Below are 49,849 nucleotides of genomic sequence, written 5' to 3'. Positions count from 1 at the left end.
TGCCCGCGGCCGACGCCCGGCACTTCGCCGACCGGCTACGCCAGACCTCGGCCGCCCCCGTCGTCTACGCCGAACTACGCGGCGGCAACCACGCCTTCGACCTGTACCACTCGGTCCGCTTCGAGGCGGTCGTCGACGCGATCGAGGGCTTCACCGCCTGGGTGAGAACACGGGAAAGAAGAGCCGTGGCCGGCCAGCCGGGACCCCGGCCGACGGGACTTCCGTTGATCCCCGACGCCGCGGTCAACGCGGCGCAGCGGCGTCGAACACGTCGAGGATGACCTTGGTGGCGTCCAGCTCCCGGCTGGTCGAGCCGAGCCGCCGCACCTCGATCGGCCCCGGCCAGGTGTGACCGGCGCCGCGCAAGGTGTACAGCCGCACCGACGCGCCGCCGCGACAGCCCGTCCAGCGGCGCAGCCGCACCCCCGGCGCCGGCGCCGAGACGCCCTCGCCGGTGCAGCCCAGCGCCCGCGCCCATCCCTTCGCGCTGTCCTGCACCGGGGGCAGCACCACCAGCCGCGCCAGGCCGCGCCGCTCGGAGGAGTTCTGGAACGGATGGCCGCCCTCGTAGGGGACGACCTGGTCGGCGGTGCCGTGGAAGGCCAGCAGGGTCAGGGGCGCGGGACGCTCGCACGGCGGCACGATGCTCAGCCCGGCCACCGCCGCGACCCCGGCCAGCCGGCCGTTCATGGCGCAGGCCAGCGCGGCGGACATGCCGGCGCCGAACGACATCCCGGCCGCGAACACCCGGCGCCGGTCCACGCACGCCCCCCGCTCCACCCGCTCCAGCAACGCCGTCAGGAAGCCGGTGTCGTCGGGTCCGTAGGCGTGCGGCAGCGTCCAGCCGATCCGCCCCTCGGCGGTCTGCGGGGTGATGACGAGGTAGCCGCGCCGGGCCCCCTCGCGGGGCAGGCGGCTGTAGGCGGCCTGCTGGGCGGCGTCGGAGCCCAGGCCGTGCAGGTCGAGCAGGACGGGATGGGGGCCGCGCCCGCGCGGCAGCGCCAGCAGGTACACGCGCCGCAGCCCGCCGTAGTCGATGGTGTTGCGGCCCTGGCGCAGCGCGGGCCCGCCGCCCGCGCACCCGCCGGCCGTCGCGCTCACCCCGGGGGAGGCGGCGGCGGACAACGACGGCGAGGACGACGCAGTGGGGGACGTGCGCGAGGGGGAGGGCGACGCGGACGGGTCACCGCCGCCGCCCGAACACCCCGCCGCCACCAGCAGCGCCCCGCACAGCAGCGCGCTGCCGAACCGCCGCAGACGGCCGGCCCGCGAGCGCCGCCTGCCAGGATCTGCGTCCATGACACCCCCCTCCTCGTGATCCTGCCACCCCCGCCCCCACGCCACGCGTGAGGGCCGGGGTGGCGACGCTCAGCCGTTCGCCTCGATCCACAGCCGGACCGCCAGGACGAGAGCGACCAGGGCCGCCAACCGGCGCACGACCGCGGCCGGCAGCCGCCGGGCCAGGCGCGGGCCGAGGGTGGCGCCGGCGAACATGCCCGCCCCCAGCGGCACGACGGCCGCCCACTCCACGGCGCCGAAGACGGTGAACGCCGCGGCCGAGACGAGCGCGGAGGCGCCGATCAGCATGTTCTTCAGGGCGTTGGCGGTGGGCAGCCGCGGCTCGGCGGTGATCAGCAGCAGGGCGAGGATCATGACGCCGGACCCGGCGCCGAAGTAGCCGTTGTACACCGACATCACCAGCAGCACGACAGGCAGCGCCACGGCGTCCGCGCCCGGCCGGCGGCCGCGGCGGCGCCGTTCGTGGTAGGCGGCCAGCCGCGGCTGGGCCAGCAGCGCCAGCGCCCCGCCGGCCACCAGGAACGGCACGATACGGGCGAAGACGCCCGGCGGGGTGGACAGCAGCAGCGCCGATCCCGCCGCCGCGCCCAGCACCGCCGGCGGCAGCCGCCGGCGCAGCCACGGCCCCTGACCGGCCAGCTCGGGCCGGGAGGCCAGCGCCGCGCCGGGCCAGCAGGCGGCGAAGGCGACGATGTTGGCCACGTTCGCCGTCACAGCGGGAAGGCCCAGCGCGAGCAGCGCCGGGTAGGAGATGAGAGAGGTGATGCCGCCCGCGGTGCCGACCACCCCGGCGACCACTCCGGCCAGGGCCAGCAGCGCCATCTGCCCGGCGCCGCTCACCGCCGCTCCCGCCGGCGGGCAGGCGGGGGACCGAGGCTGCGGGGGAGCTGCACGGCGAGGGCCTCCCTGGGGTCCGGCCCGGCACCCGACCCCGGGCACGACCGCGATCTTCGCGCGATCGTAGCAGCCGTGCGCCGACGGGCCCCGCCCGCTGCTCTACCCTGGCTCCGGAACGGTGGCCGAAGAGGGGTTCGCGTTGAGACCTGGTCCGGATGGTTCGCTCGCCGCATCGCTGGATGCGGTCCTGGAGCGCATCACCTACGCCAACGAGGAGAGCGGCTACACCATCGCCCGGGTGGCCACCGACCGCTCCGGCTCGGAGCTGCTGACCGTGGTCGGCCCCCTGCTGGGCGCCCAGGTGGGGGAGTCGCTGCGGCTGAGCGGACGCTGGACCTCCCACCCCCGCTACGGCCGCCAGTTCGAGGTGTGGTCCTACACCACCGTGCTGCCCGCCACCGTGCAGGGCATCCGCCGCTACCTCGGCTCCGGCCTCATCAAGGGCATCGGCCCCAAGATGGCCGAACGGATCGTCGACCACTTCGGCACCGACACCCTCGACGTCATCGAGACCAGCCCCGAACGCCTGGTCGAAGTCCCCGGCCTCGGCCCCAAACGGACGAAGATGATCGCCGCCGCCTGGGCCGAACAGAAGATCATCAAAGAGGTGATGATCTTCCTGCAGGGCGTCGGCGTGTCCACCTCCATCGCCGTACGCATCTTCAAGCAGTACGGCGAGCAGTCCATCACCGTCGTACGCACCCACCCCTACCAGCTCGCCGACGACGTGTGGGGCATCGGCTTCAAGACCGCCGACACCATCGCCCAGGCCGTCGGCATCCCGCACGACAGCCCCGAACGCGTCAAGGCCGGCCTGCGCTACACCCTGTCCCAGGCCGCCGACGACGGCCACTGCTACCTGCCCGCCCCCAACCTCGTCGGCGACGCCGTCAAGATCCTCGACGTGCCCGCCGGCCTGGTCACCACCTGCCTGGAGGAGCTCATCGCCGCCGAGGGCGTCGTGCGCGAGGACGTCCCCGCCGGCGACAACGTGGTGCCCGCCGTCTACCTGCCGCCCTTCCACCGCGCCGAGCTGTCCCTGGCCGGCGGCCTGCTGTCGCTGCTGCACGGCGGCCACGACCGGCTCAAGGCGTTCGCCGACGTCGACTGGGAACGCGCCGAGACCTGGCTGCACGCCCAGACCGGCGCCGAGCTCGCCCCCGAGCAGCGCCAGGCCGTCCGCCTGGCCCTGACCAGCAAGGTCGCCGTCCTGACCGGCGGGCCCGGCTGCGGCAAGAGCTTCACCGTCCGCTCCATCGTCACCCTGGCCCGCGCCAGACGCGCCCGCGTCATCCTGGCCGCCCCCACCGGCCGCGCCGCCAAACGCCTGGCCGAGCTGACCGGCCACGAGGCCACCACCGTCCACCGCCTGCTGCAGCTGCGGCCCGGCGGCGAGGCCACCTTCGACCGCGACAACCCCCTCGACGCCGACCTCGTCGTCGTCGACGAGGCCTCCATGCTGGACCTGCTGCTGGCCAACAAGCTCGTCAAGGCCGTCGCCCCCGGCGCCCACCTGCTGTTCGTCGGCGACGTCGACCAGCTGCCCTCCGTCGGCGCCGGCGAGGTCCTCAAAGACCTGCTGGCCGCCGACGACATCCCCCGCGTCCGGCTCACCCAGATCTTCCGCCAGGCCCAGGAGTCCGGCGTCGTCGTCAACGCCCACCGCGTCAACACCGGCCACCACCCCGTCCTGGCGGGCATGAAGGACTTCTTCCTGTTCCCGTGCGAGGAGCCCGAGGAGATCGCCCAGCTCACCGTGGACGTGGTCGCCCGCCGCATCCCGCGCAGGTTCGGCCTCGACCCGCGCCGCGACATCCAGGTGCTCGCCCCCATGCACCGCGGCGCCGCTGGCGCCGGCGCCCTCAACCTCGCCCTGCAGGAATCCCTCACCCCCGCCCGCGAGGGCATGCCCGAACGCCGCTACGGCGGCCGCGTCTTCCGCGTCGGCGACAAGGTCACCCAGCTGCGCAACAACTACGACAAGGGCGCCGCCGGCGTCTTCAACGGCACCGTCGGCGTCGTCACCGACATCCGCCCCGACGACAACGAGCTGACCGTCCTGACCGACGAGGACGAGCACGTCGCCTACGCCTTCGACGAACTCGACGAGCTGGCCCACGCCTACGCCGTCTCCATCCACCGCTCCCAGGGCAGCGAGTACCCCGCCGTGGTCATCCCGCTGGCCACCAGCGCCTGGATGATGCTGCAGCGCAACCTGCTCTACACCGCCATCACCCGCGCCAAGCGGCTGGTCGTCATCGTCGGCTCCCGCCGCGCCCTGGCGCAGGCCGTGCGCACCAAGGGCGCCGGGCGCCGCCACACCGGCCTCACCCACCGCCTCACCCGCGGCTGATCACGCGGCCGATCACAGGGCCGATCACAGGGCCGATCATGCTGCTGGCGCGGTGAGCCGTTACGGCCATTCCTTTACCCGTCCTTGACCCTGCTCTGACCTGCCGTTGACTGCAACAAGTGATCGAAACGTGACCGAACTCTCCCATATGCAACCGCGTCATACATGCATCAGCATTAAGGTCTTTAGGTGCAGTTTGCAGTTTTCTGCATGGGGGAGAGGACAGACTTGAACATCGCGTCTGGTTGGAAGAAGCCCACCGCGGGCATCGCGCTGCTCGCCGCGGCGGCCCTGACGGCTTCGTGCTCCAGCGGCAACGCCGCCACGGGCAACGCCGGCGCGTCCAAGGCCACCACGTCCGCCACACCTCAGGCGCCGACGATCACCATATCGCCCGCCGAAGGCAGCGCGAAGGTCAGCCCCGACAAGAAGATCGTCATCACCGCCTCCGGCGGCACCCTGGACGAGATCACCGTCCAGGCCGGCACGTCCGACGACGAGATCACCGGCACCTACAACGCCGACAAGACCCGCTGGGTCTCCAAGGGCACCCTCAAGCCCTCCACCGGCTACACCGTCAGCGCCAAGTCCGGCGTCACCACCGCCACCAGCGCCTTCACCACCATCAAACCCGAACGCGAACTCCAGGTGGCCGACGTCACCCCCAACGCCAAGGGCGAGACCCTCGGCGTCGGCGCCCCCATCATCGTGACCTTCAACCAGCCCGTCACCCAGAAGGCCGCCATCGAACGCGCCCTGAGCGTCAAGGCCGAAAAGCCCGTCAAGGGCGCCTGGCGCTGGATCAACGACACCGTCGTCATCTACCGCACCGCCACCTACTGGCCCGCCCACCAGAAGGTCACCTTCACCGCCGACATCGAAGGCGTCAAGGCCGGCAAGGGCACCTACGGCGTCAAGGACTACACCGCCAACCTCAAGATCGGCGCCAAGGTCATCAGCAAGGTCGACACCAAGAAGCACATGATGTACGTCTACAAGGACGGCAAACGCGTACAGACCATGCGCATCAGCGCCGGCATGGCCACCACCCGCGAGTACACCACCACCTCCGGCGTCCACCTGACCATGGAGCGCGGCAACCCCGTCCGCATGATCTCCCCGGGCCGCAAGAAGGGCGACCCCGGCTACTACGACGTCATGATCAACCACGCGGTCCGCATCTCCAACTCCGGCGAGTACGTCCACGCCAAGGACAACGTCTGGGCCCAGGGCGTGCGCAACGTCAGCCACGGCTGCGTCAACGCCCGCCCCGACCAGGCCAGGTGGTTCTACAGCACCATGCAGCGCGGCGACGTCGTCGACATCACCGGCACCGACCGCGAGCTGGAATGGAACAACGGCTGGGGCTTCTGGCAGATGCCGTTCTCGCAGTGGAAGAAGGGCAGCGCCCTGTAACACCGCGCCACAAAGGGGGGCCGGCACCGCACCCGGCCCCCTTCTCGCTCCCCAGACCTCTCAAGCAACTTCGGCCCGGCCGAACCCCACGTAACGCCGCAGATCACGCATCCCCTACAGGGACCGGCGCAGCACCATCCCCGGCCACTCACCGACCGTGAACGGCGCCTCCCGCTCGAACCCCCACTCCTCGTACCAGCGCACCAACCGGCCGTCCCCACCGGCGTAACAGTCCACCCGCAGCACCGCCACCCCCCGCTCACCGGCCTCGCCCAGCGCCCGGTCCAGCAACGCCGCGCCCACGCCCATCCCCGGAAAGCGCCGGTCCACCACCAGCGCCTGCACGTACAACTCCGGCACCTCCGCCGGCCGCACGTACGCCGGCGGCGCCCCCACGCTCACGCACCCCGCCGGCTCAGCGCCCACCTCGGCGATCCGCAACCCACCGCCCCGCGCCCACTGCCGCACCTGCTCCGTACGCCGCTCGTCGCCGGTGAAGGGCCGCTCACCCCACTGCCCGGTGATGCCCCGGCTCACCAGCCACGCCACCGCGCTGTCGAACATCGCCAGCACCGCCGCCACATCCCGCGGCCCGCCCGCCCGGACCTCCACCCGGCTCCGCGCGCTACCCGCCACCCCGCCCTGCGCACTACCCGCCGCCTCGCTCACGCCGGCGTCCCCCACGCCGCAAGCGCCAGCGGCGACCCGGCGGCGGGGGACAGGGGCTCCGTCAGGATCACCGGCGCCTGCGCCATGAACCGCGGCCGCCGGCCCCGATGCTCCTGCGCCGCGTGCACCGTGAACGGATGCACCACGTACATGTCACCGGGCACCCCCGTCGCGTACGCCTCCGCCCGGCCCCGGCTCGCCTCCTCCAGCAAAGGCCCCGCCACCATCGCGTCCATCGCCTCGCCATCGCCCAGCACCGCCACCGAGTCCCGCTGCGAGCCGACCCGGATCCGCGTCGGCGCGTCGTCCGCACCCACCTCCGACAGCAGCACCAGCAGCAGCAGCGTGTGCGGCCGCCCGCTCACCTTCCAGCCGCCGTCCGCACCCGGGGTGTTGGCGTCGACGTGCCAGCCACGATCGTCGGCCGGCGCCACATCCGGGAACCGCACCGGGATGTTGCCCAGGCTCCCACGCGGCACCCACCCGCCCGGCCCGGCCACCGCGTCCAGCGCCCGCCGCAGCCGCTCACTGCGCGCCAGCACCCCGAACGGCCCCTCACCCGTCAGATCCGAGGCCCACACCACCGGCCGCGTCCACCCCGACGGCTCATCCGGCGACAACCCGACCTGACGCCACAGCAACGCCCGCGCCTCGTCACCCACCTCACGCGCCGCCGCGCCCTCCACCTTGGCGAACCCGTCCGCCACGAACCGCTCGACGTCGATCACATCCATGCGCGGCACGCTAGCAGCGCCGCCCACCGACTTCCCCCCGATTTTTCCCGCTACGTCTCTTCCCGGTACGTCCCGCCGCCCGGCCGGCCCGCGGGCAGGCGACGGGACACCATCACGGCTCACCCCGCCGGCGTCAGCTCGCCGCCACGTACTCGTACGAGCCGGCCTCGATCCGCCCGTCCTTGCCGACCGCCACACCGTCCAGGTCGATGTCGTCGAACGCCGTCACACCCAGCCCGATCGCCGGACTGGTGGACAGCAGCCGCAACGGCCGGTTCGGATCGAACTTGGGATCCTTGCGCACGTTCGCCGTCCCGGCCGACATCTGGAACTGCCCGCCGTAGAAGACGTTGTGGTCGCTGGCGGTGAACGCCGGATCGGCGTAGGCGCTCTTCTTGCCCGCCAGCACGATGTTCTGCGACAACCTCAGATGCTGATTGGTGCAGCCCGCGTCACACACCACGCCCTCGGCGTCGGCGTTGGGCAGGTTCATCGAGTTGTTGCGGAACACCGTGCCGAACACCGGCCCGTTGGTCTCGATCCGGCCGTCGTCGTGCACCGGCCCCCGCGTCACCAGCCCCGAGCGGGCGCGCGACCCGTAGATGCCGTTGTACTCGAACACGTTTCCCGACGTGCCGTCCGGGTCGTTGGAGGTGCCGTCAGGCTTACGACTGGTGCCCAGCTCGGTGAAGGTGTCGTTGTCGATCGCCAGGTTGTGGTGGACCCGGTTGCGCGAGCCCATGAAGATCTCCACCGCCGCGCCGTCGAACACGTAGTCGTAGCTGAAGGCCACCGACCCGGTGATGGTGTTCCACCCGATGTTGGAGTCGTCGCCCTGCACCAGCATGGCGAACGCCCCCGAGTCGTCGTTGGAGTCCTCGTCGGTGGGGGTCAGCTTGCTCATGTGGTTGTTGTCGACGAAGTCGTTGGCGGTCACCGCCGTGTAGCGGGCGCCCGTCTCGATGTACACCCCCGCCGCCGCGCCGGTGATGAGGTTCCGCTCCACGACGTTGTCGCTGCCGCCCACCTTGATCCCGGCCCACGAGCAGCGGCCCTCGTCACGGTTCACGCCGACCTGCAGGTTGTAGACCTCGATGTGGCTGCCCCGCAGGTCCACGCACGCCTCGGTGTCACCCATGAGGATCGGCGCGGCGCCCGTGCCGTAGGCGTCGACGACGATGGGAGCCTCCGCCGTGCCCGAGGCGCTGACCGCCAGCTGCCCCGACCACGACCCGCCCCTCTTCAGCAGCAGCTTCGAGCCCGGCACCAGCGGCGCGGCCGACGCCGCGGCCAGCGTCTTCCACGGCGTGTCGGCCGAGGTGCCCTCGGCGCCGTCGTCGCCGGCGGCGCTGTCGAGGTAGTAGACGACAGGGTCGTCGTCGGCGACGGTCGCGGCGGACGCGCCCGCCGTCCCCGCTGCGGCTCCGGCGATCACGACCACGAACGCCGCGACGCTCGCGGCCAGCGTCTTCGGAGCCTTCGATGATAAGCCTGACACGTGGGGTTCAGCCTCCCGAACAAAGATCATCCCGGTTGAGGCTGCCACCATAACTGCAAAAAGTGACCCAAATCGAGGCCTACGGACATCCGAACGACACCCGACACCCAGGGGAGCGGCACACCACCACCCACACCCCCCACCAGGCCCGAAACCCCCCGATCAGACCAGCTCCAACTGCTCCCCACCCGGACGCCGCCGCCCCACCGGCTCCCACACCCCACACGCCATCCCGTACACCCGGCACAACTGCTCGATCTGCCCCGTGATCCGCCCCTCGTACTCCGCCGACGGCACCCCCGCCCCGTCGTACAACTCCTCATAACGCGCCACCAACCCCGGATGCGCCTCACCCAGCCACTCCAGGTACCACGACCGCGTCCCCACCGGCAGCCGCAACACCACCGGCTCCACCGCCACCGCACCCGCCGCCGCGATCCGCCGCACCGTCGCCGCCAGCTGATCAGCCGCGTCACTCAGCAACGGCAACACCGGCGCCATCAGCACCCGGCACTCCACACCGGCCTCCACGAGCGCCGACACCAGCTCCAGTCGCGCCTGCGCCCCCACCGCACCAGGCTCCACCGCCCGCCGGATCCGCTCGTCCACGAACGCGATCGACACCGCCCCCCGCGCACCCGCCGCCACCAGCAACTCCGCGTCCCGCAACACCAGCGGACTCTTCGTGTACACCGTGAACGGCACACCGGCCTCACCCAGCGCCCGCACCACCCCCGGCATCAACCGATACGTCCGCTCCGCCTCCTGGTAACAGTCACCCCCCACCCCCACCGCCAGCGGCTCATCACCCCAGCGCGCCAGCTCACCCCGCAACCGCTCCACCACGTTCGCCCGCACCACGACCCGCGTGTCGAAGTCACGCCCCGCATCCAACCCCAGCCGCCGATGCCCGCCCCGCGCCCCGCACCCCCGGCACGCATGCGCACAACCCCGATAAGGCGACACCGCCCACCGCTGCGCCACCCCCGCACCCGCGGGCACCCGCTCGATCGCCGTACGCGCCTGCATCTCGTAGAACCCGCCGCGCAGCACCGCACGCCGCTCGATCAGCGGACGATCGTCAACCGCGTCCACCAGCGAAAGCGCGTCCCAGCCCACACCGTCCAGTGGAACACGCATTCGACTCCCTTTTCAACCCACACCGCACGAAGCACACAGCAGGACCGCGAACACCCCGCCCGGATCCCACCGCCGCCCGACCACCCCCAGACGCTCCCACATGCACCTGCCTGCGGACCCCGCGAACGGGCGATCCCGTGATCGCCCGCCTGGAGCTTTCCCGCCCGTGGACAATGCGCTGGAAGGTGGAGGGCAACGCGCGCGTTCTTGCGGGCCTTCGAGGTGGAGGTGAGAAAAATCAGGCGGTCGGCGCAAGGACGACGACCTTGCCGGACACGGCACCGGCGGCGACTTCCGCATGCAACGCCGGCAGATCCTCGAGCCGGACCCGGCGGCTGATGTCGATGCGAAGCTCGCCTCGGTCGATCGCCGCCACCAGGCCGGCGAGCTGCTTGGCGTCGCTCCGGACGAAGACGTTGAGCCCGCGCACCTGGCGCGCTTCGTCGCTCGGCGCCTGCATCCACACCGTGGTGTTGACCACGGCCCCGCCGGAGCGCACGAGAGCGGCCTGGCCGGCGAGCTGGGAAGGCTCGATCGGCGCGAGGTTGAGCAAGAGGTCGACCGGCTCGCCCACCGCATCCACCACGTCGGTCACGGCGTGGTCGACGACCTCGTCGGCACCGGCGGCCCGGACCCGGTCCGCGCTGCGCGGGCTCGCCGTGGCGATGACGTACGCGCCGGCGTTCTTCGCCAGCTGCACCGCGTAGGCACCGACAGCGCCTCCGGCACCGGAGATGAGCACGCGCTGCCCGGCGGTGAGCCCGCCGAGTTCGAACAGCGCCTGCCATGCGGTCAGGCCCACCAGCGGCAGGGCCGCCGCGTCAGCGAGCGGCACACTCGAAGGCGCGGCCGCCAGCACCTCGGCGGGCGCGATGACATACTCGGCGGCTGCGCCGTCACCGATCATCGGGAGGAATCCGACGACCGCGTCACCGACCGCCACCGCGTCGAGGCCGTCACCGAGCGCGTCGACCGTTCCGGCTACGTCGATGCCCGGCGTGTGGGGGAGCGTCACCGGGAACGGGCCCTGCAGACCACCGCTGCGGATACCGGCGTCGACCGGGTTGAACGACGTCGCCGCGACCCGGATGCGAACCTCACCAGCGCCGGGCACGGGCAGCGCCACGTCCTCGTAGCGCAGGACATCAGCATCGCCGTATTCGTGGAATCGCACTGCCTTCATGACGAACTTCTTCCATCGAGAGCGCCAATATGCTTCGAATTCGAAGCAGTGAGGTGAAGCTACCACTGCTTCGAACCCGAAGCAAGTACGATGACGGCATGACCGAAGAAGGGCCCCTCGACCCCGCCGAACTCGGCGCGTACTTCGCGCTCATCGAGGTGAGCAGCCTCCTGCGCCACACGGTGGAACAGCAGCTGCGCGACGCCGGCGACCTCAGCTACGTCCAGTTCCAGCTCCTGGCCACACTCGGGGACGCAGCAGACGGCAGCCGGCGCATGACCGAGCTGGCAGACGGGGTCGTGTACAGCCGCAGCGGCCTGACCTACCAGGTGGGGCTGCTGGAAAAGGCCGGACTCGTCACTCGCAGCCCGTCAGCGGAGGACGACCGAGGCGTGACAGTGACCATCACCGAGGCGGGACGCAACGTGCTCGCCCAGGTGTTCCCCGGCCACATCGACGTCCTGCGCCAACTCTTCCTCCAACCACTCACGCGCGCGGACATCGACAGCCTCGCTCGTGTCCTCACCGTCGTCCGCGACCACATGCGCACCATCCCGCCCCGCTCGGCGAAGCCGCGCCGAAAGAGCGCCGCACGCCAGAGCCCCCCAGACGGCGAAGCCTGATCGCGCCCCGGCACCCGCCACAAGACACCACAAACGACTCGCCACCCCCCAGCCCCCCTCTCTACACTGCCTCCGTGCTCAAACCCGACTACCCCCTGACCACCGAGCGTCTCCTCCTGCGCCCGTTCACCCCATCCGACCTCGACGCCGTCTACGCCTTCGAATCCCGGCCCGACGTCACCCGCTACCTCTACTGGGACGCCCGCGACCTCGACGCCGCCCGCACCGGACTCGAAACCAAGATCAGCCGAACCGCCATCTCCGACGAAGGCGACGCCCTCAACCTCGCCGTCACCCTGCGCGACAGCGGCCTGCTCATCGGCACCGTCATCCTCGTCTGGACGAGCAAAGAGCACCGCCAAGGCGAGATCGGCTACATCTTCAACCCCGACCACCACGGCCACGGCTACGCCCCCGAAGCCTCCCGCGAACTCCTGAGCCTCGGCTTCGAGGGCCTGCGCCTGCACCGCATCGTCGGCCGCCTCGACGGCCGCAACACCGCCTCCGCCCGCGTCCTGGAGAAGCTCGGCATGCGCCGCGAGGCCCACCTCGTCCACAACGAGCAGGTCAAGGGCGAATGGACCGACGAGGTCATCTACGCCATGCTCGAAAGCGAGTGGACCCCGTGACCCTCCTCCACCTCGCCCTGGCCGCCGACTGGCACGCCGCCCGCACCGCCGGCGACTACCGCGTCTCCACCCTCGGCCGCACCCTCGAACAGGAGGGCTTCATCCACTGCAGCGGCGACCCCGCCCAGCTCCAAGGCGTCCACGACGCCTTCTACACCGGCGTCACCGAGCCGCTCCTGGTGCTGGAGATCGACCCCACCGGCCTGGACGTCCGCGTCGAGAACGGCTTCCCCCACGTCTACGGCCCCATCCCGCTCACCGCGGTCACCGCCACCCGCCCCTACGAGCCGCCCACCACCTGACGACCGAACACGACTCCGGCCCGCCTTCGGGCCCGTGTCCGATCGTGCTCAGCCGCAGACGCGAACCCGGGGGAGTGGCACCCCCCGGACCGCCCCACAAAACCCCGAGAACCGCCACAATGACCCGCATGGACCCGCGGACCGCAGCACAACGCTTCGCCGACACCTGGCAACACGGCTGGACCCACCACGACGCCGACAGCATCATCGCCCTCTACGCCGACGACGCCGAACACACCTCGATGCCCTTCCGCCCGCCACACCGGGGGAGAGGCGCCATCGCCGACTACATCCGCTGGTCCTTCACCGGCGAAACCGACCCCCACGTCACCTTCGCCACCCCCATCGTCGACGGCGACCACGCGGCCATCGAATTCCGCGTCCACGCCCACGACAACGGCACACCCGTCACCCTCGCCGGCTGCGTCTTCGCCACCTTCGACACCCACGGCCTCGCCGTCCGCACCCGCGACTACTGGCACACCACCGAAGGCCACCAGTAAGCAGGGGACAGGCACAACCCACCGCCCGGACGCCCCACCACGGAGCGTCAGCGGCCACACACCCTCAGTGCCTCAGCGCCTCAGTGCCGGACCGTCAGCCCGAGATCCGCACGACCGGCGCCAGCCGCGCCTCGGCCACCTGCTCGTACGGCTCATACTGGCCGCCGTGCCCCGAACCGCCGTGTCCGGGAACGCCGTGCCCCGAACCGCCGTGTCCGGGAACGCCGTGCCCCGGAACGCCGTGCGCCTGCGGGGCGTGCTGCGGCGCCGCACCCTGGGGGACCGGCGCCATCGCCGCGCCACCCGCGGGAACCTGACCCGCGCCGGGCATCGCCGGAGCCTGACGCGGCATCCGCCGGATCGGCTCCGTGGCGGCCCGCCGTTCCTCGCACCCACCTGCGCAGTAACCGTTCGTCACGATCAACCGGCCCCGCAGGGCGGTGTACGATTCCCGGCCGGAGGCCGGCAGAACCCCCTGACACACCGGACATAAAACAGATTCGGTCCCCACGTGCTGCTCCTCTCGCGGCGCGATAGCAGGCTTCCCACCCTAAACGCCACAGGCGCCGGGGGACAGGAAATTCACCGATGGTCAAGCGTTCCGTCATGACCACGCACCGTCACAATCCGACTTACTTGACATAATGTTCATTATCGAGCATTCGGAAATGTCGCGATCACGCCGCATTTGGCCTGCCTAGGATGAGGACATGAACCTCGGCCTCCCAGAGCTCTTGTTCATGCTCTGCCTCGCCCTCCTCGCCGTCGCGATCATCGTCTTCGCCGCCGCACGCGCCGCGCGCCGGCCCGCGGAGCCGGCCGCCGGCCCCCAGGAGGTGGACGCACGCATCCGCCACCTGGCCGCCGCCGGCAAGAAGATCGAGGCGATCAAGGTCCTGCGCACCCACACCGGCATGAGCCTCAGGGACGCCAAGCTCGCCGTCGACGGACTCGCCCACGGCCACCCCATCCGCCATCCCGCCCTCCAGGGCCCAGCCCCCCAACAGCCAGCCCCCCGGCAGCCCGCCGGGCCGGCGGCCGACCTGGCCACCCGCGTACGACGGCTCAAAAGCGACGGCCGCGCCGATCAGGCCGTCTTCCTCGTGCGCGGCGAGACCGGCATGGGTCACGACGAAGCCGTCGCCTTCGTCGACAGCATCCAGGTGGCGTACGAGGGCGAGCTCTGACCACCCGCCCTGACGCAGGCGGCGCCGGCGCGTTACGATCAGTCCATGCTCAGCCTGGCGATCTCCACCCCGGGCCTCATCGCGCTCACAGCCGTCGTCACCGTAGCGATCATCTATCTGATCATCCTGGCGGTCCGCCTCACCCAGCGGCCCCGTAACCGCCTGGCCCCCAGCACCGACCTGGTCGACCAGGCGCGCGAGCTGAAGGCCATGGGTCAGATCCAGGAAGCCGTCTTCCTGGTGCGCGGCGAGACCGGCATGAGCCACCGTGCGGCCACCCGCTTCGTCAACCGCCTCTGACCACCCCATACAGCCGGAAAATATCCCATACCGGACAGAAGGTGGGTTCTGTTCGGTATGATTCCGGTCCCGCCGGACGCGGCGAACGGCCTGCCGTCAGGCTCGCGTGGCGCGGTCGAACGTCTCGGCCAGCTCGTCCGCGCACAGCCGCGCGTCCATGCCCTCGGCCAGCCGGCCGGCCGCCCCGTCGATGGCCGAACGCACCGTCGCGGCCATCAGCCGGGGCTCGAACGGCCGGAAGGAGCCGGTGCGCTGCCCGCCGGCCAGCAGCTCCGCCAGCCGGTCGACCGCCGCCTCGCTCTCGTCCTGCCCCACCGGCGTGCCGTGGTGAGCGAGCTGCTGCACGGCCCGCACGTGGTCGGGGTTGGCGGCGATGAAGGCGATGTTCGCCCGGATGAACGCCTCCAGTTGGGCGCGGGCTCCGTCGGCGGCGTCCAGGGCGGGCCTCATGAAGGCGGCCGCGTCCTGGACGACTTGGCGTACGACGGCCGCGAACAGCTCGTCCTTGCTGGCGAAGTGGTAGGAGATGAGGCGTTTGCTGCTGAGGCCCGCCTGTTCGCAGATGGCTTCGAAGGTGGTGGCGGCGTAGCCGCGCCGGGCCAGGACGGTGATGGTCGCCGTGGCGATCTGCGCTTTGCGCGCCTCGGTGGCCGCCTGCCGGCCTGCGGGCCTTTCCATGGTCAGCCCAGCTTGCCACGCCTGGGGTACGCCTGTCGTACGCGGGGGCGGTTGACGATGATCGCGACGGCGGCCAGGAGGAGGCCGACCAGTGCCTGTTCGGCTTTCATCCATGGGGGGTAGCCGTTGTCGGGCACGGCCACGATGAGGGCGATGCCGATGGGGGCGATGGTGGTGATGAGGCGGATGCGCAGGTAGGCGGAGCGTTTGCCGGCGGCGGCCTGTGCGGTGAGGGCGAGGAGCCAGGCGGCTGCGGCGGCCACCGCTCCCCCGCGGAGCCAGACCACCCAGTTCGCGCCGAGCAGGGGTGCGGCGGCGAGGGTGGCGAGGGAGATGATCAGGACGGTGAGGAAGAGGGCCCGGACGCGGGCCCACACTGTTTTATCCACATGAGTAAAGTTATCCGTCTGTGTAAATTATTGCAAGGCTCTACCCGCTCCCCCGGCGTGCGGTGGTGGCGGCGCGGGCCAGGCGGACGAGCTCGGCGGCGGCGCGGGGCGGCCGGGAGCGGTCGCGCCAGACGGCGAGCAGGGGGCGCCGCAGGTCGAGGTCCGTGACGGGGATCTCGACGAGCCGTCCTTCGCGTAGTTCGGCGGTGACGGCCAGGACGCTGAGGACGGCGGGGGCCACTCCTGACTGCACGGCGACCTTGACCGCGGCGTTGGAGGCCAGTTCCAGGGCGGGCGGGGCGACGTCGGGGCCGGTGGCGACGCGGTCGAGGGCGTGGCGGGTGCCGGATCCGGGTTCGCGTACCACCAGGGGTGTGGCGGCGAGGTCGGCCAGGTGCAGGGGGGTGCGGCGGCGCGTCCAGGGGTGGCGGGGGGCCACGACGACGACGAGCCGGTCGGAGGTGATGGTGCGGGCGGTGAGTCCTGGCGGCACGGACGGGGATTCGATGAAGCCGACGTCGATGTCGCCGTGCTGGGCCAGCCGGCAGACGACTTCGGAGTTGACGACCTGGACGTCCACTTCGGCGTCGGGGTGGTCGCGGCGCAGGGCGACGAGCCAGCCGGGCAGCAGGTATTCGGCGATGGTCATGCTGGCCGCGACGCGGATGCGGGTGTCGCGGTGGCGGCGCAGGGTTTGCACGCCGGTGAGCAGGTCGTCGGCGGCGGCGAGGGTGGCGCGGGCCCAGTCCAGGACGAGGTGGCCTTGGGGGGTCAGGCGTGAGCCGGTGGTGGTGCGGTGCAGGAGGGGCAGGCCGAGTTCGCGTTCCAGGGTGTCGAGGCGTCGGCTGGCCGATGCCTGGGTGATGCCGTGGAGTGTGGCGGCTTTGCCGAGGCTTCCTTGGTCGGCGACGGTGATGAGCAGGGCGAGGCTTTCGAGGTCGGGCCACCGGCGGGTCATGCGTTCACCGTATGACGCGGTGCGTGTTCGGCGGCTACCGGGGCGTGTGGTGGGTGGAGACAATCCGTCGCATGGTGGTGTCTGTCAGGCCGGCGCGTGACGCCGGTTCGCTCGTGCCGGGGCTTGTGGTGGTGTCGGCCGGTGTGCTGGTGGCGGTCGTGGTGAATGTGCTGGTTCCGGCGGTGAGCCAGTTGGTGGCGGCGGTGGTCCTGGGGGCTGCGCTGACGAATCTGGGGGTGCGGGGGGCGGCGTTGGAGCCGGGTCTGGCGTTCGCGGCGCGCCGGTTGCTGCGGGTGGGTGTGGTGCTGTTGGGGGCGCAGCTGGCGGTGTCGGATGTGGTGGCGTTGGGGTGGCCGGTGTTGCTGCTGGTGCTGGGGACGGTGGCGGTGACGTTCTCGGTGACGTGGTGGGTGGGGTGCCGGCTGGGTTTGGGGCGGGGGTTGTCGGTTCTGGTGGCGACGGGGTTCTCCATCTGCGGGGCGGCGGCGGTGGCGGCGATGGAGGGGGTGGTGGGCGGGGCGAAGGAGGACGTGGTGACGGCGGTCGCTCTGGTGACGTTGTACGGGTCGCTGGCGATGGTGGTGTTGCCGCTGGCGGGGGGGGTGGTGGGGGTGCCGGCGGGGGGGGTCGCGGGGTGGGCGGGGGCGAGTGTGCATGAGGTGGCGCAGGTGGTGGCGACGGCGCAGACGGCGGGTTCGGCGGCTTTGGGGGTGGCGGTGGTGGTGAAGCTGACCAGGGTGGTGTTGCTGGCGCCGTTGATCGCGGGTGTGGGGGTGTGGCGTCGCCGGGTGGAGGGGCCTTCGGGTGGTGGTGGGAGGGCGCCGGTGCTGCCGTTGTTCGTGGTGGGGTTCTTGGTGATGGTGGGGTTGCGTAGTGCGGGGGTCGTGCCGGTCGGGTGGCTGGCTCCGTTGAGGAGTGCGCAGATGGTGTTGTTCGCGGCGGCGTTGTTCGCGATGGGGGCGGCGGTGCGGTTGCGGGTGCTGGCGCGGACGGGTCGCCGGGCTGTGGTGCTGGGCGGGTTGGCGACGGCGGTGGTGGTGGGGGTGTCGCTGGCCGGGGTGGGGCTGCTGGTGTCCTAGGCGGGGGGCTTTGTGGTGGTCAGGTGGGTGCGGATGCCGGTGATGATGAGGTCGAGGCCGTCGTGGAAGGCCTGGTCGCGTTGCGGGCGGGATGGGGCGCCGGGGTCGGTGGCGCGGGCCTGTTCCTCGGTGGTGTAGCCGTTGACGTAGGCCAGGACGGTGTCGACGGCGACCATCGCGGTGGCGGGGGGTGCGCCGGCGGTGGGGAGGGGGTCGATGAGGGGGTGGAAGGAGGCCACGGCGTGCTCGCCGGGGTCGTGGAAGCCGGCGATGAGGCGGGCGCCGTCGCGGTGGGCGAGCATGAGGTGGCGGATGCCGTGGGCGACGGCGCGTAGCTGGTGGTCCCAGGGGCCGTCGAGGGTGGCGCCGGCGTCGGGTGGGGTGACGAGGTGGGCGACCATGGCGTCGAGCAGGGCTTGTTTGCTCGGGTAGTGGCGGTAGAGGGCGCTGGCGCGGACGCCGAGGCGGTCGGCGAGCAGGCGCATGGTGAGGCCGTCGAGGCCGACCTCGTCGAGCAGGTCGATGGCGGTGTGCAGGACTTGGGTGCGCCGCTGGCCCATGGTTCCTCCTCGGGCGCGGGCGGGTGGTCGCGCCTCGCGCGGGTGAACACTGTACACGTGGGCGTCGTTCAGGTGGGGTGTCGGGGTTGGGGGCCTCTCCCCCGGGTTCGGTGACGGGCTGGGGGTGGGTGGCGTACGGACCGTGGGCGTTTTCGGCTCTGCGGCGGGTGTGGGGTGGAGGGGCCGGCGGGGGTGGTGTCGGGGCGCCCGCCCGCCAAAAATCCGGACATTTGTGGATTTTTGGTGCCGCATGTCGCGGCTTTCTGCGGGGTTATGTCAGCAGTACTTGCCTGGACATGTCAGCATCGATGCATGTACGGGACATATGGGACTGTCTTAAACGCCCGGGAACGCTGGGACGGCCGCGCGACCATCCCACGCTGACACCCCGGCCCCGCTGACAACCCCCGGCCCGTGCGGGCCCGCCCCACCAGCGGCCCCCTCCCCCCTTGATGTGACGAACACCCGAAGGAAGTCCGCGTTGCGTATCCTGCTGCTCTGCTCCTCGTTCAACGGCCTGACCCAGCGCGCCTGGCTGGAGCTGCGCCGGGCCGGCCACGACGTCACCGTCGAGCTGGCCCTGTCGGAGCGGGTCATGCTGGAGGCCGTCCAGCTGGCCAAGCCCGACCTGGTCATCTGCCCGTTCCTGAAGGAGAAGGTGCCCTCGCCGCTGTGGCGGACGCAGCGCACGATCATCATCCACCCGGGCCCGCCCGGCGACCGCGGACCCTCCTCGCTGGACTGGGCGATCCTCGACGGCGAGCCCCGCTGGGGCGTGACGGCATTGCAGGCGGTGGAGGAGATGGACGCGGGCCCCATCTGGGGATACCGCATGTTCCCGATGCCGGCCGAGCCGCCCCGCAAGTCGGCGCTGTACAACGGGCCGGTGGCCGACGCCGCGGTGGAGCTGGTGGTGGAGGTCGCGGCCAAGGCGGCCGACCCGTCGTTCACACCGGCGCCACTGGACTACCGGCGGCCCGAGGTCGTGGGACGGCTGCGCCCGGCGATGCGGCACGCCGACCGCGAGTTCTCCTGGGAGGAGCCGACCGACGCGGTGCTGCGGAGGGTACGGGCCGCCGACGGCGCGCCCGGCGGACGGACCGTGCTGGGCGAGACGCCGATGCGGGTCTTCGACGTCTACCGCGGGCCGGCGATCAGCGGCCGGCCGGGCACGGTGGCCGGCCGGCGTGAGGGCGCGGCGCTGGTGCACACCGGCGACGGCTCGGTGTGGGTGGGGCACCTGCGGCGAGACGAGCCGGGCGCGGTGAAGCTGCCGGCGGTCACGGTGCTGGGCGAGCTCGCCGCCGGGGCGGAGGAACGCGCCGGCTACAGCGAGATCACCTACGACCGCCGCGACAGCGTCGGCGTGGTGAGCTTCGACTTCTACAACGGGGCGATGTCCAGCGAGCAGTGCCACCGGCTGGCCTCCGCGCTGCGCTACGCCGTGGCGCAGGACACCCGGGTGCTGGTGGTGCGCGGCGGCGAGGTGTTCTCCAACGGCATCCACCTGAACGTGATCGAGGCGTCGCGGCACCCGGAGATGGAGGCGTGGCGCAACATCAACGCCATCAACCAGGTGTGCCGGGAGATCGTGGCGTGCACGGGGCAGCTGGTGGTGACGTCGGTCGGCGGCAACGCGGGCGCGGGCGGCGTGATGATGGGGCTGGGCGCCGACCGGGTGCTGGTGCGCGCGGGCGTGGTGCTGAACCCGCACTACCGCACGATGGGGCTGTTCGGCTCGGAGTACTGGACGTACACGCTGCCGCGCAGGGTCGGCGCGGCGGCGGCCCGGCGGCTGACGCAGGACGCGCTGCCGGTCGGGGCGGTGGACGCGGCCGGGCTCGGGCTGGCCGACGAGGTGCTGCCCGGCTCGCGGCTGGAGTTCGAGCGGGCGGTGCTGGACTACGCCGAGCGGCTGGCGCACGACCCGTCGTACGGCAGGCTGCTGGCGGCGCGGCGCGCCCAGCGGGAGGAGGACGAGCGGCGCAAGCCGCTGGACGCCTACCGGGTGGAGGAGCTGGCGGAGATGAGCCGGGACATGTTCGACGACCGGCACGGCTTCGCCGAGGCGCGGCGCGCGTTCGTGGGCAAGCGCAAGCCCGAGGCGACGCCGGACAACGTGGCGGCGCATCGGGAGTTGTCCGGCGCGTCGGCAGGGGCAGACGCGATCACATCTCATATGTGAGATATGGTCTGCTGTTGTGACAGATGACTACCTTGTGCGGATCGGCCGGTTGATTCGGGACGCGCGCCAGCACCGCGGATGGACCCAGCTCCAACTGGCCGACGCCCTGGCCACCAGCCAGAGCGCGGTCAACCGCATCGAGCGCGGCAACCAGAACATCAGTCTTGAGATGATCGCCCGCATCGGAGAGGCCCTCGACAGCGAGATCGTCTCCCTGGGCTACGCCGGCCCCATGCACCTGCGGGTCGTCGGCGGCCGCCCCCTGTCGGGCAGCATCGACGTCAAGACCTCCAAGAACGCCTGCGTCGCCCTGCTGTGCGCCTCGCTGCTCAACTCCGGCCGGACGATCCTGCGCAAGGTGGCGCGCATCGAGGAGGTCTACCGCATCCTGGAGGTCCTCGCCTCCATCGGGGTACGCGCCCGCTGGATCAACGAGGGCAACGACCTGGAGATCGTGCCCCCGGCCCGGCTGGAGCTGGAGTCCATGGACACCGACGCCGCCCGCCGCACCAGGAGCGTCATCATGTTCCTGGGCCCGCTCATGCACCGCACCGACCAGTTCCAGATCCCGTACGCGGGCGGCTGCGACCTCGGCACCCGAACCGTGCAGCCGCACATGTCGGCGCTCAAGCACTTCGGCCTCGACATCACCGCGACCGGCGGCTTCTACCACGCCCGCGTCGACCGCGGCGCGGCCCCCGCCCGGCCCATCGTGCTGACCGAGCGCGGCGACACCGTCACCGAGAACGCCCTGCTGGCCGCCGCCCGCCACGACGGGATCACGGTGATCCGCAACGCCTCCTCCAACTACATGGTCCAGGACCTGTGCTTCTTCCTGGAGCAGCTCGGCGTGCAGGTGGAGGGCATCGGCACCACCACGCTGACCGTCCACGGCCTGGCCACCATCGAGCGCGACGTCGACTACTCCCCCTCCGAGGACCCGGTGGAGGCCATGAGCCTGCTCGCGGCCGCCGTCGTCACCTCCTCGGAGCTGACGATCTGCCGGGTGCCGGTGGAGTTCCTGGAGATCGAGCTGGCCGTGCTGGAGGAGATGGGCCTCGACCACGACCGCGGCGCGGAGTACCCGGCCGCCAACGGCCGCACCCGCCTGGTCGACCTCACCGTGCGGCCCTCCAAGCTCGTCTCCCCCATCGACAAGATCCACCCGATGCCGTTCCCCGGCCTCAACATCGACAACGTGCCGTTCTTCGCCGCGATCGCCGCCGCCGCGCAGGGCTCCACCCTCATCCACGACTGGGTCTACGACAACCGCGCCATCTACCTGACCGAGCTGACCCGCCTGGGCGCCTCGGTCAAGCTGCTCGACCCGCACCGGGTACTGGTGGAGGGCCCCACCCGCTGGCGCAGCGCCGAGATGATGTGCCCGCCGGCGCTGCGCCCGGCCGTGGTGGTGCTGCTGGCCATGATGGCCGCCGAGGGCACCTCGGTGCTGCGCAACGTGTACGTGATCAACCGCGGGTACGAGGATCTGGCCGAGCGGCTCAACGCGCTCGGGGCGCGCATCGAGACCTTCCGCGACATCTGAGTTTTCTGTCGGTGGCGGCCGCTACCGTCTCCTGTGGATCTTGCGTCAGGCCGTACGACCAGCGGGGTCGTACGGCCTGACATCACGAGGCGAGGAGGGGGACGGTGCGGCCTGCGGAGCTCGAACGGGTGACGGTGGCGGAGGCGGCGGACCGCTACGTGGAGCTGGTGCGGGCCCGGACGCTGACGGGGGCCCTGTCCCCCGCCACCGCGGAGGTGTACGCCCGCGACGTGGCCACGCTGGTCGACCTGGCCGGCGGCGACCGGGTGCTGGACGACCTGACAGGGCAGGACATCGACGCGGTGCTGCTGGCCTTCGCCCGCAAGCCCGACGGCAGACGCACGGGTACAGGCACGGGCTCGGGCTCGGGCTCGGGCTCGGGCTCGAGTGACGGTGCGGGGGTGGGCGGGGGCGGCTCGCGGGGGCAGTCGCCGTCGTCGCAGGCCCGCTTCCGCCGCTCGGTGTCGGCGCTGTTCAAGCACGCCCTGCTGGCCGGATGGGTGCAGCTCGACCCGATGACCGTCTCCACGATCACCGCACGCCAGCGCGACGGGCTGCGGCCGGAGCGGCGGGCGCTGACCCGCGAGCAGGCCCAGGGCCTGATCGGCGCGGCCCGCTCACTGGAGGAGGCGCCCCGCGAGGGACGCCGCGACCAGCGCATGGAGCCGCGCGACGCGCTGATCGTGCTGCTGCTGTCCACGATGGGGCCACGCGTCTCGGAGCTGGTGCGCGCCAACGTGGAGGACTTCTACACCAACGACGGCGTCCGCTACTGGCGCATCTTCGGCAAGGGCGGCCGCACCCGCGACGTGCCGCTGCCGCAGGCCGTCGCCGAAGCGCTCGACGCCTACCTGGAGCGGGGCCGGCCGCTGGTGTCGGGCAAGGCCACCGGCTCCGACGCCAAGGCGCTGCTGCTGTCATGGCGCGGGCGGCGCCTGGCCCGCGGCGCGGTCCAGGGGGTGATCGACCGGGTGCAGGCGCTGGTCGACCCCGCGCAGCGCCGCTCGGTCACACCCCACGGGTTACGGCACACCACGGCCACCCATCTGCTGGCCGACGCCGTCGACATGGACGCGGTGCGCAGGGTGCTGGGCCACAGCGACCTGTCCACGCTCGGCCGCTACCGCGACGAGCTGCCGGGTGAGCTGGAGGTGGCGATGCGCGTCCACCCGCTGCTGCGCGACCACAAGCGCGGCGGCTGAGCGCCCCACCCCGCCTGCCGCGCTCGTTCACCGTGCCCGGCAGGCGGGGTGGGGCCGCTCGTCAGGCCGGCGGCCAGTGCCTGAGGACCGTGTCGAGGGCGTCCAGGGTCCGTGCCCACGACAGCTCCACCTCGCGCGGGTGATGGCGGAACTGTCCCGCCGTCTCCAGGCTCACGTAGCCGTGCAGGGTGCTGTTCACCATCCGAACCGCGTCGGTCTGGTCGGGCTCGGACAGCCCGTAGCCGCGCAGGATCGCCCGCGTCAGCTCCGCGTGCCGGCGGGCGGCGCTGACGGCGGCACCGACCGCGGGGCTGACGGCCGCACCGACCGCGGAGCCGGGGGAAGCGGTGGCGGCGGTCACCGTCTCCGGGTCGAGCTGAAGCTGCGCCGCGGCGTACCGGCCCGGGAACTGCCGGGCGTAGTCGCGGTAGGCGTCGGCGAAGGCCACCAGCGCGTCCTTGCCCGCGCGGCCCGCCAGCGCTTCGCCGACCCGGTCGGCGAGCTCCGTCAGGGCCAGTCCCCCCACCCTGATCCGCAGGTCCTGCGCGTCCTGGACGTGCGCGTACAGGGCTGCCGGTTTGACGCCGAAGCCGCGCGCCAGCGCCGAGACGGTCACGTTGTGGAAGCCGATCTCGTCCGCCAGGTCCGCCGCCGCCCGGGTCAGGCGCTCCGCGGTCACCCCCGCACGTGCCACGTGCCCTCCTCGCCTTACTTACAGGGTTTAAGTATTTGCATACTACCCTTAAGGGCGGCTAGCCTCCCCGCCCATGGAACCCCTCACCGAACGCGATATCCGCACGTCATTCGTCAACTGCTCCAAGGGCGAGACCAAACGCCTCAACCTCCCCAAGGACTTCACCGACAGCCCCTGGAACGACCTCGACTTCCTCGGATGGCGAGACCCGGGCGCCCCCGAACGCGCCTACCTCGTCGCCGGCCACGACGGCGGCCTCGTCGGGATCGCGCTGCGGGTCACCTCCGCCGCCTCACGCGGCTTCACCTCACGCAGCATGTGCTCACTGTGCCTGACCACGCACACCAGCGGCGGCGTGGCGCTGATGACCGCCCGCCGCACCGGCGAGGCCGGCCGCCAGGGCAACTCGGTCGGGCAGTACCTGTGCACCGACCTCGCCTGCTCCCTGTACGCGCGCGGCAAGAAGCAGGCCGCGGGAGACGGCGCCATCGAGGAGTCCCTCACCCCGGAGGAGAAGATCGCCCGCACCCGCACGAACCTGACCGCCTTTGTGGACAAGGTGATCGGGTGACCGTCCCTCCCGCCGCCCGTACCCTCGGGCGAGACGACGCGGCCTGGACGCGACCCACCGGGGACGAACGGACCGGGCCGCGTCAGACCGAGGCCGCGTCAGACCGAGGCCGCGTCAGACCGAGGCCGCGTCAGACCGGCCGAAGGTCCACGGCGGGTCGGACCGGGCCGGCGCGAGCTCGCACCCGGGACGCCGCTCCCCCGCTCTCACCCCGGCACGGCCGGGGTGACACGACCCGCGAACCGGTCCGACAGGTGGTCCGACAGGTGGTCCAGGGAGACGCCGAGCACGTCGGCCAGGGCGGCGATGGTGAAGAACGCCGGCGTGGCGATGCGCCCGGTCTCGATCTTACGAAGCGTCTCGGCCGACATGCCCGCCGCGGCGGCGACCTCGACGATGCTGCGCTCACCCCGGGCCTGACGCAGGGTCAGGCCGAGCTCCTCGCCGCGGAGCCGCTCTTCGGGTGTCAGCGGTGGCCGTACCATGCATCCAGTCTATAACTCGGTATAGAAATACCGTTATAGTTATCGCCCGGCTCAGCCCCGACGCACCGGCTGACGCAACACCGTCCGCGGCGCCGGATCATCGAACGCCGTCAGATACACCTCGTGATGCGGCCCGTTCGGCACCAGCCCCCGCTCCGCCATGAACTCCTCCATGACCTGCAACGTCACGTACTCCTCACTGAACGGCCCCACGTGCAGGGCCTCCACACACTCCCCCTCCGTGTACGTCACCACCCGCACCCGATCCACCGCCGACCTCGGCACCCGCACCGCCTCACGAGCCGCCTCCACGACCCCCGGCTCCGGAACCCCCGCCAGCGGCAGCATCAGATGCCAGCGCCACAGCTCCCGCGCCACCTCCAGCCCCGGCCGTTCCTCCTCCACCCACCACAAGCCCTCCAACGGACCCGCCGGCCCGCCCATCCCACCGGCCACGGCATACAGCGCACCGATCGCCGCCAGATGCTCCGCCCCGCCCGGCTCCCCCATCCCCGTGACGCTCAGGCACGTCGCAGGACCATACGTCTTCAGGTCAACCTTCACGGCTCCTCCTCCAGAGGAATCATCAGATGAGTAACAAGCTGATCAGGCGACGTGACAGCCGGATCCGACACGTACACCTCACGAATCGGCCCCCGCACCGCCAGACGCCGCTCCGCGCACCACGCCAGCACCGCATGAGCGGTCAGGCCGATCTGGTCATACGGACCCACATGCGTCGCACACGCGAACGCACCCCCGGCCAGCACCTCCAACCGCGCACCACCAGGCAGAACCCCCGCCACCGCCCCGTCCACGACCAGCGCCACCGCCACGTCGAACGGCTCGTCCAACTCCAGCGGGAACAACCCCACCAACCGCACAGGCTCCGACGCCCCCGCGACGACCCGCGCCAACGGCGACAACCGCTCCACCGCCGCCGACGTCGCCCGCGCCACACCACCCACATCCGGCGCCCGCTCCCGCACCACCACGGCCCGGCACGCCGGCTCCACCACCACCCGCACCGAAGCCGACGGCAACCCCCGCTCCAGCACCACCTCCAGCGACGCCAACGTACGGCGACGCCGCGCCAGCTCCGCCTCCAACTCCTCCCGCACCGACTCCAGCGCCTCCGGCGACCCCGACAACACCTCCGCCACCACCGCCAGCGGCACGTCCATCGACCGCAACAACCCGATCGACAACGCCTCCCGCGCCTGCGACGCCCGGTAATACCGATAACCCGTCACCGGATCCACCCACGCCGGCACCAGCAACCCCAGCTCGCCGTAATGCCGCAACTGCTTGACACTCAAGCGGCCCAACCGGGCGAACACCCCGATCGGCAGCAGATCCTCGTCCACGCCCCACAGCATGGCCTCTCCCCCCATGGGAGAGTCCACCCCGGCCCCCTACCGGGCCGCCAGCACCTCCACCAGGAACCCTTCCAGCAGCCGCGTCACCTCCACCGGCCGCTCCAGCGGAGCCAGATGTCCCGTCTCCGGCAGATCCACCCGCCGCGCCCCCGCGATCCCCTCGGCCAGCAGACCCGCCACCTCCTGGATCCCCGCCACATCCGACAGCCCGTTCACCACCAGCGCCGGCACCGCGATCCCCCCCACCCGCCCCGCCGCCGCCGGCACGAGCCCCCGCTCCACCACCGGCGGCCCGCCCCACGACCGCGCGAACACCAGACGGCACATCTCCACCGCCCCCTCCCACACCCCGTCCTCCAGATCCGCCCGCCCCCGCTCCGGACCCGCCACCTGCCACAACGTGTGCGCCCGCGCCATCGCCAGCACGTCACCCGCGTCCACATCCGCCACCCCGCCACGCCGGTAACGCGCCAGCCGGTCGGCGGGCACCGCGCTGTGCACCCGCTCACGCGCCTGCTCCACCATCGACGCCGGCCACCCATGCCCCGCCAGGCCCGAGCCGCACAACACCAGCCCCGCCACCCGCTCCGGCGCCGCCAGCGCGGCCTCGACGGCGTACGCGCCGCCCATCGAACACCCCACGAGTACGGCGCTGCGCACCTTCAGCGCGTCGAGCACCGCCAGCAGGTCCTCGTGGTGGCACACCTCGCCGTCGGCGTCAGCGGACTCGCCGTGGCCCCGCCAGTCGTAGCGGATCACCCGGTACCGGTCGGACAGCGCCCGGAACTGGTGCTCCCACATGCGCCGATCCGCCACCCCGGCGTGCATGAACACCACAGCGTCGTCCTGGGAGGGCCCCGCCTCGTCGTAGGCGATCCCGTAACCGTCGATCATCATGCTGTGGACCGTACGCCGGGACAGTGCATCCCGAGGCGCCCGTTCGCCGTCGGCGCAGGGTTGAATGGAAGGTGTTGATCATTCTGAAACCGACCCACGCCCTTTACAATGTAGATTCATAGCCTGAGGAGAGAGATGACCACGTCGATCCTCATCGACGTCCCCGAGGTCTTCGCCGCCTCCTACGGGGGCCAGGACCCCGAGGCACGCGCCTGGGTCACCCGGCTGCCCCACCTCGGCGGCGAGCTGCTACGGCGCTGGGAGCTGCGGCCGGACGGCCCGGCCGCGTACGGCATGGCCTCGCTCGTCCTGCCCGTGCTGCAGGCCGGCGGCGCGCCCGCCGTCCTCAAACTCCAACAGGTACGCGAGGAGACCGCCGGTGTGGCCGCCGGCCTGCGGGCATGGAACGGCGACGGCGTCGTGCGCCTGCTCGACCACGACCCGGACAGCGGCGCCCAGCTGCTGGAACGGCTGGACGCGACGCGCCCGTTGTCCGCGCTCCCCGACGATGACGCCGCCATGCGCATCCTGGCCGGCCTGATGGGCCGCCTGACCGCGGTGCCCGCGCCCGCCGGGCTGCGGCGGCTGTCCGACATCGCCGCCGCCATGCTCGGCCAGGCTCCAAGGGCCGTGCGGGCGCTGCGCGACCCCGCCGAGCGGCGCCTGGTGCTCACCTGTGCCGCGGCCGTCGCCGAGCTGGCCGGCGAGTGCGGCGACCGCCTGCTGCACTGGGACATGCACGACGGCAACGTCCTGGCCGGGCAGCGCGAGCCGTGGCTGGCCATCGACCCCGAGCCCCTGGCCGGTGACCCCGGCTTCGACCTGCTGCCGGCGCTGGACTGCCGCTGGGACGCGGTGGCGGCGGGCGACGTCGGGCGCACCGCGCTGCGCCGCTTCGACCTGCTGACCGAGGCCCTCGGCCTGGACCGGCAACGGGCCGCCGGCTGGACGCTCGGCCGTGTCCTGCAGAACGCCCTGTGGGACATCGAGGACGGCAAGACCCACCTCGAACCGGTGCAGGTGACCATCGCCACCGCTCTGCTGAACTCGGAGTACACCCGGTAGGCCCCGGCCGCCCCATGACCCGCTCCGACGAAAAGACCGAATACGCCAAGCTCCTGAGGGCCGACCACGCTCCTCCCGAAATCGTTGGTTGACCTTCACCTTGGGGGAGGCCACAGCCTAGGTGGGGCCGGGCGATGTGCTCGGCATGAGGAGGAGCGAGCATGGGGTTGCTGACCATCGGGGCATTCGCGAAGGCGTCCCGGCTGTCGCCGAAGGCGCTGCGTCTCTACGACGAGCTCGGACTGCTGGCCCCCGCCCGCGTCGACCCGGTGACCGGATACCGCCTGTACGCACTGGAGCAGCTGGATCAGGCCCGGCTGGTCGCTTGGCTTCGCCGCCTGGGGATGCCGCTGGCGCGCATCCAGCGCGTCTGCACGCTGGATGCGGGCCCGGCGGCCCAGGAGATCCGCACGTTCTGGGTCCAGGTCGAGGCCGACACCGCCGCACGGCGGGACCTGGCCGCCTTCCTCATCGACCACCTGTCATGGAAGGACCCTGCCATGTCTTCGACCGCCAAGCCTCTGGGAATCCGTTACGCCGCACTGTCCGACACGGGCCTGGTCCGCGAGAGCAACCAGGACACCGCCTACGCCGGGACCCGCCTGCTCGCCGTCGCCGACGGCTACGGCAATCAAGGAGCCCCAGCCAGCGCGGCCGCCGTCGACGCGCTCAAGCACCTCGAAACCGAGAGCATCTCGGAGGGCAACCTCCTCGACGTCCTCGAAGACGCCGTCGAACTGGCCAAGCAGGCCGTCAACGGCATCGCCGGGGTCGACCCCGCTTCCGAGGAGGCCGGCACGACACTCACCGCAATGCTCTGGACCGGCTCGCAACTGGCCCTCATCCACATCGGCGACTCCCGCGTCTACCTCCTGCGCGAGGGAAGGCTGTTCCAGATCACCGACGACCACACCATGGTGCAGTCGATGGTCGAGGAAGGACGCATCAGCCCGGAAGAAGCCGCCTCCCACCCCCAGCGGTCGCTGCTGATTCGAGCCCTGGGCCACGGAGCCGATGACACTCCTGACATGCGCCTGCACGAAGCTCAGCAGGGAGACCGATACCTGCTCTGCTCCGACGGCCTGTCGACCGTCGTGCCGACCGAGAAGACCCGCCGGGTGCTCTCCGAGATCAGCGAGCCGCAGCAGGCGGTCCGCGAACTCATCGCCCTCGCCAACGGCTCCGGCGGTCCCGACAACGCCAGCTGCGTGGTCGCCGACGTCATGGAGCTCCAGCAGCAGGAGTGAGCGGCATGCACTCGACTCCGGTGATCCGTGCAGCCGACCCCAGTTGACGCGCGGTATGTCTCCTTCCGGACGGAAGGGCAGCTGCATCGGGAGCGGGCTGAAGGGGGCGAGCCGGTGCAGGGTGGTCTTGGCCACCGCGCGGGTCTCGTCCGCAGCTTGTGCTGGGTCTGACGCTGGGGTTTGCTCACGACGTGAACCAGCAGACCTTCTACGGCGCCATCCCGCTCCCCCAGGAGGAAGTCACCCGGCTCGTCACCGCAGGCGTGCGGGCCTTCCTCCGCAGCTATGCGGCCTCCGCCGCCTAGCGCCCCAACACAGTTCTGCGTGACATCGCAGGTTGCTGATTGTCAGCGTGCATTCACCGGCAGGCCGGTCAGATCCAGGCGACGGTCAGTCCGCAACTGGATCTCGCCGTACGGGGTCATATTCGACGGCTGTCTGGGGTTACCGATCGTTCTCGCTGGTCAGCGGCTTGAAGGTCTGTACGAGACGTAGAGCAAGTAGGCTGACCATGATCACCTGCGACCGTGAGGGAGCCGCTCATGACCGCCGACCCGACGATGACCCGGATCGGCCGGGGGGTGGAGTTGCATCACCATCAAGGCCGGCGCGAAGCCGCTCGCGAGTTGTTCGCGCAGATCTGGGACGACATCGGCGGCGAGCGAGGCGACCCGCTGCATGTCTGCGTCCTTGCCCACTCGATGGCCGATGTGCAGGATGACGTGCACCAGGAGCTGATGTGGGATCTGCGGGCGCTTGCCGCCGTCGGCCTGATCACGGATGAGCGGGTGGCCCAGGCCGGAGTGCCGCTTTCGGTGGCCGCCCTGTATCCGTCGTTGCACCTGAACCTCAGCGAGTGCTACCGCAAGCTGGGCGACCTCGACCGCGCCCGCGAGCACCTCCGGCAGGCGCGGGCCGGGATCGGCGCACTCGGCGACGACGAGTACGGGCGACTCATCAAGGGTGGACTGGAGCAGCTGGCCGAACAGTTGGGTGAGACCGTCTGACTCCGAGCCCGGCCAAGGATGACGTCGATCACGACGCCGCCGGGCCGGACACTCATCCGGGCGTGCCCACTGAGGCCAGCCGGGTCATGAGGGATTGCCGGACAGCCGGCCATTCGGACGCGACCACCGCGAACATCGCCGAGTCCCGCAACATCCCCTCCTCGCCGGGTGCCCAGGACATCGACCAGTTGCGCAGGACACCCTCAAAGCCGATACCGAGTCGCTCCAACGCCCGCCGGCACCGGTGGTTGCGGGCGTCGGTCTTCAGATCGACCCGCGCGACCCCCAGGGACTCGAACGCATGCCCCAGCAGCAGCAGCTTCGCCTCGGCGTTGATCCCGCTGCCCTGCGCCGACGCCGCGAGCCAGGTGAAGCCGATCTCGATCGCTCGCAGGGCCGGCCGATCCGGCCATGACCGCGGATCCCACAAGCCCCTGCACCCCACCGCCTTGCCGTCACGCACCCGGACCTGCGCGAACGGCGTCAACCCACGCCTGGCCAACTGCGTCGCCACATACCCCCGCATCTCGCTCCCGCGGGGAACCAGCGTGAACCCGTAGGACGCCCGGTCCTCTTCCGCGGCCGCCGCCAGGTCGGCCGCGTGCTCCATCGTCAACGGCTCCAGCCGCACCAACGAACCAGCGAGCACAGGAACATCGAGCTGAACACTCATCAGACCTTCCTCATCGTTCCTGGCGTTGGCACCTTGCCCGTACTGGGCAGGTTGTCGGACCGTCACAGGGCCAGGTCCCTCAGATCCTCTGGATGATCACCGAAGATCGATTGTCCCCAACGACTGACAACCACGTCAACAGTGAAGAACGCGGCGAAGCCGGCCCTGGCCACCTAGATCACGATGTGCCTTCGGTGGGGAGTTCGACGCGGCGGAAGATCCGCCACAGGGTCAGGTCGTAGAGGGTCTTGGCGGTCCCGGCGATGAGGAACGGCCAGCCCAGACCCAGGGGCAGCAGCAGCCCGGCGAGCGCGGGACCGGCGGGCCGGGTCAGGTAGCGGGCGGTGTTGGTGACGACGGCTGTGGTGATGCGCTCGGCGGGCGGGACCATGGCCATGACGTAGGCCTGGCGGGTGGGCACGTCCATCGAGGACAGGCAGGCGCGGGCCAGCAGCAGCCCCGCCGCCACCGGGAACTCTGAGGCGAAGGCGACGCCGATCAGCAGCAGGTTACTCGGCAGGTGGGTGAAGACCATCGTGTTCAGCAGTCCGATCCTGGCCGCGAGGACCGGCGCGAGGAGGAAGGAAGCGGTCTGCAGGACGGCACAGCCCGCGAACAGCAGCCCGATGCTCGCCGTGTCAGCTTGGTAGTGGACGCCCAGCCAGTAGGCCAGGTAGGCCTGCGCAACGAAACCCCCTGCCAGGCTGTCCACGGCGAACAGCGCCGCCAGCCGGACCACGACCGGGCGGGGCCGGACCGGCGCGGAGACCTGAGTCGAGGCCACCTCCAGCGAAGCGGGCAGCCGCAGGGCCAGCAACGCACCAGCCACGCCCACGGCCAGCAACACCCCGCCGAGCAGCAACCGCGAGGGCGGGAGCGCGCCCAGCAGCGCGCCGGCGGTCCCGGCGGTGGCGGCGACGGCGTTGTAGAGGCCGAAACCGCGCACGGCCACGCCGCTGCCATCCAGCATGACCTGCTCCACGGTGGTGAACGGCCCGGACTCGACCACCTCGACCGACAGCGCGCCGGACAGAGCGGCCAGGCACAGCAGCCACACCGGAGCTCCGACCGCGATCAGCGACCCGCACAGGGCCAGGGCCAGGCACAACACGGCGTAGGAGCGGCGACGGCCGAACCGGTCGCCCCAGCGGGCCAGGGCGATGCCGGCCAGCGCGCCCCCGGCCATCACGGCGGCCAGCACGAGACCGACCCCGGCGGCCTGCAGCCCCTCGGCCAGCAGCAGCGTGGCGAGCTGGACGGCGGCCAGTCCGTACGCCAGGCCGCGTAAGGCCTGCGCTGCGAAGATCAACCGCGCGGCACTCACCCGGGCTTCCTCCCGTCCCCCAGCCATCCATCACATCCATCAGGCATATCGATCCCCTTGCACTCAGTTTCCTCGAAGGCCCGCCCTCACCGCCTGCTGGCGGCAGGATCGCGTCCAGCCTGCCGGCGCCCGAAGCGCACGATCCGGTTCGGACGTTCCTCAGACCCCAACCTCAACCGCCGATCGAGCCCGGTCGGGTTCTCTGTCACACCGCCTCAGCGGGGTCCGAGCCGTGACCGCCTCGCCGCCGCAACAGCCGGGCCGTCAGGGCAAGCATCAGGACGATCGTTGCGATCCTCGACACATCCACCCGGCCTGGTGCAACACGGCACCCGCGGGGGGCCGGCAGCCCCCGCCCGCACCTCAGGCCACCAGGCCGAGCGCCGCCCCCGCGACCGCCCGAGCCCGTGCGGGCGACAGCAGCAGATCCACCGAGTCCGACACCTGGTCCACACACCCCACCAGCGGCAACCCCCGGATCACCGGATCCGACACCGCCTCCAGCAGCGCCTGCGTGAACCGGTCGCCCCCGATCACCCGGAACGGCCGGTCGTGAAAGCCGCGCACCCGCTCATCCAGCGTCGCGGCCAGCCCCAGCCGGTTCTGCGTCGAGGCCACCCTCCCGTACGCCGCCGCCAGCGCCGCCTCGCGCTCGCGCCACGTCCGCGCCGCCAGCGCCCGGCCCAAGGACTCCCCCAGTTCCGCCGAGCCCGGCAGGCGCGCCAGCGCGCTGCCCAGCCACTTGGCGTACGGCGGATAGCGGCGGCGCAGCAGCAGGGCCAGCCGCATCACCTCCCGCGCCAGCCGCGCCCCGACCACCGCCGACCCCAGCTCGTCGCCCACCTCGCCGCACCGGCCGGGGAACGGCTCCTCCTGCGCGATGCGCCGCCACTGACAGGCCAGCACGTACCGCCACACGTCGGCCGGATACCAGCGCAGCACCGACCGGGCCGCCTCCAGCCCGTCCGGCAGCCCGTCGTGGAACACCTCCCCCCGCGTCACCTCGGCCAGCGACTGCCACGGCACCGACAGCCAGTCCAGCAGCGACACCCCGGCGCGCGGGTCGAACCCGAGCCGCCCCGCCAGCCACTCCCCCAGCTCGGCCACCTCCACGCCGGGCCGCAGGACACCGTGGTAGCCGAACACCGTCGGCAAGCCTCGGAAGCGCTCCGGCAGGCCCGCCACCACCCGCGACCGCACCTCCTCCACCTCGCCGGCCGCCACGAACAGCAGCACCCGAGGTCCCCAGTCGTGGTCGGCCGAGCGGGCCGTGTCGAACGCCAGCACCTCCGACCCCGGCCCGATCAACGCGGCACTGTGCGGCGCCCGCCCGACGAGCGGCGCGACGACCTCACCGTAGAAGGCGCGGGAAAGGTCGATACCTGGTACGAAATCGCACATCACCCCAGAACTGTGCCTCACGGCCGGCCTTCGCCTCACCTCGTTTTTCGCCTGCGCGTTCGATGCGACGGGGTTCGATTTGGCTTCGGCGGGCTTGGACAGAGGGGAGCGCCTTTACAATGTAGATTCACAGGACGTGCGTGGCCAGCACGCGGGTGCGCCGGTACCCGAGCCGCCCGTACACCCCGATCGCCGCCTGGTTGTCGTCGTCCACCATGAGCGCGGCCCGCCCGTGCGCCGCCACGAGCCGGGCCGTCACCCACCGGCACACGCGCTCCGCCAGACCCCGTCCCCGGAACGGCGCCGCCGTGGCCACCCCGGCCAGCAACCCCACCGACGGGGCGCTCCACGCCTCCGCGGCCACCGCCGCCAGCAGGCCGCCCACCCGCGCGCCCGCCCAGCGGCGCACCCCCGGCGCGCCCGGCACCGCATACGAGGTGGGCGCGTGCTCGGCCAGCAGCTCGGCCACCTCCCCCTCAGCCCTCTCCCCCAGCCAGCCCACACCCGCCCCCGCGTCGGGCGGGACGTGGCCGGCGGGCAGGCTCATCCAGGAGAAGCCGCCCGCCACCTGCAGCCCGTCGACCTTCGACGCCACCTCGGCCATCAGTCCCGCCTCGCCGAACGGCCGGTACGAGGGCCCCATCTCCGCCAGCGCGTGCCGTACCAGCTCGACGGCGTCCGAGGCGTTCCCCCACACGCCGATGCGGTCGCGGCGCGACACCGCGGGCGCGGCGCTCACCACCGCCTCGCCCAGCGCCCACGCCCGCGCGCCGCCCGTCAGGTCCTGCGCCACCCACACCGGCAGGTCGTCGTCACCGCACGCGGCCCGCACCTCGGCCACGGATCTCAGCTCACGCCCCACGATCGGTACCGCGCGAGCCGGGGGTCACAGGATGGAGCCGGGCCGGTAGGCGGCCGCCTCCGGATGGGCGGACACCACCTCGGCCACCCGCCGCGCCACCGCCGTCACCTGGCCGGCCGCCGCGCCGGTGAACGACACCCGGTCGGCCAGCAGCGCCTCCAGGGCCGCCCGGTCCAGCGGGAACCGCTCGTCGGCCGCGAGGCGGTCCAGCAGCTCGTTGGCCGCGCCGCGCGAGCGCATGGCCAGCGCCGAGCCCACCGCGTGCTCCTTGATCAGCTCGTGCGCCGTCTCGCGGCCCACGCCGGCCCGCACCGCCGCCATCAGCATCTTCGTCGTGGCCAGGAACGGCAGATAGCGGTCCAGCTCCGTGGCGATCACCGCCGGGAACGCGCCGAACTCGTCCAGGACCGTCAGCATGGTCTCCACCAGCCCGTCGAAGGCGAAGAACGCGTCCGGCAGCGCCACCCGGCGCACCACCGAGCAGGACACGTCGCCCTCGTTCCACTGGTCGCCGGCCAGCTCCCCCACCATCGAGGCGTAGCCGCGCAGCACCACGGCCAGGCCGTTGACCCGCTCGCAGGAGCGGGTGTTCATCTTGTGCGGCATCGCCGAGGAGCCGACCTGCCCCTCCTTGAAGCCCTCGGTCACCAGCTCGTGCCCGGCCATCAGCCGGATCGTCTTGGCCAGCGACGACGGGGACGCGGCGAGCTGCACCAGCGCCGAGACGACCTCGAAGTCGAGGGAACGCGGGTAGACCTGGCCGACGCTGGTCAGCCTGTGCTCGAACCCCAGGTGGGCCGCCACCCGGCCCTCCAGCTCGGCGAGCTTGTCCTCGTCGCCGCCGAGCAGGTCCAGCATGTCCTGGGCGGTGCCGACCGGGCCCTTGATCCCGCGCAGCGGGTAGCGGGCGATCAGCTCCTCCAGCCGGCGGTGGGCGACCAGCAGCTCGTCGGCGGCCGAGGCGAACCGCTTGCCGAGCGTGGTGGCCTGCGCGGCCACGTTGTGGGAGCGGCCGGCGATCACGGTCTCGCGGTGCTCCTCGGCCAGCGCTGCCAGCCGTGCCAGCAGCGCCACCACCCGGTCGCGCACCAGCAGCAGGCTGTCGCGGATCTGCAGCTGTTCGACGTTCTCGGTGAGGTCGCGCGAGGTCATACCCTTGTGGACCTGCTCGTGGCCGGCCAGCGCGTTGAACTCCTCGATGCGGGCCTTCACGTCGTGCCGCGTCACCCGCTCACGCGCCGCGATCGACTCCAGGTCCACCTGGTCGAGGACCTTCTCGTAGTCGGCCGCCGCCTGCTCGGGCACGGCCACCCCCAGCTCGGCCTGGGCGCGCAGCACCGCCAGCCACAGCCGCCGCTCGGCGACGACCTTGTACTCGGGAGACCACAACCGGGCCAGCTCCGGCGAGGCATAACGGGCGGCCAGAACATCGGGGATACGCGGCTTCGACGTCACGTCGGACAAGTCTATGACGCGGGCACATGACGTTCTCGACGGGGACTTCCCCGGCGGCGGCGCTCCTCCGGCCGGCCCCACTGGGCGTACGCTGGCGATGACTTTCAGCCTGTGGTGGAAGAGGGGTTAGTGAGCACGCCGCCGCGAGAGCTCGCAGGCCGGCACCCGGCCCGCACGGGGAGGCCCACGGCCGGCCAGGCCGGGCTTCTGGGAGCCGATCAGGTCCCCGTTCCGCCGGCTCCCATGACCCGCACGGCCATTCCGCCGCTCATGCCCGGGTCGGCCGCGCTCGGCCCGGCCCCTGAGGTGACGCACCAGGCGGAGCGGCTCGCCGAGGTGTCCGGTGCCGGCGTGGAGGTGTTGCACAGTTACGCCGAGGCGGGCCGGCGCCATGCGACCGGCGGGCAGTGGCTGAGAGCCGAGGCGCTCGGGCGGCTGCGCCAGGCCGCCGCCACGCTGCCGGAGGGATTCGGGATCGCGGTCTTCGACGCCTGGCGCCCCCTTGCGCTGCAGCGAGAGCTGTTCGACGCGCTCACCCCGGAAGGCGACCCCGCTGGGCCCACCATGGTGGCGCGGCCCTCCGGGGATCCGGCGGCACCGCCGCCTCATCTGACCGGCGGGGCGGTCGATCTCACGTTGACGTGGGAAGGCAGGGCGCTGGCGCTGGGGACGGTCTTCGACGACTTCACGGAACTGGCCGGGGCGACCGCCTTCGAGCACGTCCCGGGGCCGGTGCGGGCGTTGCGCCGCCTGCTGTACCACAGCCTGCGCCGGCAGGGCTTCGTCGTGCTCGCCGAGGAGTGGTGGCACTTCGAGTTCGGCACTCGCCTGTGGTCGGCGCTGAAGGGCGAGCCTGTGCGGTACGGGCCCGCCGGTCCGTGAGCGTCCTCCCGGCCGTCAGCCGGTGGGAGAGGGCTGGGGGCCCGCGAAGCCGTGGCGCATGAGCCGGAGCAGGCGTCGCGCGTGTTCCGGACCGGTGGCCGCGATGGCGGCCGCGCTCGTCAGGGCGAGCAGGTCCGCCACGGTGAGGCCGGGATCGACGGCGCCGGTCCGCTGGGCCCGGGCGAGGAGTTTCCGCGCGGCCGAGCGCATGGAGGTGTGCCAGTGGCCGAACAGCTCGGTGCGGCGCTCGTCGTTGTCGTCGGTCCCGGCCAGTGCCAGGGCTCGCTTGGTGGCGACGTGGACGACGAAGCTCTCCAGCCAGGTGAACAGGGCCTCTGCTGCCGGTTCGGATTCGAGGAGAGCGGCGCCCTGCTCGCAGAGCGTCGTCACCTCCTCCGCGTACACCGCCACGATCAGGTCGCTCCGCGTGGGGAAGTGCCGGTAGAGGGTCGCGTTGCCGACGCCCGCCCGGCGAGCCACGTCGTCCAGCGGGACGTCTGGCCCGCGCTCGTCGAAGAGCTCTCTCGCCGCGGCGAGCAGCAGCTCGGCGTTCCTGGCCGCGTCCGTCCTGCGCGGTCGTCGCGTGCCCGCCGTCCTGCCCGCATCCGCCATCGTCGTGCTCCCTGGTTGCTAAGTGGGGAGTTCCCCGTTTATGGTAGCGCGCTATGACGGGAGGCTGCCGCCTCACCAGCAAAGGAGCGTCATGGCCCTCACCTGTGAAGACCGCTTCCTGATCGCCGAGCTGATCGCGATGCACGGGCACCTGTGCGACAGCGGCGACCTCGACCGCCTGGACGAGGTGTTCACCACCGATGTCACCTACGACGTCACGGACTTCGGGCAGGGGGTCCTGCGGGGGGTGGCGGCATGCGCCGAGGCGGCGCGCGCCCTGGGCGAGCTGAACCCGGTCGGGCACCATGTCACGAACGTCGTCCTCGGCGAGCGGCCCGACGGCCGGGTGAGCGCGCGGTCCAAGGGGATCGGCATCCGCTCGGACGGCACGAGCGGGAGCGTGACGTACGAGGACACCGTCGTGCGCGTGGACCGGGGCTGGCGGATCAGCCACCGCAAGGTGCTCGCCCGGCGGGTCCCCCTGGCCGGGTGACGGCACCACGACACGCCACGCCCGGCAACCCATGCGTAGCATCCCGCGTACCAGGGCAAACTCTGCCTGGTAGGACCAGGACAGCGCGCCGGAGGGCGCGCGCCGACCCTTGCTGTCGCAGCCGGCACGAGCCGGCTCGACGGCGAGGAGGACCGGATGGACCAGAACAAGCTGACGGAGTTCCTGGGCCGGTTCACGAGCGACCTGGCGGCGACCAACGCGGCGGGCTCCATCGTGATCGGTCACCGGCTCGGCCTGTACCGCTCGCTCGCGGAGGGTCCCGCCACGCCCGAGGAGTTCGCGCAGCGCACCGGCTGCGACCCGCGCTACCTCGCCGAGTGGCTGCGCGGCCAGGCCGCCGGCGGGTACGTCGGCTACGATCCGGGCACCGGCCGGTTCTCGCTGACGGAGGAGCAGGCGTTCTGCCTGGCCGCCCCGGACGGCCCCAACCTGCCCGCGGCGTTCCTGCTCGCCCTCGGCATGCTGCGCGCCGAACCGCGCATCACCGAGGACTTCCGCACCGGCGCCGGAGTCGGCTGGCACGAGCACCACGAGGACGTCTTCGTCGGCTGCGACGCGTTCTTCCGGCCTGCCTACGTGGCCCAGCTGGTGACGAGCTGGATCCCGGCCCTGGAGGGGGTGGAGGCCAAACTCGCCGCCGGGGCGCGGGTGGCCGACGTGGGCTGCGGTCTCGGCTCGTCCTCGGCCCTCATCGCGCAGACGTATCCGCGCAGCACGGTCCTCGGCTCCGACTACCACGCCGAGTCCATCGCGCTGGCGAGCGAGCGGGCCGCCCAGGCCGGCCTGTCCGACCGGCTGGGCTTCGAGGTGTCCGGCGCGGACACCTTCACCGGCGCCGACTACGACCTGGTGACGATGTTCGACTGCCTGCACGACATGGGCGACCCCCTGGGCGCCGCCCGGCGGGTGCGCGAGGCGCTGGCCGCGGACGGGACCTGGCTCCTGGTCGAGCCGTTCGCCTTCGACCGGGTCGAGGAGAACCTGACGCCCGTGGGACGGCTGTACTACAGCGCCTCCACGTTCCTGTGCGTGCCCAACGCGCTCTCCCAGCCGGGCGGCTACGCTCTCGGCGCGCAGGCCGGTGAGGCCAGGATGCGGGAGCTGGTCACCGAGGCGGGCTTCACTCGGTTCCGGCGGGCCGCGGAGACGCCGTTCAACCTGGTGTACGAGGTCCGGCCGTAGGACGGCGCAGCGGCGTCGCCGCCCCCGCCCTCGCCGGCTCCCGGCAGGCGGCCCGCTGGTTCAGCCGGTGCGGAGCCTGTCCGCCGGGATGATCTCGCGGGGGATGCTCGGGCTCGTCCAGCGCAGCTCCGCGATGGCGTCGTAGCCGCCGTCGTAGAACTCCATCCTGAGGTCGTGCGAGCCGGCGCTCAGCGCGATCGCGGCGGTGTCCTCGCGCTTGGAGTGGTCGCTCCAGGCGTCGATGAGCAGCCGCCCGTCCACCCACAGCCGCACGCCGTCGTCGCTGGTCGTGATGAACGTGTACGTCTCCGCCTTGTCGGCGACGACCTTGCCGCTCCAGCGGGCGCTGAAGGTGTCGGCGCCGATGGCGGGGTCCGGGGAGGCCGAGCCCCAGTCGAAGTTCACGGTGGGGTCGACGCGGGTGACGCTGGCGCCGGTGAGGTCGGCGTTGTCGAAGTACGTCGCCGACAGGCCCTGCTCGTCGAGGACCAGGGTGGTGGCCGATCCGGCCGGCAACGTCACCGTGGCCCGGCCGCCGGAGATCGTCGCGGTGCCGGTGCGGTGCGGGGTCCAGGCGTCGGAGGTGCTCTGCCAGATCGCGGCGGTGCCGTTCGCCGCCCCGGTGAGGGTGAGGGCCGTCTCCAGCGGCTCGTCGCCCACGTTGACCAGGACGACGTTCCTGGCGTGGTCGGAGGCGAAGACGTGCAGCTTGGCGGTGCTCGCGCTCGCCTGGACGACGGTCGTGCCGAACGGCCTGAACAGGCCCTCACCGGTGTACATGCCGATGCCGTGGTACATGGGCAGCGGCTCGCTGCGGGCGATGCCGCCCTCGCCCTTGGTGCTGGTCAGGCCGAGCCGGCCGTTCTTGTCGCCGTACTGGAAGGCGCTCGCGCCGGCGTGCAGCATCTGGCCGAGGGCCGCCGCGCCCCACAGGGTGTTGAAGTGGGTCAGCGTGCGGTGGCCGTCCGGGTCGTCGTAGTCGGAGTTGAACTCGCCGATCTGGATCGGCAGGTCGTGGCCGAGCACGGAGCGGACCGTGGCGCGCACGGCCTCGATGTCGGTCTCGTAGTCGCGGATCACGTCACCGAGCAGCGCGTCGTCGGTGATGGGGTCGAAGCCGTTGCCGTAGTCGTGGTAGTCGACGAAGCTGACCCGGGCGCCCGATCCCTGCAGGAACGTGCGGATGTAGTCGTGGTCGTTCGAGGAGGTGGCGGGGCCGCCGATCGCGACGGAGGCGTTCTCGGCGCGCAGCGCGTCGGCGATGAGGTTGAATCGCCTGCTGTACTCCGTGGCCGTCATCTGCGGCTTGTCCGGGGTGCAGGAGCAGTTGAGCTCGTTGCCCAGGATGAACCGCTGGATCGGCTTGCCGGAGGCGGCGAAGTGCCGGTGGAGGGCGACCGCGTCGTCCCGGTTCACCTCCGCGCTCTGCCGGCCGTCCACCTGGAGGATGACGACCGGCTCCGCGCCCAGGTCGCGGATAACGTCGATCCAGGCGTCGCCCGAGACCTCGGTGGCGCACCTGTAGCCGCCGCAGACGATGGGGCTGCTGTGGTCGCCCGGCGTCTGGTAGTGCAGCTCGATACGCATGCGGCCCACGCCCAGCCTGCGCACGTGTTCGCGGTGCCTGGTGTCGTTGGTGATGTACGAGCCCTCGCCGTACCCGGTGATGGAGACGCCGATGTCGGCGGGAGAGATCGTGTGAACGGGCTTGGTGAAGTCCACCGAGACGGTGGCGGCCGCAACCGCTTGCGCTTGTGCGCCCGCCGGCCAGACCAGCGCGGCGGCCGTCAGGCCGCCCGCGAGAACGGCGCGTAACGCGCGGCGTGCAGATGCCGTCATCATGCTCCTGTCAGAGGTTGCTCAAGATCCCGGAGATCATGACATGCGTGGATGTCCGGAGGGTTAAGCGTCATGATCGGCCGGTCTGCCCCGCGGAAGCCGCCGTCTCACATGCCGTCACTGCTGACGCCTCTCTCCAGGTCCGCCACGGGCAGCCCCTACGGTGTTGTCATGAACATCTGCGTCTTCCTCTCCGCCGCCGACCTCGCCGAGACCTACACCCGGCCCGCCCGCGAGCTCGCGCGGCTGATCGGGCAGGGCGGCCACACGCTGGTGTGGGGCGGCTCCAACGTGGGGCTGATGAAGGTCGTGGCCGACGGGGTGCACGCCTCCGGCGGGCGCCTCATGGGCGTCTCGGTGCATTTTCTGGTGGACAAGGTGCGGCCCGGCGTGGACGACATGGTCATCGCGCAGGACCTCGCCGAGCGCAAGAGGCTGCTGCTGGCCAAGGCCGACGCGGTGGTGATCATGGTGGGTGGCACGGGGACCCTGGACGAGGCGACCGAGATCCTGGAGCTGAAGAAGCACGGGCATACCGACATGCCGGTGGTGCTGCTGAACACCGCGGGCTTCTACGACGGGCTGAAGGAGCAGTTCCGCCGCATGGAGGACGAGGGATTCCTGCCGCGTCCCCTCTCGGAGCTGATGTTCTTCGCCGATGAGCCCGTGGACGCCATGACCTACCTCAAGGAGTCACTCGGCGCCCGGTGAGGTCCGGGTCCTGGCCGGCAGGTCGGCGGTCGCCCGCGGTCCGGTTGGCCGAAGCTGCTCAGCGCAGTACGGCCGTCAGCAGGTCGGCGCCCAGCGCCGTCAGATCGGGGAGATTGACGGTGTAACGGACGTAGCGACCGTGCCGCCGGGCCGTGAGCAGGCCCGCGCGGCGCAGGACAGCGAGGTGGCGGGAGACCTCCGGGGGTGAAAGCTCCCAGGCGTGGGCCAGCTCACCGGTGGTGTGCGGGCCGCGGGCGAGGGTGCGCAGCAGCCGCAGCCGTACCGGATGCGCGAGCGCCTCCAGCCGGAGCGTCACCGTTTCCAGCGACACCGGCTCCGATGGGCTTGCCTCGGCCACGGGGTACTGCACCACCGGCTGCCACCCGGGCGCCTGGATCACCACCAGGTGCGGGCGGCCGAAGACGCTGGGAAGGAAGGTGACCCCGGTGCCGTGGGCGGAGGTCGCATTGTCCTGCAGTTTGTCGACGATGATGCAGTTGCCGTCCGGCGCCAGGGTGACGGCGCCGGAGACCGACGCGAGTGCCGCCCCGATGCCCTGGCGCTTCAGCAGGTCGTTCTTCAGGCGCAGGTCGGTGGCGAGTTGCACGGCGGCGCCCGCCCAGGCGGCGTCGAAGAAGGCCTCGGCGCACTGTTCGAGGGTGTCACGCACCCGCGCCCGAACGGCGGCCGGGTCCGCGAGCAGCCGTTCCGCGAAGGCCTCCTGGAGCGCGCCGCGGGCCTGGGCCAGGTCCAGGGCCCGCTCGCGCGCCGCCGCGTCGGCGAGCGGCGACGGCGCGCCGAAATGGACCCGGTTGCTGCCGCACGTGGTGATGAGCGCGGCGCTCACATAGGTTTCATCGTCGATCCGGTCCACCTCGTCCAGCTCCTCGGCGAGGGTCGGCCGGGGACGAGCGGGGACCAGGAAGTCGGCTCGTGAGGAACGCCAGAGGAACTCCGCCTCCCTGAGCCGCTCGGCCAGCTCCGGCCGCAGCCCGGCCCAGACGTCCCCGGCCCAGCCGGCGAGCTGCGGGTGATGCCCGGGTTCGGCCAGCACGTGCAGCATCGCGGTCAGCTCGGCCAGCGGGGAGGCGGCGAACCGCAGCCGCCCGGACGGCAGGCCGCCGATGTCGATCCTCAACGTCATCCCTCCATCATCGCTGGTCGGATGGCCGACGACCGCGTCGATTGACGGTGTCCGTCAACCGACGCGGTCGGCGCGGCGGCCGAACGCATCGTTGATGCCATGGCAACCACCACCAAGATCCAGCCGCGCGCCCTCGTCCGCGCCTCCGGAGGCCCCCGCTATGCCGTAGCCCTGGCCGTGGACGCGCTCGGCACCGGCATGCTGCGGCCCTTTCTGTTGCTCTACGGGGTGACGGTGCTGAGGCTGTCCGCGTCGGCCACCGGCATCGCCATGACGGCCGGCGTCGTCGTGGGTCTGGTGTGCATGCCTGCGGTGGGCCGATGGCTGGACCGGGGCGCACGCAGCACGGTCGTGGCGGCGTCGATGCTGGTGCGGGTGGTGGGCGTGGCGCTGCTGCTGGCCGCCCCGGCGGGGCACGTCTGGCTGTTCGCGACGGCGGCGCTCTTCCTCGGCATCGGCAACCAGGCGTGGCCGGCCGCCCACGCGGCTCTCGTGGCCACGGTCGCCCACGGCCGCGAACGCGACGCCGCTCTCGCGGGAGCCCGCGCCCTGCGCAACGCCGGCCTGGGCGTGGGCGCCCTCCTCGCCACCGCATGCCTGGCGGGCGGCACCACCGCACTGCAGGCGCTGGCAGCCGTCACCGGGCTCGCCTATCTCGCCGCGGCGGCCTTGGCATGGTCGGTCCACCTGCACGCGCATCCAGCCGCTGCTCCGGCCAGGGACAGGATCGACGGGCCCGCGCCTCGGATGCGCGCGCTGCTGGCCGCCAACGTGATCTATGTCTTCTGCCTCAACGTCCCCGAGATCGCGCTCCCCCTGGTCCTGGTGGCCCAGTTGCACGCGTCCCCGGTGTGGTCGGCGGCCATCTTCGTGGCGAACACGGTGCTGGTGGTCACCCTGCAGGTTCCGGTCACCGTCCTGATGTCCCGCTTCTCCCGGCGGACCATGCTGGCTCTCGCCGGTGTGGTACTCGCCGCGTCCTACCTCGGCTTCCTCGCGGCCACCTCCCTGGGACACGGATGGAGTGCCCCGGCCGTCGCCGCGGTGTCCGTGGTCTGCACCATCGGCGAGATCATCTATGCCGGCAGCGCCACCGCGCTCGTCACCGTCCTCGCCCCGGCCCCCGTCCTGGGACGCGCCCTGGCCCGCTTCCAGCTCTCCACGGGCTTCGGCCTCGCCGTCTCCCCGGCGGTCATCACCGCTCTCGCCTCCCACGGCTCGGCCGCCCTCTGGGGCAGCCTCGCCGCTGCGACGCTCCTGTCCGCCTCCGCCGTCGCCCCCGAGAAGGACCGTAGAACGCGGCTCAGCGGTTACCGTCGCCGGCTGCGAGCAGGCTCGTGAGCTCGGCGATCGCCACTCGTGCAGGTCCCAGCCCGCGCCCTTTACATTGTAGATTTTCAGCTCTGGAGCGCATCCCCCTCCGCCGCCTCGGCGACGCGCTTGATGGTCGCCAGTCGCCGGTCCCAGTCGGCCGCGAGCGCGGCCATCCACCGCGCCGTCGCGTCCAGCGCCGCCGGGCGGACCGCGTACCGCACCTCGCGGCCGACCCGGCTGCCGGAGACGAGCCCGGCGGCGTCCAGGACGGCGAGGTGCTTGACCACCGCCTGCCGCGAGACCGGCAGCCGCTCGGCGAGCGTCGTCGCGGTGGCCTCGCCCCGCGCTGCGAGCAGGTCGAGCAGGTGACGTCGCGTCGGGTCGGCCAACGCGGCCAGGACGCTGTCGACCTCCCCGGCGACGCCGCGACGTTCGTCCGTCACGCGGACGGCTGCTCGGCGCGCGCCTTGAGCGCGTCGAAGCACTGGGGCCAGCCGTCGGTGTGGTCCTTCAGGTTCCGGGTGCGCAGCTCCTCGGTGCCGGGCAGTGTCGCGAACCCGCTCTCCACGACGCGCAGCCGCGTCTTGTCGCCCTCCGGGGTCAGCGTGAACTCCACGAGGGTGCTGTTGTCCTCGCTCAACTCCTCCCCCGGGAACGCGCTGGTCCAGCGGTAGGCCAGGTACGTCGGCGGACGCACCGTCTCCACGCGCACCGGGAAGTCGCCGTGCTGGGCGTTCCTGGCCACCATCGACTCTCCTTCCCGTGCCACGGTGCCGGGCAGGCTCGCCTCGTCGGCCACCCAGAACCCGGGCTGGGCCACCAGCGACCAGACCCGCTCCAGGGACGCCGCGATCAGCGTTTCGCGTTCGATCCGATCCTCGCTCATGAGGAGACTCCTTCATACTCGTCCTTGCGTGCAACTTCAGAGTTGCACATCGACCCCTGAATGCGCAACCCAAGAGTTGCGCCTCCGTGCGGACCCCGTCTCGGGCCGGTGCGGCGGGAGTGCTTGGCTGGAGGTCAGGGCCGAACCGGACGCGGACGGAGGGAGCCGGTCATGGACGGGCGCGGGCACCGGTGTTTCGCGATGTGCTACGACGCCATCACCCGGGTCGCCGAGCGGTACTGGCTGGGAGCCGTACGAGAGGAGCTGGTCGGGGGCCTGGGCGGGCGGGTCCTGGAGATCGGCGCCGGCTCCGGCGCCAACCTCGCCCACTACCGCGCGGCCGGCCAGGTGGTGGCCGCCGAACCCGACGCCGCCATGCGCCGTCGCCTGCGCGCCCGGCCGGCCGGGGCGGCGGTCCCCGTCCGGGTGCTCGCCGCGCGCGGCGAGCGGCTGCCCTTCGCCGACGCCAGCTTCGACGCCGTGGTCGCCACCCTGGTGCTGTGCTCGGTCGACGACCCCGGCCGGACGCTGGCCGAGGTCCGGCGCGTGCTGAAGCCGGCCGGCCGGTTCGTGTTCTTCGAGCACGTACGCGGCACGGGCGCGCGCGGCCGGATCCAGGACCTGCTCACGCCGCTGTGGCGGCGCCTGGGCGCGGGATGCCACCTCAACCGGCGCAGCCTGGCCACGATCGAGCACGCCGGCCTGGCCGTCCACGACGTCCGGACGTTCGCGCCCCGCCCGAACCTGCCCGTCACCGTGCCGATGATCCGCGGAGTGGCCACCCGGGCGGGTCCCCCGCGCTGACGTCGCCGCGCCCGGCCCGCGGGCCGGCGTCCGGCCGGCGGAGCAGGCGACCGATGCGTGAAGCGTCCCGCGCGTCAGGCGTCCATGCCCTGGCGGAACAGCAGCCAGGCGCGCTCGGCCGTCCGGCGGCGGGTGTCCGCCGGTATCCTGGCGAGCAGTGCCGCGATCATGCCGATGACCGTGACCAGGTCCTCGGTGGTGACGTGGTCACGTACGCGGCCCGACTCCCGCGCCTCCGCGAGCAGGCCCTCCAGCAGCTCCGCCACGCGATCGCGCAGCCGGAGGAGGCGCGGGTCGACCGCGGCGCCGACCGCCCCGACCATGTCGATGAACGCGATCGAGGAGATGGCCTGCTCGGTCATGAGCGCCAGCATGTCGTCGAGCGTGGTGCCGGGCCGGGCGGCGAGCCCCTCCAGCTCCCTGACGCCGTCCTCGAAGACGGCCAGCGCGAGGCTGACGCGGTCGGGGAAGTGCCGGTAGAGGCTGCCCTGGCCGACGCCGGCCGCCCTCGCGATCGAGGTGAGCGGCGTGTCGAACCCGTCGGTGGCGAACAGCTCGCGGGCCGCCGCGATCAGCGCCGCCCGGTTCTCCGCCGCGGCGCTCGGGCCTCTGTTGGGTCGGCGTGCGTGGGACATGGAAGCTACGGTACCAACCGGACCGAATCGTCCGGTTGGCTTCCCGTGACGCTCGACACGGGTCGGCGGCCCGGGCTACGGTGCAACCGGACGACGAAGTCCGGTCGCCGGGGCTCACCGCCGGACGCGCGCCGCCGTCGCCCGCCCCGATCGAAAGGACGCGCCCATGACCGCCCACACCCTCGACGACCGTGTCGCCCTCATCACCGGAGCGGGGTCCGGCATCGGCCGGGCGATGGCCGTGACCTTCGCCAAGGCCGGCGCCCGCGTCGTGGTCTGCGACATCGACGCCGACGGCGCCGCCCGCACCGCCGCCGACATCGGTGACGCGGCCCTGCCCGCCACCGCCGACATCGGTGACGAGGCGTCGGTCACCGCGCTCGTCGAGACCGCGATCAGCGCCTACGGCCGCATCGACGTGCTGTGCAACAACGCCGGGATCATGGACACCATGGCCCTGCCCGCCGAGATCCCCCTCGCGCTGTGGGAGCGGGTCCTGCGCGTCAACCTGACCGGCACCTTCCTCGTCACCCACGCCGTCCTGCCCCACATGCTGCGCCAGGGCCGCGGCGCGATCGTCAACACCGCCTCCGAGGCGGCCGTCCGCGGCGGCGCCGCCGGAGCCGCCTACACCGCCTCCAAGCACGGCGTCGCCGGCCTGACCCGCAGCGTCGCCTGGGCCCACGCCAAGGACGGCATCCGCTGCAACGCCATCCTCCCGGGCCCGACCATGACCGGCATCGCCACCGCGGCCTCGTTCGACCCCACCGGCGCCGCCCGCCTCGCCCCCGTGCTCGCGCTGGGTGAGCGGATCGCCCAGCCGGAGCAGATGGCCGACGCCGCCCTCTTCCTCGCCTCCGACGCCGCCTCGTTCATCAACGGCGCCCTCGTCCCGGTCGACGGCGGCTGGTCGGCGGCCTGACCACCGGCGGCGGCGTCAACCGCCGGGACAGCCCTGGCGCGGCCAACCCGTGGGCCGGCGGGCCCGGCTCTGCTCGCGGACGAGCGCCCAGGCGCCCGCCGCCGGACCCAGGTGCCCGCGGCTTGCCGTGGTTGATCACCGCGTGGGTCGCCCGGGTCAGCAGCTCGGCACTCACGATGTGGGAGGTGATGGTTCTCGCTTGCGGCAGATGCTACGAAATCGTATGATCCGACATCGTGAAGTCCGAATCCGTATCATCTGAGTGGTCGGCTCTGCTCGCATTGCAGCGGGCCACCCACGCCACCCTGCAAGTGCTCGCCGCCGAGCTCGTCGACCTGGACCTGACCGCCTCCGAGATCAACGCGCTGGCGAACCTGGCCGACGGCCGGGGCCGGACCGTGTCCGAACTCGGCGCGGCCGTGGGCACCCGCCCCACCACGCTGACCAGCGTGCTGGACCGCCTGGAACGACGCGGCCACATCACCCGCGGCACCCGCCCCGGAGACCGCCGGGCGGTGCTCATCGAACTCACCTCGTCCGGGCGACTGGCCGCCACCACGATCCGCCAGGCCATCGCCGACCTGGAGCACCGCGCGCTCGGCGGCCTGCCGGACGACGCCATCGCTCACCTGCGCACCGCCCTGCAAGCCCTGACGGAGGTGCCCTCATGACCATGCACCCCGCCGACGAACACGTCGTCGGCGCCCCTGACTTCGATGCGTTGATGGCCGAGGTGATGGCGACCGCCGAGCGGTTCGGCCACCGGGAACATGTCCATCTGACCTGGCTGGCCGTTCGACGGGTTGGCGTGCCCGCGGCGGTCGGCCTGGTCAGCGACGGCATCCAGCGCACCACCCGCTATGCGAGGGTGCCCCAGAAGTACCACGCGACCATGAGCCGGGCCTGGGTCGAACTGGTCGGCCACCACGCGGCCGAACACGGCGAAGACGACTTCACCGCGTTCATCGACCACCACCCCGCCCTGCTCGACAAGCGGCTGCTGACCCGCTTCTACCAGCCGGCGACGCTGGCCTCCGCGCAGGCCAGGACCGGCTGGGTCGAACCCGACCGCGCCCCGTTCCCGTGGCAGGACACGGGCCGGCGGCGACCCCGGGACGAAGAGGCACGATGACCGTGATCGGGCAACGGCCGTCCACCAGGCTGTGAAGACCGGCTGAGTCCCGACGTGGCACCGTCCGCGGGCGCCTGGCCGTCGTGTCGAGGCCAGGCGCCCGCCGTACGGCGGGAATCAGACGCCGAACGGTCGACGAATCGCCTGATGGTGGGCCTGTCGGCGAGATCGAGCACCCTTACCTGAGACGCCGTACCCGAGGTTGCGTGTCAGCCAGGACAGGCTATGGAGATGGCGTCGGCGGCGATGGTGCGATCGCCTGGTCCGGTGTCGACGAGTTCGACCGACAGGTCGGTGGCGTCGGGAACCGAGACATGGTGCACCAGCCAGCCGCCAGGGTGGGCGGCTTGGTCGACGGGAAGGTCGGCGATCGAATCGCCGTCGGCGTTGCTTGTCCGATGGAGGCGGTAGATCGCGACTGCGGCGGCGTGCGAGGAGTCGGGCACGTGCACGGCCAGCGCGCAGCGTGCCGGGCCGGCGACACCGGTGACGGCCCGCCAGACGAATGACTCCTTCCACCGCAACGGGTAGGCGTATGGGGTGTATCCCGGCCACGGCATCAGCCGCCGCCGCTTCACCGCTGACCACCTCATCGGCTCAGACCGCCGGCGTCTCGATCTTGAGCTGGCGCTACTACGGCACCTACGACAGCCTGGTCACCTGCCAGGCCGCCGGCATCGTGGCCGTCTACTGGGACCACTACGCCGACTACCACTGCGACGGCGACGGTGACGGCGGCTACGAATTATGGGTCCGCTAGTGCTGTGACCGGAAATGATCGCCGGGTTGGCGTGTAGAGCGCCCTTGCCGGTTGGATGGTGCTGATCACGTTCGATCGGCGCTCGGGGGGCCAGGTGACACAACCGGTCAAGGTCCGCAGGC

At 72.0% G+C, this 49,849-nt stretch carries 55 protein-coding genes, 1 pseudogene and 1 riboswitch; of the genes and pseudogenes, 27 read left to right on the top strand and 29 right to left on the bottom strand.

Going from position 1 to position 49,849, the window contains the following annotated elements; genetic code table 11:
* Positions 1-281: pseudogene (locus MTP10_RS39745) on the top strand (hypothetical protein); the annotation flags it as partial.
* On the opposite strand, the gene MTP10_RS39740 reads toward MTP10_RS39745, so the two are convergent.
* Together MTP10_RS39740 and MTP10_RS39735 are read right to left on the bottom strand one after the other, a co-directional pair.
* On the bottom strand, positions 244-1,299 hold the full coding sequence (locus tag MTP10_RS39740; RefSeq protein ID WP_310716846.1) for a PHB depolymerase family esterase: 1,056 nt from the start codon (positions 1,297-1,299) through the stop codon (positions 244-246). The pseudogene MTP10_RS39745 and the gene MTP10_RS39740 overlap by 38 nt on opposite strands.
* A gap of 69 nt (positions 1,300-1,368) precedes the next feature.
* Entirely contained in the window at positions 1,369-2,139 is a 771-nt protein-coding gene (locus MTP10_RS39735) for a sulfite exporter TauE/SafE family protein (RefSeq protein WP_310716844.1), read from the bottom strand.
* Positions 2,140-2,335: 196 nt separating this feature from the next.
* Here MTP10_RS39735 and MTP10_RS39730 point away from each other — a divergent pair, with 196 nt between their 5' ends.
* Positions 2,336-4,549, top strand: a complete 2,214-nt coding sequence (locus MTP10_RS39730; protein ID WP_310716843.1) for an ATP-dependent RecD-like DNA helicase — start codon at positions 2,336-2,338, stop codon at positions 4,547-4,549.
* A gap of 228 nt (positions 4,550-4,777) precedes the next feature.
* Positions 4,778-5,965, top strand: a complete 1,188-nt coding sequence (locus MTP10_RS39725; protein WP_310716840.1) for an Ig-like domain-containing protein — start codon at positions 4,778-4,780, stop codon at positions 5,963-5,965.
* Positions 5,966-6,079: 114 nt separating this feature from the next.
* Here MTP10_RS39725 and MTP10_RS39720 read toward each other — a convergent pair whose 3' ends face one another.
* From MTP10_RS39720 to MTP10_RS39700, 5 genes are all read right to left on the bottom strand, one after another.
* Positions 6,080-6,634, bottom strand: coding sequence for a GNAT family N-acetyltransferase (locus MTP10_RS39720; protein ID WP_310716839.1), 555 nt, complete (start codon positions 6,632-6,634; stop codon positions 6,080-6,082).
* The gene (locus MTP10_RS39715) at positions 6,631-7,368 is read right to left on the bottom strand and encodes a phytanoyl-CoA dioxygenase (RefSeq protein WP_310716837.1); all 738 of its coding nucleotides are present in this window, start codon (positions 7,366-7,368) and stop codon (positions 6,631-6,633) included. Before MTP10_RS39715 ends, MTP10_RS39720 begins: the two co-directional genes overlap by 4 nt.
* A 133-nt stretch (positions 7,369-7,501) precedes the next feature.
* Complete coding sequence (locus MTP10_RS39710) at positions 7,502-8,866, bottom strand: hypothetical protein (protein WP_310716835.1); 1,365 nt, start codon at positions 8,864-8,866, stop codon at positions 7,502-7,504.
* A 162-nt stretch (positions 8,867-9,028) separates the two neighbouring features.
* Positions 9,029-10,006: a radical SAM protein gene (locus tag MTP10_RS39705; protein ID WP_310716833.1), complete on the bottom strand. Its 978-nt coding sequence runs from the start codon at positions 10,004-10,006 to the stop codon at positions 9,029-9,031.
* A 238-nt stretch (positions 10,007-10,244) separates the two neighbouring features.
* Complete coding sequence (locus MTP10_RS39700) at positions 10,245-11,189, bottom strand: NADP-dependent oxidoreductase (RefSeq protein WP_310716831.1); 945 nt, start codon at positions 11,187-11,189, stop codon at positions 10,245-10,247.
* Positions 11,190-11,287: 98 nt separating this feature from the next.
* Between MTP10_RS39700 and MTP10_RS39695 the strand changes: the two genes are divergently transcribed.
* From MTP10_RS39695 to MTP10_RS39680, 4 genes are all read left to right on the top strand, one after another.
* Positions 11,288-11,812, top strand: a complete 525-nt coding sequence (locus MTP10_RS39695) for a MarR family transcriptional regulator (RefSeq protein ID WP_310716830.1) — start codon at positions 11,288-11,290, stop codon at positions 11,810-11,812.
* 74 nt (positions 11,813-11,886) lie between these two features.
* Positions 11,887-12,441, top strand: coding sequence for a GNAT family N-acetyltransferase (locus MTP10_RS39690; RefSeq protein ID WP_310716828.1), 555 nt, complete (start codon positions 11,887-11,889; stop codon positions 12,439-12,441).
* Positions 12,438-12,743, top strand: coding sequence for a DUF952 domain-containing protein (locus MTP10_RS39685; RefSeq protein ID WP_310716826.1), 306 nt, complete (start codon positions 12,438-12,440; stop codon positions 12,741-12,743). Before MTP10_RS39690 ends, MTP10_RS39685 begins: the two co-directional genes overlap by 4 nt.
* A 128-nt stretch (positions 12,744-12,871) precedes the next feature.
* Positions 12,872-13,246: a nuclear transport factor 2 family protein gene (locus tag MTP10_RS39680; protein ID WP_310716824.1), complete on the top strand. Its 375-nt coding sequence runs from the start codon at positions 12,872-12,874 to the stop codon at positions 13,244-13,246.
* Between the two features lie 94 nt (positions 13,247-13,340).
* Here MTP10_RS39680 and MTP10_RS39675 read toward each other — a convergent pair whose 3' ends face one another.
* On the bottom strand, positions 13,341-13,577 hold the full coding sequence (locus tag MTP10_RS39675; RefSeq protein ID WP_310716822.1) for a hypothetical protein: 237 nt from the start codon (positions 13,575-13,577) through the stop codon (positions 13,341-13,343).
* 379 nt (positions 13,578-13,956) lie between these two features.
* On the opposite strand from MTP10_RS39675, the gene MTP10_RS39670 reads away from it, so the two are divergent.
* Both MTP10_RS39670 and MTP10_RS39665 read left to right on the top strand, forming a co-directional pair.
* Positions 13,957-14,433 (top strand): hypothetical protein, encoded by a 477-nt coding sequence (locus MTP10_RS39670; RefSeq protein WP_310716820.1) that lies wholly within the window; start codon positions 13,957-13,959, stop codon positions 14,431-14,433.
* Positions 14,434-14,478: 45 nt separating this feature from the next.
* Positions 14,479-14,733 carry a hypothetical protein gene (locus tag MTP10_RS39665; RefSeq protein WP_310716818.1) on the top strand — a complete coding sequence of 85 codons (255 nt, stop codon included), beginning with the start codon at positions 14,479-14,481 and terminating at the stop codon, positions 14,731-14,733.
* Between the two features lie 96 nt (positions 14,734-14,829).
* On the opposite strand, the gene MTP10_RS39660 is transcribed toward MTP10_RS39665, so the two are convergent.
* Genes MTP10_RS39660 through MTP10_RS39650 form a run of 3 tightly spaced genes read right to left on the bottom strand, consistent with a single transcriptional unit; the run spans position 14,830 to position 16,758 of the window.
* Positions 14,830-15,411, bottom strand: coding sequence for a TetR/AcrR family transcriptional regulator (locus tag MTP10_RS39660; protein ID WP_310716816.1), 582 nt, complete (start codon positions 15,409-15,411; stop codon positions 14,830-14,832).
* A gap of 2 nt (positions 15,412-15,413) precedes the next feature.
* Entirely contained in the window at positions 15,414-15,800 is a 387-nt protein-coding gene (locus tag MTP10_RS39655) for a hypothetical protein (RefSeq protein ID WP_310716814.1), read from the bottom strand.
* 40 nt (positions 15,801-15,840) lie between these two features.
* Complete coding sequence (locus MTP10_RS39650) at positions 15,841-16,758, bottom strand: LysR family transcriptional regulator (RefSeq protein WP_310716812.1); 918 nt, start codon at positions 16,756-16,758, stop codon at positions 15,841-15,843.
* A 23-nt stretch (positions 16,759-16,781) separates the two neighbouring features.
* Between MTP10_RS39650 and MTP10_RS39645 the strand changes: the two genes are divergently transcribed.
* Positions 16,782-17,837, top strand: coding sequence for a putative sulfate exporter family transporter (locus MTP10_RS39645; RefSeq protein ID WP_310716810.1), 1,056 nt, complete (start codon positions 16,782-16,784; stop codon positions 17,835-17,837).
* Here MTP10_RS39645 and MTP10_RS39640 read toward each other — a convergent pair.
* On the bottom strand, positions 17,834-18,397 hold the full coding sequence (locus tag MTP10_RS39640) for a TetR/AcrR family transcriptional regulator C-terminal domain-containing protein (RefSeq protein WP_310716808.1): 564 nt from the start codon (positions 18,395-18,397) through the stop codon (positions 17,834-17,836). The genes MTP10_RS39645 and MTP10_RS39640 overlap by 4 nt on opposite strands.
* A gap of 481 nt (positions 18,398-18,878) precedes the next feature.
* Here MTP10_RS39640 and MTP10_RS39635 point away from each other — a divergent pair, with 481 nt between their 5' ends.
* From MTP10_RS39635 to MTP10_RS39625, 3 genes are all read left to right on the top strand, one after another.
* Complete coding sequence (locus MTP10_RS39635; protein WP_310716806.1) at positions 18,879-20,582, top strand: enoyl-CoA hydratase-related protein; 1,704 nt, start codon at positions 18,879-18,881, stop codon at positions 20,580-20,582.
* A 16-nt stretch (positions 20,583-20,598) separates the two neighbouring features.
* On the top strand, positions 20,599-22,128 hold the full coding sequence (locus tag MTP10_RS39630; protein ID WP_310716804.1) for a UDP-N-acetylglucosamine 1-carboxyvinyltransferase: 1,530 nt from the start codon (positions 20,599-20,601) through the stop codon (positions 22,126-22,128).
* Between the two features lie 104 nt (positions 22,129-22,232).
* Positions 22,233-23,330, top strand: a complete 1,098-nt coding sequence (locus MTP10_RS39625; RefSeq protein ID WP_310716802.1) for a tyrosine-type recombinase/integrase — start codon at positions 22,233-22,235, stop codon at positions 23,328-23,330.
* A gap of 61 nt (positions 23,331-23,391) precedes the next feature.
* Here the strand turns inward: MTP10_RS39625 and MTP10_RS39620 are convergent, their stop codons facing one another.
* Complete coding sequence (locus MTP10_RS39620; protein ID WP_310716800.1) at positions 23,392-24,024, bottom strand: TetR/AcrR family transcriptional regulator; 633 nt, start codon at positions 24,022-24,024, stop codon at positions 23,392-23,394.
* Positions 24,025-24,097: 73 nt separating this feature from the next.
* Between MTP10_RS39620 and MTP10_RS39615 the strand changes: the two genes are divergently transcribed.
* Positions 24,098-24,595: an FBP domain-containing protein gene (locus MTP10_RS39615; protein WP_310716798.1), complete on the top strand. Its 498-nt coding sequence runs from the start codon at positions 24,098-24,100 to the stop codon at positions 24,593-24,595.
* Positions 24,596-24,801: 206 nt separating this feature from the next.
* On the opposite strand, the gene MTP10_RS39610 is transcribed toward MTP10_RS39615, so the two are convergent.
* Genes MTP10_RS39610 through MTP10_RS39595 form a run of 4 tightly spaced genes read right to left on the bottom strand, consistent with a single transcriptional unit; the run spans position 24,802 to position 27,356 of the window.
* Positions 24,802-25,080: a helix-turn-helix transcriptional regulator gene (locus MTP10_RS39610; protein ID WP_310716796.1), complete on the bottom strand. Its 279-nt coding sequence runs from the start codon at positions 25,078-25,080 to the stop codon at positions 24,802-24,804.
* Between the two features lie 51 nt (positions 25,081-25,131).
* Positions 25,132-25,644 carry a GyrI-like domain-containing protein gene (locus MTP10_RS39605; protein ID WP_310716794.1) on the bottom strand — a complete coding sequence of 171 codons (513 nt, stop codon included), beginning with the start codon at positions 25,642-25,644 and terminating at the stop codon, positions 25,132-25,134.
* The gene (locus MTP10_RS39600) at positions 25,641-26,447 is read right to left on the bottom strand and encodes a MerR family transcriptional regulator (protein ID WP_310716792.1); all 807 of its coding nucleotides are present in this window, start codon (positions 26,445-26,447) and stop codon (positions 25,641-25,643) included. Before MTP10_RS39600 ends, MTP10_RS39605 begins: the two co-directional genes overlap by 4 nt.
* A gap of 48 nt (positions 26,448-26,495) precedes the next feature.
* Positions 26,496-27,356: an alpha/beta fold hydrolase gene (locus tag MTP10_RS39595; RefSeq protein WP_310716790.1), complete on the bottom strand. Its 861-nt coding sequence runs from the start codon at positions 27,354-27,356 to the stop codon at positions 26,496-26,498.
* Positions 27,357-27,491: 135 nt separating this feature from the next.
* Here MTP10_RS39595 and MTP10_RS39590 point away from each other — a divergent pair, with 135 nt between their 5' ends.
* The 3 genes from MTP10_RS39590 to MTP10_RS39580 all read left to right on the top strand — a co-directional run bounded on the left by MTP10_RS39590 (position 27,492) and on the right by MTP10_RS39580 (position 30,675).
* Positions 27,492-28,421: an aminoglycoside phosphotransferase family protein gene (locus MTP10_RS39590; RefSeq protein ID WP_310716789.1), complete on the top strand. Its 930-nt coding sequence runs from the start codon at positions 27,492-27,494 to the stop codon at positions 28,419-28,421.
* A 161-nt stretch (positions 28,422-28,582) separates the two neighbouring features.
* Positions 28,583-29,668: a MerR family transcriptional regulator gene (locus MTP10_RS39585; protein ID WP_310716787.1), complete on the top strand. Its 1,086-nt coding sequence runs from the start codon at positions 28,583-28,585 to the stop codon at positions 29,666-29,668.
* A 542-nt stretch (positions 29,669-30,210) separates the two neighbouring features.
* A complete protein-coding gene (locus MTP10_RS39580) occupies positions 30,211-30,675 on the top strand; it encodes a hypothetical protein (RefSeq protein WP_310716785.1) in 465 nt (154 codons plus the stop codon).
* 52 nt (positions 30,676-30,727) lie between these two features.
* On the opposite strand, the gene MTP10_RS39575 is transcribed toward MTP10_RS39580, so the two are convergent.
* From MTP10_RS39575 to purB, 5 genes are all read right to left on the bottom strand, one after another.
* A complete protein-coding gene (locus MTP10_RS39575; RefSeq protein ID WP_310716782.1) occupies positions 30,728-31,348 on the bottom strand; it encodes a GNAT family protein in 621 nt (206 codons plus the stop codon).
* A gap of 7 nt (positions 31,349-31,355) precedes the next feature.
* Positions 31,356-31,447, bottom strand: a riboswitch (SAM riboswitch).
* Positions 31,448-31,526: 79 nt separating this feature from the next.
* On the bottom strand, positions 31,527-32,672 hold the full coding sequence (locus tag MTP10_RS39570) for an MFS transporter (protein ID WP_310716780.1): 1,146 nt from the start codon (positions 32,670-32,672) through the stop codon (positions 31,527-31,529).
* A gap of 363 nt (positions 32,673-33,035) precedes the next feature.
* Positions 33,036-34,073 (bottom strand): DUF4037 domain-containing protein, encoded by a 1,038-nt coding sequence (locus MTP10_RS39565; RefSeq protein ID WP_310716848.1) that lies wholly within the window; start codon positions 34,071-34,073, stop codon positions 33,036-33,038.
* Positions 34,074-34,200: 127 nt separating this feature from the next.
* Complete coding sequence (locus MTP10_RS39560; RefSeq protein ID WP_310716779.1) at positions 34,201-34,935, bottom strand: GNAT family N-acetyltransferase; 735 nt, start codon at positions 34,933-34,935, stop codon at positions 34,201-34,203.
* Between the two features lie 24 nt (positions 34,936-34,959).
* Positions 34,960-36,390 carry an adenylosuccinate lyase gene (purB, locus tag MTP10_RS39555; RefSeq protein ID WP_310716777.1) on the bottom strand — a complete coding sequence of 477 codons (1,431 nt, stop codon included), beginning with the start codon at positions 36,388-36,390 and terminating at the stop codon, positions 34,960-34,962.
* 243 nt (positions 36,391-36,633) lie between these two features.
* On the opposite strand from purB, the gene MTP10_RS39550 reads away from it, so the two are divergent.
* A complete protein-coding gene (locus MTP10_RS39550) occupies positions 36,634-37,272 on the top strand; it encodes a M15 family metallopeptidase (RefSeq protein WP_310716775.1) in 639 nt (212 codons plus the stop codon).
* Between the two features lie 15 nt (positions 37,273-37,287).
* On the opposite strand, the gene MTP10_RS39545 is transcribed toward MTP10_RS39550, so the two are convergent.
* On the bottom strand, positions 37,288-37,884 hold the full coding sequence (locus MTP10_RS39545; protein ID WP_310716773.1) for a helix-turn-helix domain-containing protein: 597 nt from the start codon (positions 37,882-37,884) through the stop codon (positions 37,288-37,290).
* Between the two features lie 91 nt (positions 37,885-37,975).
* Here MTP10_RS39545 and MTP10_RS39540 point away from each other — a divergent pair, with 91 nt between their 5' ends.
* Together MTP10_RS39540 and MTP10_RS39535 are read left to right on the top strand one after the other, a co-directional pair.
* Positions 37,976-38,377, top strand: a complete 402-nt coding sequence (locus MTP10_RS39540; protein ID WP_310716771.1) for a nuclear transport factor 2 family protein — start codon at positions 37,976-37,978, stop codon at positions 38,375-38,377.
* Positions 38,378-38,533: 156 nt separating this feature from the next.
* Entirely contained in the window at positions 38,534-39,580 is a 1,047-nt protein-coding gene (locus MTP10_RS39535) for a class I SAM-dependent methyltransferase (protein WP_310716769.1), read from the top strand.
* Positions 39,581-39,640: 60 nt separating this feature from the next.
* Here the strand turns inward: MTP10_RS39535 and MTP10_RS39530 are convergent, their stop codons facing one another.
* Positions 39,641-41,422, bottom strand: coding sequence for a PA14 domain-containing protein (locus MTP10_RS39530; RefSeq protein ID WP_310716767.1), 1,782 nt, complete (start codon positions 41,420-41,422; stop codon positions 39,641-39,643).
* Positions 41,423-41,590: 168 nt separating this feature from the next.
* On the opposite strand from MTP10_RS39530, the gene MTP10_RS39525 reads away from it, so the two are divergent.
* Complete coding sequence (locus MTP10_RS39525) at positions 41,591-42,130, top strand: TIGR00730 family Rossman fold protein (RefSeq protein ID WP_310716765.1); 540 nt, start codon at positions 41,591-41,593, stop codon at positions 42,128-42,130.
* Positions 42,131-42,188: 58 nt separating this feature from the next.
* Here MTP10_RS39525 and MTP10_RS39520 read toward each other — a convergent pair whose 3' ends face one another.
* Positions 42,189-43,274, bottom strand: coding sequence for a helix-turn-helix domain-containing protein (locus tag MTP10_RS39520; RefSeq protein ID WP_310716763.1), 1,086 nt, complete (start codon positions 43,272-43,274; stop codon positions 42,189-42,191).
* 99 nt (positions 43,275-43,373) lie between these two features.
* Between MTP10_RS39520 and MTP10_RS39515 the strand changes: the two genes are divergently transcribed.
* Positions 43,374-44,615, top strand: a complete 1,242-nt coding sequence (locus MTP10_RS39515) for an MFS transporter (protein WP_310716761.1) — start codon at positions 43,374-43,376, stop codon at positions 44,613-44,615.
* A gap of 56 nt (positions 44,616-44,671) precedes the next feature.
* Here MTP10_RS39515 and MTP10_RS39510 read toward each other — a convergent pair whose 3' ends face one another.
* Both MTP10_RS39510 and MTP10_RS39505 read right to left on the bottom strand, forming a co-directional pair.
* Positions 44,672-45,031: a metalloregulator ArsR/SmtB family transcription factor gene (locus MTP10_RS39510; protein ID WP_310716759.1), complete on the bottom strand. Its 360-nt coding sequence runs from the start codon at positions 45,029-45,031 to the stop codon at positions 44,672-44,674.
* Complete coding sequence (locus MTP10_RS39505; RefSeq protein WP_310716757.1) at positions 45,028-45,474, bottom strand: SRPBCC domain-containing protein; 447 nt, start codon at positions 45,472-45,474, stop codon at positions 45,028-45,030. The genes MTP10_RS39510 and MTP10_RS39505 overlap by 4 nt, the downstream gene beginning before the upstream one ends.
* Before the next feature lie 171 nt (positions 45,475-45,645).
* On the opposite strand from MTP10_RS39505, the gene MTP10_RS39500 reads away from it, so the two are divergent.
* Positions 45,646-46,278 carry a class I SAM-dependent methyltransferase gene (locus MTP10_RS39500; protein WP_310716755.1) on the top strand — a complete coding sequence of 211 codons (633 nt, stop codon included), beginning with the start codon at positions 45,646-45,648 and terminating at the stop codon, positions 46,276-46,278.
* Positions 46,279-46,352: 74 nt separating this feature from the next.
* Here the strand turns inward: MTP10_RS39500 and MTP10_RS39495 are convergent, their stop codons facing one another.
* The gene (locus MTP10_RS39495) at positions 46,353-46,913 is read right to left on the bottom strand and encodes a helix-turn-helix domain-containing protein (protein ID WP_310716753.1); all 561 of its coding nucleotides are present in this window, start codon (positions 46,911-46,913) and stop codon (positions 46,353-46,355) included.
* A 166-nt stretch (positions 46,914-47,079) separates the two neighbouring features.
* Here MTP10_RS39495 and MTP10_RS39490 point away from each other — a divergent pair, with 166 nt between their 5' ends.
* From MTP10_RS39490 to MTP10_RS39480, 3 genes are all read left to right on the top strand, one after another.
* Entirely contained in the window at positions 47,080-47,835 is a 756-nt protein-coding gene (locus tag MTP10_RS39490; RefSeq protein WP_310716751.1) for a glucose 1-dehydrogenase, read from the top strand.
* 236 nt (positions 47,836-48,071) lie between these two features.
* Entirely contained in the window at positions 48,072-48,506 is a 435-nt protein-coding gene (locus MTP10_RS39485) for a MarR family transcriptional regulator (RefSeq protein ID WP_310716749.1), read from the top strand.
* On the top strand, positions 48,503-48,967 hold the full coding sequence (locus MTP10_RS39480) for a hypothetical protein (protein ID WP_310716747.1): 465 nt from the start codon (positions 48,503-48,505) through the stop codon (positions 48,965-48,967). The genes MTP10_RS39485 and MTP10_RS39480 overlap by 4 nt, the downstream gene beginning before the upstream one ends.
* Positions 48,968-49,176: 209 nt before the next feature.
* Here the strand turns inward: MTP10_RS39480 and MTP10_RS39475 are convergent, their stop codons facing one another.
* Complete coding sequence (locus tag MTP10_RS39475) at positions 49,177-49,545, bottom strand: hypothetical protein (protein WP_310716745.1); 369 nt, start codon at positions 49,543-49,545, stop codon at positions 49,177-49,179.
* Positions 49,546-49,586: 41 nt separating this feature from the next.
* Between MTP10_RS39475 and MTP10_RS39470 the strand changes: the two genes are divergently transcribed.
* Positions 49,587-49,727: a hypothetical protein gene (locus MTP10_RS39470; protein WP_310716744.1), complete on the top strand. Its 141-nt coding sequence runs from the start codon at positions 49,587-49,589 to the stop codon at positions 49,725-49,727.
* Positions 49,728-49,849: the final 122 nt, after the last annotated feature.

The sequence above is a fragment of the Nonomuraea sp. 3-1Str genome, assembly GCF_031570565.1.
GTDB lineage: Bacteria > Actinomycetota > Actinomycetes > Streptosporangiales > Streptosporangiaceae > Nonomuraea.
This window is presented reverse-complemented; position numbering and strand designations above follow the sequence as displayed.

Excerpts from the sequence above, each read along its gene's own strand:
- MTP10_RS39540 (WP_310716771.1), top strand. The coding sequence starts at position 37,976 with ATGGCCCTCACCTGTGAAGACCGCTTCCTGATCGCCGAGCTGATCGCG.
- MTP10_RS39575 (WP_310716782.1), bottom strand. The coding sequence starts at position 31,348 with ATGAGTGTTCAGCTCGATGTTCCTGTGCTCGCTGGTTCGTTGGTGCGG.
- MTP10_RS39715 (WP_310716837.1), bottom strand. The coding sequence starts at position 7,368 with ATGGATGTGATCGACGTCGAGCGGTTCGTGGCGGACGGGTTCGCCAAG.
- MTP10_RS39525 (WP_310716765.1), top strand. The coding sequence starts at position 41,591 with ATGAACATCTGCGTCTTCCTCTCCGCCGCCGACCTCGCCGAGACCTAC.
- MTP10_RS39490 (WP_310716751.1), top strand. The coding sequence starts at position 47,080 with ATGACCGCCCACACCCTCGACGACCGTGTCGCCCTCATCACCGGAGCG.
- MTP10_RS39550 (WP_310716775.1), top strand. The coding sequence starts at position 36,634 with ATGACCCGCACGGCCATTCCGCCGCTCATGCCCGGGTCGGCCGCGCTC.
- MTP10_RS39705 (WP_310716833.1), bottom strand. The coding sequence starts at position 10,006 with ATGCGTGTTCCACTGGACGGTGTGGGCTGGGACGCGCTTTCGCTGGTG.
- MTP10_RS39545 (WP_310716773.1), bottom strand. The coding sequence starts at position 37,884 with ATGGCGGATGCGGGCAGGACGGCGGGCACGCGACGACCGCGCAGGACG.
- MTP10_RS39590 (WP_310716789.1), top strand. The coding sequence starts at position 27,492 with ATGACCACGTCGATCCTCATCGACGTCCCCGAGGTCTTCGCCGCCTCC.
- MTP10_RS39670 (WP_310716820.1), top strand. The coding sequence starts at position 13,957 with ATGAACCTCGGCCTCCCAGAGCTCTTGTTCATGCTCTGCCTCGCCCTC.
- MTP10_RS39700 (WP_310716831.1), bottom strand. The coding sequence starts at position 11,189 with ATGAAGGCAGTGCGATTCCACGAATACGGCGATGCTGATGTCCTGCGC.
- MTP10_RS39535 (WP_310716769.1), top strand. The coding sequence starts at position 38,534 with ATGGACCAGAACAAGCTGACGGAGTTCCTGGGCCGGTTCACGAGCGAC.
- MTP10_RS39565 (WP_310716848.1), bottom strand. The coding sequence starts at position 34,073 with ATGTGCGATTTCGTACCAGGTATCGACCTTTCCCGCGCCTTCTACGGT.
- MTP10_RS39660 (WP_310716816.1), bottom strand. The coding sequence starts at position 15,411 with ATGGAAAGGCCCGCAGGCCGGCAGGCGGCCACCGAGGCGCGCAAAGCG.
- MTP10_RS39480 (WP_310716747.1), top strand. The coding sequence starts at position 48,503 with ATGACCATGCACCCCGCCGACGAACACGTCGTCGGCGCCCCTGACTTC.
- MTP10_RS39505 (WP_310716757.1), bottom strand. The coding sequence starts at position 45,474 with ATGAGCGAGGATCGGATCGAACGCGAAACGCTGATCGCGGCGTCCCTG.
- MTP10_RS39610 (WP_310716796.1), bottom strand. The coding sequence starts at position 25,080 with ATGGTACGGCCACCGCTGACACCCGAAGAGCGGCTCCGCGGCGAGGAG.
- MTP10_RS39675 (WP_310716822.1), bottom strand. The coding sequence starts at position 13,577 with ATGCCCGGCGCGGGTCAGGTTCCCGCGGGTGGCGCGGCGATGGCGCCG.
- MTP10_RS39640 (WP_310716808.1), bottom strand. The coding sequence starts at position 18,397 with ATGGGCCAGCGGCGCACCCAAGTCCTGCACACCGCCATCGACCTGCTC.
- MTP10_RS39740 (WP_310716846.1), bottom strand. The coding sequence starts at position 1,299 with ATGGACGCAGATCCTGGCAGGCGGCGCTCGCGGGCCGGCCGTCTGCGG.
- MTP10_RS39695 (WP_310716830.1), top strand. The coding sequence starts at position 11,288 with ATGACCGAAGAAGGGCCCCTCGACCCCGCCGAACTCGGCGCGTACTTC.
- MTP10_RS39665 (WP_310716818.1), top strand. The coding sequence starts at position 14,479 with ATGCTCAGCCTGGCGATCTCCACCCCGGGCCTCATCGCGCTCACAGCC.
- MTP10_RS39680 (WP_310716824.1), top strand. The coding sequence starts at position 12,872 with ATGGACCCGCGGACCGCAGCACAACGCTTCGCCGACACCTGGCAACAC.
- MTP10_RS39595 (WP_310716790.1), bottom strand. The coding sequence starts at position 27,356 with ATGATGATCGACGGTTACGGGATCGCCTACGACGAGGCGGGGCCCTCC.
- MTP10_RS39615 (WP_310716798.1), top strand. The coding sequence starts at position 24,098 with ATGGAACCCCTCACCGAACGCGATATCCGCACGTCATTCGTCAACTGC.
- MTP10_RS39530 (WP_310716767.1), bottom strand. The coding sequence starts at position 41,422 with ATGATGACGGCATCTGCACGCCGCGCGTTACGCGCCGTTCTCGCGGGC.
- MTP10_RS39650 (WP_310716812.1), bottom strand. The coding sequence starts at position 16,758 with ATGACCCGCCGGTGGCCCGACCTCGAAAGCCTCGCCCTGCTCATCACC.
- MTP10_RS39515 (WP_310716761.1), top strand. The coding sequence starts at position 43,374 with ATGGCAACCACCACCAAGATCCAGCCGCGCGCCCTCGTCCGCGCCTCC.
- MTP10_RS39580 (WP_310716785.1), top strand. The coding sequence starts at position 30,211 with ATGACCGCCGACCCGACGATGACCCGGATCGGCCGGGGGGTGGAGTTG.
- MTP10_RS39520 (WP_310716763.1), bottom strand. The coding sequence starts at position 43,274 with ATGACGTTGAGGATCGACATCGGCGGCCTGCCGTCCGGGCGGCTGCGG.
- MTP10_RS39495 (WP_310716753.1), bottom strand. The coding sequence starts at position 46,913 with ATGTCCCACGCACGCCGACCCAACAGAGGCCCGAGCGCCGCGGCGGAG.
- MTP10_RS39585 (WP_310716787.1), top strand. The coding sequence starts at position 28,583 with ATGGGGTTGCTGACCATCGGGGCATTCGCGAAGGCGTCCCGGCTGTCG.
- MTP10_RS39500 (WP_310716755.1), top strand. The coding sequence starts at position 45,646 with ATGGACGGGCGCGGGCACCGGTGTTTCGCGATGTGCTACGACGCCATC.